Raw genomic sequence first — 56,418 nt, 5'->3', positions numbered from 1 at the left:
GCCGGACGTCAACCAGCTCGCGGGCTCCATCGTCCAGGTGCTCCAGGGCGAGGGCGGCACAGTCGACAGCATCCTCCAGCACGTCGGCTCGCTCACCAGCACCGTTGCCGCCAAGGACAAGGTGATCGGCGAGGTGATCAAGAACCTCAACACCGTCCTGAAGACGGTCAACGACCGCGAGGCCGGCTTCAACGACCTCGTCGTCACCCTGGAGAAGCTCGTCACGGGGTTCGCCGGTGACCGAAAGCCGCTGGGCGAAGCGGTGACGGCGATGGGCGCGCTCACCACCGTCACCGCCGACCTGCTCAACGACGGCCGCAAGCCGCTCAAGGAAGACATCAAGCAACTCGGGCGACTGACACGTCAGTTGGAGAAGGGGCAGCCGCAGATCGAGAACTTCCTCGCGAAGACCCCGGCGAAGATGGCGGCGATCACCCGCCTCACCTCGTACGGCTCGTGGCTCAACCTCTACCTCTGCGAGGCCAAGGTCGCCGGGGTCACGACCGACAACGGCAGCGCGCCGCCCACCGGCATCGCGATCACCCAACCGAGGTGCCTGGCATGAGAATCAAGCCCGTACGGGAACGCAACCCCGTCGCCGTCGGCATCGTCGGACTGCTCGTCCTGGCCCTCGTCGGACTCGGCGCCTACCGCGCCGACTCGCTGCCCTTCATCGGCGGCGGCACCACCTACAGCGCCGACTTCACCGAATCGGCCGGACTAGCCGACGGCGACGAGGTACGGGTCGCCGGCGTGAAGGTCGGAGAGGTCACCGGTGTCTCGCTCGACGGCGACAAGGTGAAGGTCGAATTCCGGGTGGAGGACGCCTGGATCGGCAACGCCTCCACCGTAGGCATCGCCATCAAGACCCTGCTCGGCGAGAAGTACCTCGCCGTCGACCCGCTGGGCGACGCCCCGCAGGACCCGGGCACCCGCATCACGGCGAGCCGCACCACCTCCCCGTACGACGTCACCCAGGCGTTCAACGGACTCGGCGAGACCATCGGCGAGATCGACACCGCCCAGCTCGCCAAGAGCTTCGAGACGATCTCGGCGACCTTCAAGGACTCACCGCCCGACGTACGCAGCGCCGCCGACGGGCTCTCCGCACTGTCCAGGACGGTCTCCGAACGCGACGCGCAGCTCGTCACCCTCCTCAAGGGCAGCAAGCAGCTCACCAAGACCCTCGCCGGCAAGAAGAGCAGCTTCGAAACACTCCTGGAGGACGGCAACCTGCTCCTCGGCGAGATCCAGGCCCGCCGCGACTCCATCCATCTGCTGCTCACCGGCACCCGTGACCTGGGCACCCAGCTCACCGGGATCGTCGAGGACAACAACAAGCAGCTGAAGCCCACCCTGGACTCGCTCGGCCGGGTCACCGCCGTCCTGGTGAAGAACCGCAAGAGCCTGGACAAGGTGCTCGCGCTGACCGGCTCGTACAACCGGCTCGTCGGCAACACCCTCGGCAGCGGGCGGTGGTTCGACAACTACGTCTGCGGTGTCGTCCCGAAGAACTACCTGCCTCCCCAGGACCCCGAGGTGCCCGGATGCATGCCTCCGAAGCAAGGCGGTCGCTGACATGAGACTCACGCGCATCGTCTCCATCGGCGCAGGACTCGCCGTCGTGGCCGTCGCCGCCACCTCCGGAGTGATGGCCGTGGACGAGGAGGGGAAGACGACCATCACCGCCTACTTCGACCGGGCCACCGGTGTGTACGCGGGATCGGACCTGCGCATCCTCGGCGTGAAGGCCGGCACCGTCGAATCGGTCACGCCGCGGGGTGAGGAGGTCGAGGTCACCCTGAAGCTCGACAAGGGCATCAAAGTGCCGAAGGAAGCGCACGCAGTCGTCGTCGCCCCCAGCCTCGTCGCCGACCGGTACGTCCAGCTCGCGCCCGCGTACGACGGGGGAGCGCAGCTCGCCGACAACGCGGTGCTGCCCGCCGCGAACAACGCCACACCCGTCGAGGTCGACCAGCTGTACGCATCCATCACCGAGCTCTCCACGGCGCTCGGCCCCGACGGAGCCAACGCGGACGGAGCGCTGGCCGGACTCCTCGACACGGGGGCGAAGAACCTCGACGGCAACGGAAAGGCCATCGGGGACTCCATCGAGCAGTTCGGCAAGGCGACGAAGACTCTGGACAGGAGCAGCGGCGACCTCTTCGACACGCTCTCCTACCTCCAGACGTTCACCACCATGCTCAAGGACAACGACGGCAATGTGCGCGCCGCCGAACAGCAACTCAACTCCGTCACCGGATTCCTCGCCGACGACAAGAAGAACCTCAGCGCGGCGCTCAGGGAGCTCGGTACCGCGCTCGGCCAGGTCAAGAGCTTCATCCAGAAGAACCGCGGTTCCCTGAAGAAGAACGTCGACGCCCTGGTGCCGCTCACCCAGACCCTCGTCGACCAGCGGGCCTCGCTCGCCGAAGCCATGGACACGCTGCCGCTCGCGGCCGGCAACGTCCTGAACGCGTACGACCCGGCCAACCGCACACTCAACGGCCGGACCAACCTCAACGAACTCTCCATGGGCGGCCCCCTGGTCGACCCGGCGGCAGGTACGACAGGGATCGCCGGTCTCCAGCCGGTGGACGCCACCCGCCGCAAGGAACTGCCCGTACTGCCGCTCCCCGAGATAGGCACCGTCTACGGCACCCCGGAGAAGTCCACGACGCGGAAGGGGGCGAACCGATGAGCCGTGCCCTGCGCAGACCCGGGGCCCGTACGACCGGCGTCGCCGCCCTGATCGCCGCCGGGGTCGCGGTCGCCGTGGTCGTGACCACCGTCGACGTACCGACGTTCACGGGCATCGACCAGGTGGCGCTGCCCGGTGGCGCCGACCTCGGCGACAGCCCGTACGAGATCACCGCCGAGTTCGGCGACGTGCTCAGCCTCGCCCCGCAGTCCTCGGTGAAGGTCAACGACGTCGCGGTCGGGCGGGTCACCAGGATCTCCCTCACCCCCGGCAGCTGGACCGCCAAGGTCACCATGCGCGTCAACGGGAGGATCGAGCTCCCCGAGAACGCGTACGCGCACCTGGAACAGTCCAGCCTCCTCGGCGAGAAATTCATCCAGCTCTCGCCGCCGGCCGCCGGAACCGCCCGCGGCACCCTCGCCGACGGAGCCCGCATCCCGCTCGCCCGCACCAACCGCAACCCGGAGGTCGAAGAGGTCTTCGGGGCCCTGTCGATGCTTCTCAACGGCGGTGGCATCAACCAGCTCAAGACCATCACCACCGAACTGAACAAGGCGCTCGCCGGGCAGGAACCCCAGATCCGCTCGATGCTCGGCCGCGTCGACACCCTGGTCACCAACCTCGACGACCACAAAGGGGACATCACCCAGGCTCTCGACGGTGTCAACCGCCTCGCGGCCACCCTGGCCACCCGCAAGCAGGACGTCGGAACGGTCCTCACCGGGCTCAGCCCCGGCATGAAGGTCCTGGAGAAGCAGCGGGGGTCCCTCCTCACCATGCTGCGATCGCTCGACACGCTCTCCACCGTCGCCGTCGACACGATCAACAAGAGCAAGGCCGACATGATCGCCGACCTCAAGGCCATCGCCCCCACCCTCAAGGCACTCGCCGACTCCGGCCAGGACCTGCCCGACTCCCTCCAGGTGCTCTTCACCTATCCGTTCACCGACGAGGTGCTGCGCGGGGTGAAGGGCGACTACCTCAACGTCTACCTCGATGTGACGGCGATGCCCGGCACACAGGTCATCCCGGCGCTCACACCCGATCCCCCCGTTCCTCCGCAGCCCAAGCCCGGCACCAGCCCACCCGGCCCCCTGTCCGCTGCGGCGCTCCCGCTTCCCCTCCCGTCCGTCCCAGAGATCTCGCAGGGGAGCGCACGATGATCACTCCCGCGATCCGGCTGAAGAACATCGCCTTCCTGCTCACCGCCGTACTCGTACTCGGCTACCTCGGAGTGCGGTACGCGGACCTCGGCCACTACGTCGGACTGCGCGGCTACTACACCGTCACGGTCCAACTCCCGCAGACCGGCGGCCTGTACACCCACTCCGACGTGACCTACCGCGGGGTGTCCGTGGGCCGGGTCGGGCCGATCGAGCTCACCGACGACGGTGTCGAGGCGGAACTGCGCATCGAGAACGACGCACCGCCCATCCCGGACAGCCTGGCGGCCGTCGTCGCCAACCTCTCGGCCGTCGGTGAGCAGTACATCGACCTCCGGCCCACCCGCCAGGACGGCCCGTTCCTCGGGAACGGCTCGGTCATCGACCAGGCCGACACCACGATCCCCGCGCCGCCCACCGATGTCCTCACCGGCGTCAACGACCTGGCGAGCTCCGTCGACCTGGAGAATCTCCGCACCGTCGTCGACGAGTTCGGCGCCGCGTTCAACGGACGCGGCGACGACCTCCAGGTACTCCTGGACACCGGCAGCGAGTTCGTCCGGGCGGCGGACGAGGCCCTGCCGGTCACGACAAAGCTGATGGCCGACGGCGAGACCGTTCTGCGCACGCAGGCGGAGGAGGGCGAAGCGCTGAAGGGCTTCGCGTCGGGGGCCAAGGAGCTCGCCGCCGAACTCAAGGGCTCCGACACCGATCTGCGCAGGCTCATCGCCACCGCCCCCGATGCCGCCGGACAGATCAGCGGCCTGCTGCGCGATCTCGACCCGAGCTTCGGAGTGGTCGTCGCCAACCTCCTCACCACATCCGAGGTGGCCGTCACCCGGCAGCGCGGCCTGGAGGAACTCCTCGTGAAACTCCCCGCGGTCGTCGCGGCGGGGTCGAGCGCGGTCGACGAGGACGGGGCCAGGTTCGGCATGTCGGTCACCTTCTTCGAACCGCTTCCCTGCACCGCCGGATACGGCGGCACGACCTACCGCAACGGATTCGTCACCAAGCCCGCCGCCTCGGTCAACACCAAGGCGCGCTGCACCTCGTCGCCCGGCACCGGCATCAACGTCCGCGGCAGCGCGAACGCCCCGAAGGGCGGACCCGTGCCCGAGCCGGTCGAGCCGGGTCCGCAGCTCCTGGGAGCCGGAACGGGCACCCCGCTTCCTGGCGCTCTCGGCGCGACCGGTGCCGCCCGGCCCGAGGCCGACGGCATGGCCGGCCTGCTGGGGCTCGGAGGCGGCCGATGATCCGGCGCGTGAGAAACCCCGCCGGCTGGGCCGTGCTGCTCGCCGCCGTACTGGTCTGCGTACTCGGCGGCTGGTCCTACGCCCAGGCCCGGAGCGACGACACCCTCTCGTACGCGAAGGCCCGCGACGCCGCACTCGCCGACGGGAAACGCAACGTCGCCCGGCTCAACAGCCTGGACGGCAGCGACGCCGGGAGCGTACGGACGGGCCTGACGTCCTGGCTCGACTCCTCCACAGGACCGCTCCACGACCAGCTGAAGCGCACCAGGAGCAAGGACGAGGGCGAGCTGACGAAATCCGGAACCACGGCCCGCGGAAAGGTCACCGACGCGGCGCTCACCGCGCTCGACGAACGGTCCGGGACGGCGTCGCTGATCGCGACCGTGGACGTCGAGGTCACCCCGCGCACCGGAAAGGGCGGGACGGAGCGCAAGCGCTTCGAGGCCATGCTCGCCCGTACCGGGGACGGCTGGAAGGTCAGGGCGCTGACGGCGATCCCGGTCGGGGGCGGCGCATGAGCGCGAACGCGGGAACAGTGAGCACCGGGGTGGACACCGAGCAAGCCGAAAAGACCGAAGCGACCCGGACGGTGACGGCGGCCCGCCGCCACTGGCCCCGCGTAGTCGGGACGCTCCTGACGGCCGCACTGCTCGTCGCCGGCGGCGCGCTCTTCGTCGAGGGGCAGCAGCTGAGGGACACTCCCGCCACGTCCAACCGGGCCCTGACGGACACGGAGGCGACCACCGAGGTCGTGGGGGACGTCAGCAGCGCCCTCGGAAAGGTGTTCTCGTACAGCCCCCAGGCCACCGCCGCCACCAAGGCGTCGGCGAAGGAGGTCCTCGCGGGGAAGGCGCTCACGCAGTACGCGGCACTGTTCGGCCAGGTCGAGAAGCAGGCTGCCGACCAGAGGCTGACGCTGACCACACAGGTCGTACGCGCCGGAGTGACCCGGCTGACCGGCAGCAGCGCCCGGCTCCTGGTCTTCCTCGACCAGGTCTACGAACGCCAGGGCAAGGCGCCGACCACGGCCGCCGCACAGCTCTCCGTCTCGGCCGAACTCCGCGACGGGCGCTGGTACATCGTCGAGATCACCTCTCGGTAGGGAGAGACATCAATGGCACGGGTACGGACGACGCGCAATCCGCTGCTGGTGGCGGCGATCGTGCTGACGGTCGCGGCGGCGGGCGCGGCAGGCTGGGGCGGCCTGTCCCGGTACGAGGCGGCCCACGACGACTCGGCGGCGTACGCACAGGCCCGCGACGACGTGCTGGCCGCGGGCGAGCAGGCCGTCCAGAACATGAACACCCTCGACCACCAGAAGGTGGAGCAGGGCCTGGACAGCTGGGAGGACTCCACCACGGGCGATCTGCACCAGCAACTCGTTGAGGGACGGGACGAGTTCGTGAAGCAGATCGAGTCGGCGAAGACGGTCAGCACGGCCAAGGTCCTGTCGGGTGCGGTGACCGAACTCGACGACCGGTCGGGCCGGGCAGCGGTCATGGTGGCGCTGCGGGTCACCGTGACCGCGCCGAAGGGCGAGCCCGCGGTGAAGGAGAGCCGGATGCTCGGTCAGCTCACCCGGACGTCCGGGGGGTGGAAGCTCAGCGCCCTCGGCCAGGCGCCCGTCGGCAACACGGCCGGCTGACGCACCCCGACCCGACTCCCGCCCCGCCACCGAGAGGACCCCGGACATGTCGACGACACGTCACCTCGTCAACCGTCAGCGCCGCCTGGCCACGGCAGCCGCCGAACGCACCACTGCCACGACCGCCGCCGCAACAGTCACCGCCGAAGCGGAGCAGGAAGCTCCACCCGAGCCGCTGCCGCCGAAACGGCGGCCCTCCGTACGCGGCGTCCGGCTGCCCGCCGTCCTGTGCGCCCTCACCGTGCTCCTCGGCACCTTCGCCGCCTGGTCCCTCACCTCGGCCGAGGGCCTGCGCGACGACCCGTCCCGGCAGAACACCGCGCTCACCGACATCGGCAGGACCAGCGAGGTGAAGGGCCAGATCACCGAGGCGGTCGGCGCCGTGTTCTCGTACGACTACGCCTCGCCCGCCAAGTCGCAGCGTGCCGCGCGGACTTACCTCGTCGGCAAGGCCGTCGGCCAGCACGAGGAGATGCTTGCCGACGTACGGGCGCAGGCGCCGACGCAGAAGCTCGTCCTCACCACGACCGTGACGGAGAGCGGCGTGGAACTGCTCGACGGCGACCGCGCCCGGCTGCTGGTCTTCGCCGACCAGAGCAACACCCGTACCGGCAAGGCGGACGAGACCACGTACGCGGCGGCCATGTTCGCAGTGGACGCCGTTCGCCGCGGGGAGAGCTGGCGGATCTCCGCCATCGACACGTTCACGCAGTGATCCGGGACAGGAGAGCACGCATGAGGTTCAACGGCACAATGCTCCGCGGACTCACCGGTACGGCCACCGCCGTCGCCGCGATGGCCGCGCTCACCGCATCCCAGGCGCCGGGGTTCGCAGGCCAGTCGCTGAACGCGAAGAAGGCCGCGGCCCAGGACGACGTGATCTGGACCCAGGTGCCCAACGACGACTCGTACCATACGGAGTTACCACCGCTGAAGACACCCGCGCCGCCCCCGCGCGGCGGGAAGCCGGGTCCGGTCGCCGCGATACCCGCCCAGGCACACGCCGAGGCGGGCATCCCGGCGACGGTCCTCGCCGCCTACCGCAAGGCCGAGGGCGCACTCGGCCGCAGCGACCCCGGCTGCAACCTGCCGTGGCAACTGCTCGCGGCGATCGGCAAGGTGGAGTCGGGGCAGGCACGCGGCGGCCGGGTCGACTCCGACGGCACCACACTCGGCAGCATCCTCGGACCCGTCCTCAACGGCGTGGGGTTCGCGAACATCAGCGACACCGACGACGGTGCCTACGACGGCGACGCACAGTACGACCGGGCCGTCGGGCCGATGCAGTTCATCCCCTCCACCTGGGCGCACTGGGGGAAGGACGGCAACCGCGACGGGCGCCGTGACCCCAACAACATCTACGACGCCGCGCTCGCGGCGGGCCACTACCTCTGCGCCGGTACCCGGAACCTGAACACACAGGGCGATCTGGACCGGGCGATCCTGAGCTACAACCACTCGGACACCTATCTGCGCACGGTGCTGTCCTGGCTGGACTTCTACCGCCAGGGCACCCATCCGGTCGCCGACGGCAGGGGAGTCATACCCCGCAGCCCCGGCGCGGGCGGTCCCTCCGAACCCAAGGCCCCGGTGGGCGCACCCGGCAGCCCCGGAAAGCCCGCGAGTCCCGGGGAGGGCGGCGGCGGCATCGTCATCGGACCGCAGCCCAGCAGCCCACCGCCGTCGCCCACGCTCCCCGACCCCAGCCGACCGCCGGGCCCGAGCCCCGACCCGACGGAGACCGGACCCACGGACCCGGGCCCCAGCCCCGACCCGACGGACACGGGATCTCCCGGCCCCGACCCCACACCCACGGACCCGACGACGCCGCCGACCACGTCACCCACCACACCACCGACATCACCGGACCCGTCCCCGGACCCGAGCACCAGCGCCCCGGGCTGCCCGACCGGCTCCCCGTCCCCCGATCCGTCCCCCGATCCGTCCGACACCACGCCCACCGGGACCGGCGCCGAGACGCCCGACCCGTGCGCCGGCACGGCCGCCTCAGCCGCCTGACAGCACCTCGGACAGGTCGTACCGCACCACTTCCTCCAGCTGCGCGTAGGTGCAGCCGGAGGGGGTGCGGTCCGGCCGCCACCGGCGGAACTGGGTGGTGTGCCGGAACCGGTCGCCCTCCATGTGGTCGTAGGCCACCTCGCAGACCCGCTCCGGGCGCAGCGCCACCCACGACTGGTCCTTCTTCCCCGACCAGCGGTTAGGCGTGCCCGGCAGCCGCGCCTTCTCGTGCGCCGCGGCGTCCTCCCAAGCCGCCCACGGATGGCTGTCGACGCCTTCGCGCAGCGGCTCCAGCTCCTCCGCGAGCTCCGCGCGCCGCTGCATCGAGAAGGCGGAACACGCTCCGACGTGCTGGAGGACGCCCTCGGTGTCGTACAGACCCAGCAGCAGCGACCCGACGACCGGCCCGCTCTTGTGGGCCCGGTAGCCCGCCACCACACAGTCGGCGGTCCGCTCGTGCTTGATCTTGTACATCGCGCGGATGTCGGGCCGGTAGGGCAGATCGAGCGGCTTCGCGACGACCCCGTCGAGTCCGGCGCCCTCGAAGTGCTCGAACCACTCCTGGGCGGTGGCGAGGTCCGTGGTGGCGGGAGCGAGATGGACCGGCGCCGAGGCACCGGAGAGCGCAGCCTCCAGCACCGCCCGCCGGTCCGTGAGCGGGGTGGAGAGCAGCGATTCGTCGTTCACCGCGAGGACGTCGAAGGCGACGAAGGCGGCCGGGGTCTGTTCGGACAGCATCCGCACCCGCGAGTCGGCCGGGTGGATGCGCTCGCTCAGCCGGTCGAAGTCGAGCCGTCCGTCGTGGATCACGACGATCTCGCCGTCGAGCACGCAGCGAGGCGGCAGATTGTCCCGCAGCGCGACGACCAGCTCGGGAAAGTAGCGGTTGAGCGGCTTGCCGGTCCGGCTGCCGATCACCACCTCGTCGCCGTCCCGGTGCACGATCGCCCGGAAGCCGTCCCACTTGGCCTCGTAGTGCATTCCGGGCGGAATCGTGGACACGGACTTGGCGAGCATCGGTTTCACGGGCGGCATCACCGGAAGGTCCATGCGCCCGATTGTTTCGCATCCCTCCCGGGACGTCTCCCGATGTGCGGCATATGTGCGCCCGGCCTACGGTGGCCGACATGGGAGCAGCGGTGGAGCTGGACGCAGGCGGACGGACGGTACGGCTGTCCAACCCCGACAAGGTCTACTTTCCGGAGAAGGGCTATACGAAGCGGGACGTGGCCGAGTACTTCCTCGCGGTGGGGGGCGGAATCACCCGTGCCCTGCGCGACCGGCCGACCACCCTCCAGCGCTTCGTGGACGGAGTCGCGGGCGACTTCTTCTACCAGAAGCGGGCGCCGAAGAACCTCCCCGACTGGATTCCGACCGCCCGGATCGCCTTCCCGAGCGGGCGCCCCGCCGACGAGATCTGCCCCACCGAGATCGCCGCCGTCCTCTGGGCGGCCAACCTCGGCACCCTCACCTTCCACCCCTGGCCCGTACGCGGCACCGATACCGACCGGCCCGACGAGCTGCGCATCGACCTCGACCCGCAGCCCGGCACGGACTACGCCGACGCGGTCTCCGCCGCACACGAGCTGCGCTCCGTCCTGGACGACCACGGGCTGCGCGGCTGGCCCAAGACCTCCGGCGGGCGAGGCATCCACGTCTTCGTACCGATCGAACCCCGCTGGACCTTCACCGAGGTCCGCCGCGCCACGATCGCCGCCGGCCGGGAACTGGAACGGCGCATGCCGGACCGGGTCACCACCGCCTGGTGGAAGGAGGAGCGCGGCGAACGCATCTTCGTCGACTTCAACCAGACGGCCCGCGACCGCACGATCGCCTCCGCCTACTCCGTACGCCCCTTCCCGCACGCACCGGTCTCCGCGCCGCTGCGCTGGGAGGAGATCGACGACGTCACGCCGCGCGATTTCGACATCAGGACCATGCCCCCGCGGTACGCGGAACTCGGCGACGTCCACGCCGACATGGACGACCACGCCTTCGGTCTGGAACAGTTGCTGGAACTCGCCGACCGGGACGAGCGGGACCGGGGCCTCGGCGACATGCCCTACCCGCCGGAGTACCCCAAGATGCCCGGCGAGCCCAAGCGCGTCCAGCCCAGCCGAGCCAGGCATGCCGACGACAACGGCGACGGCGAAGACGGCGACAAGGAATGAGCGGAGGCCGTGACCACATGCGCGAGCATGCGGGCACGGCCTCCTGACACGGTGTCGCGGGTTACAGCTCCTTGATACGGATGTCGCGGTACGAGACCACGTCCGTGGTGCCGTGCACCTGGAGCCCGACATAACCGGAGGCGAACCGCCGGCCGTCGGTGCCCGGGTCGTCGCCCCGCGGCGGCTCGAAGAGCTGACCACCGGTGTTCTCGAACTCGTTGATCAGCACACCGTTGCGGTAGACCGAGTAGTGCTGGTCCACCACCCGGATCTCGTAGTCGTTCCAGGTGCCCTTGGGCGTGACCCCGGCACCGCCGAGACCCACCCGGTCGAACCCGTAGAGCGAGCCCGTCTTGTACATGTCGCCGTCCGGCCGGTCGTTGATCTGCACCTCATGGCCGTACTTGATGGCGACCCACTCCGGACGCGACTCCTCCGGGTTGTCGTGGACGTACGGGAAGCGGACGAAGACACCGCTGTTGGCGTTGCCCGTGCCCGGTGCGTCGTCCCGCCACTGGAGCTTCAGCGAGAAGTCCCCGTACTGCCTGCCCGGGAACCACAGCATGCCCATGCCGGGGACGGTCGTCGAGCTGGTGATGGTGCCGTCCGCGTTGAGCCCGAACCGGCCACCGCCCACCTGCTCCCACTTGGCCAGCGACGCGGCCGTGCCGTCGAACAGCTTCCGGTAGCCCTCGACCTGGCCCGGCCTGCCGATACCGGACTGCTTCGCCGCCCGGTAGATCGTCCGGTGCTCACGGGCGTCGATCACACCGGCGGTCAGGAGCTTGTCGAGGACCGTGTCCACATGCTTGAGGAACAGCGCGTGCGAGGACCAGTCCTTCTCGTCCTCGATCAGCTCGTTGATCGTGCACCGGTTGCCGGTGACACGGTTCGGTACGCCGCTGTCGACCGTGCCGACGATGACCGTCAGCCGCTCGTCGAACTCAGGGCAGTTCGGCCCTGGTACGCCGCCGCCCTCGGCGACCGTGAACGACACCTGCTTGGCCTCGGAGGTGTTGCCCGCCTTGTCCGTCGCCCGGTGGGCGAAGGTGTGGGAGCCGATCCGGTCGACGAGCACGGGGGCGGTGTAGGCCAGGTACGGGCCGCCGTCGAGCGAGTACTCGACCTTGTCCACGCCCGAGCCGGCGTCGGTCGCGGTGACCGTCGCCTTCGCGCTGGTGATGAAGGCACCGTCCGAGTTCTTCTCGCCCGTCAGCGCCACCGTCGTCACCGGCGGAGTCTTGTCCTCAGTCGGCGGCGCGACGACCGTGAAGTCGACGGCCTTCTCCGCGGCGGCGTTGCCCGCCTTGTCGGTGGCCCGGTAGCGGACCTTGTGCGTGCCGACCTCATGCACCATCACGGGCGTGGTGTACGGCTGCCAGGCGCCGTCGGCCCCGATCGCGTACTCGATGGTGTTGACGCCCGACCCGGTGTCGGACGCGGTCACCGTGACCGTCGCCATCCCCAGGTACGCGCCCTGGGCGTCCTTCTCGCCCGATACGGTCGCCGAGGTCTCCGGTGGGGTCTCGTCGTCCGTGGGCGGCGCGGCGACCGTGAAGTCGACGGCCTTCTCCGCCGCCACGTTGCCCGCCTTGTCGGTGGCGCGGTAACGGATCTTGTGGGTACCGACCTGGTTCACCACGACGGGCACGGTGTACGGCTGCCAGGTGCCGTCCGTGCCGACCGCGTACTCGACGGTGCCGACGCCCGAACCGGCGTCGGTCGCCGACACGGTGACGGCGGCCTGGCCGATGTACGCGCCGTCGGCGTTCTTGTCGCCGTCCACCCTCGCCGAGGTCTCCGGCGCCGTGGTGTCCTCGCCGCCGCCCTCGGTCACGGTGAGGATGCCCTGCATCGACCCGTGACCGGGAATGGTGCAGTGGTAGAAGTACCGGCCGGGGGTGAGGTTGACCTCGACGCTGTGCTTTCCGCCCTCGCTGTCATTCGGGTTGGCGAGGATGTTCAGCTGGACGTCGTTGTTGAACTCCGGGTCCGAGACGCTGAACGTCAGCGTGTGCGGCATGCCCGTCGTGTTGCCGGTCGCCGCGCTGTTCTCGAACACGATGGTCGCCGCGCCGGCCACCGCGGTCTTGGGGAACGAGAGATAGCGGTCGATGGGATCGCCCGCGGTCCAGTTGAGGACCTGGTCGGCCGCCGCCGTCGCCTCACGGTCGTCCTCGCGGCCGTACGCGGCCGTCGAGGTGAGCCCGAGGATCAGGAGGAACGAGGCCAGCAGCGCCGGCCACAGCCGGGCCGGCCGGTGCCGGAGCCGTGCGAAAAGGGGACGGTGTCTCACTGAACTTCCGCCTTCCTGGCCAGATCGGCGGCGGCCGGAGTCGCGCCCCCGCCGGTGTACGTCACGCGCCACAGCGCGGACTTGGAGTCCGAGGTGAAGAAGCCCCGCCCGTAGTCCAGGACGTAGAGCGAACCGTCCGGGGCGAACTTCCAGTCCATGAGATTGCGGATGCCGTTGGTACCCACCGGGATGATCTTCTTCAGGGACTCGGCGTGCGTGGGCAGACCGCCCTTGCCGACCGTCTTCGGATCGGTGAGCACCGCGTGCCGGGGCTGGTCGCCGTCGTAGAAGTCACCGACGAACCACTTGCCGTCCCAGTACGAGGGCCACTTGTCGGCGCTGGTGCTCGCCGCGTCGTACCGGTACACCGGGCCGTTCATCGTGGCCTGGCCACCGCCCTTGAGCCACGGGAGGAGCTGCTTGCCCTCCTCCGCCTTGTAGCTCGGGATGCCGTTGGCGTCACGCGGATAGTCGATTCCGCCGCCCTGCGGCGAGTACCAGATTGTGTTGGGAGTGACGGGCGGCAGCTTCACCAGGCCGTCGTTGTTCGGCGACTCGTTCCTGGGCGCGTTGCAGTCGTACCAGCCGAGCGGTACGGACGGGTCGGCCAGGCCGCGGTCACGGTAGGGCTGGTTGTTGCCCATGCAGTACGGCCAGCCGTGGTTGCCCGCCTTGGTGATCGCCGCGAAGGTGTCGTACTTGGCGGGTCCCCAAGTGGTGCTCGGTGCTCCCGCGTCGGGGCCGACCCAGCCCGCGTACAGCGTGTCGGTCGCCGGGTCGACGGAGATCCTGGCCGGGTTGCGCACACCCATCACATAGATCTCGCCACGGGTCTTGCCGCCGCCCTCGTCCGGCTCCTTGCCGGTGAAGAGGTTGCCCTCGGGCAGGGTGTACGTGCCGTCGGCCTCGGGGTGGATCCGCAGGATCTTCCCGTTGAGGTTGTTGGTGTTGCCCGAGGTGCGCCGGGCGTCGGCGTAGGACACGCCCTTGTAGTTCGGTGCCGGGTTGTTCCCCGAGTAACCGCTGCTGGATCCGGACGAGTTGTTGTCGCCCGTCGCGATGTACAGGTTGCCCTTGGAGTCCCAGGCCATCCCGCCGCCCGCGTGGCAGCAGCTGTGGATCTGGACCGGCCACTGGAGCAGCACCTTCTCGGATGCCGTGTCCAGCTTGCTCGTGGCCGGGTCGAAGGTGAAGCGGGAGACCTGGCGCACCGCCATCCGCTTGTCGCGGTCGATCTTCGCGTGCGGGGTGTAGTGCAGATACACCCAGCCGTTCTTCGCGAAGTCCGGGTCGAGTTCGATCCCGAGGAGACCCTCCTCGACCTTGACGGTCTCGTCGCCGCCGCCCTTGTTGCCGAAGACGGTCAGCGCTCCCGCGAGAGTGACCTTCCTGGTCGCGGGGTCGTAGACGTGGATCTCGCCCTGGCCCTTGCCGATGTCGGGGTTGTTCCAGTCGATGACGACCGGCGCACTGCTGTCGGCGCCGCCGCGGCCGATGTAGAACACCCGGCCGTCCGGTGCGGTCACCAGTCCGTGCGGCTCGCCGATCTGGTCGTTCTGGCCCGGCTGATTGGGCTGGGTGACCCGCTCGGCCTTGTAGTTGGCGTTGATCGTGGCCTTGCAGTCGGCCTGCGAGATACGGGAGGTCCAGGCGAGCGCGCCGCGCAGATGCTCGCGGAAGTCCGTCTCGGCGAAGCTGTCGACGGTGCCGCCCATGCCCGTGTAGAAGGAACGGCCGCCGTCGTAGTCGCGGCACCAGGAGACCGGGTGGTCCCAGCCGTTGGCGCTCGCACCGGGCTTGTACGTGAGCTCGCGGACCCGGGCCACGGTGTGCACGTCACCGGACGGATTCTTCGTCCAGTTCAGCCACTTGTCCGGCCGCTTCCACTCCAGCGGCAGGTTCTTGGTGGCCGGGTGCTGCCGGTCACCGATCTCGACCGTCGCACGCTGCGCGGCAGTTGGGCTGCTGGCGGCGGGCCGTGCCCCGACCAGTCCGGTGAACCAGTCCGAGTACGGCTCGGTGCGCGCCGCGTCATGGATGCCGAGGAACCCTCCGCCCGCCTCCATGTACGACTCGAGACCGGCCTCCTGCTCCGGGTCGAGGACGTCGCCGCCGCCGGTCAGGAAGACGACCGCGTTGTACCGGCCGAGCTGCCGTGCGTCGGTGAAGACACCGGCGTCGTCGGTGGCCACGGTCCGGAAGCGGCCGGAGGTCGGGCCGCTCAGCCCGATCTTCTCGATCGCCGCGAGACCGGCGTTCACCGTCGGCGACTCCTCGCCCGCCGAGGCGTGGAAGACCAGCACCCTGACGTTGGCGCCGCCGGGCGGCGACGGAAGAGACAACGTTGTCGCCCGGTCCATCGGCTCCGGATAGGGTCCGGCGCTCGCGGCACCGCCTCCGAGCAGGGAAGCGGTCAGTGCGCCGGCCCCTACGACCGCCGCGATACCTCGTCGAGATCTGGACCGGTGATGTGGTGTGCGCTGCATGTGGTCACCCACCCCTCTTTGGTCACTGCAACAGCGCATGAAGCTAGACCTCTTTTCGTGACTCGCCAATAGCTATGGCAGCAATGGCACGAACTTTGTCCTGGGTGTGGATAAACGAAGACGTGACCGCTACCGTATGGGCCGTCCAGGGGGCACCTCTGCCCCCATGTGTCTCCGACAGCCCGTCAGTTGCCCTTTCTCAGTGGGGAGTTCGACATGGACCGAAGGACCTTCAACCGGCGCATGCTGGCGGGCGGCGCGGCTGCCGCGGCAACGGGGGTGACATCGTTGTCGCTCGGTGCGGTCGAGGCCAGCTCGGCGGAGACCCCGCCCAGGACCGCCCCGGCGGGCGGTGAGGTGCGGCGGCTGAAGATGTACGCCGAGAAGATGCCGGACGGCTCGCTCGGGTACGGCTTCGAGAAGGGCAAGGCGTCGGTCCCCGGGCCGCTCATCGAGCTCAACGAGGGCGACACCCTGCACATCGAGCTGGAGAACACCACGGACGTCGACGCGAGTCTGCACGTCCATGGTGTCGACTACGAGATCGGGAGCGACGGCACCCGGCTGAGCAAGAGTCATGTTGAACCGGGCGGCACCCGCACCTACACCTGGCGCACCCACGCCCCGGGCCGCCGCAAGGACGGCACCTGGCGGGCGGGCAGTGCCGGGTACTGGCACTACCACGACCATGTCGTGGGTACGGACCACGGCACCGGCGGCATCCGCAAGGGGCTGTACGGCCCCCTGGTCGTCCGGCGCAGGGGCGACATACTCCCGGACAAGACCTTCACGATCGTCTTCAACGACATGACGATCAACAACAAGGCGGCGCACCAGAGTCCGAACTTCGAGGCCACGGTCGGCGACCGGGTCGAAGTCGTGATGATCACGCACGGCGAGTACTACCACACGTTCCACATCCACGGTCACCGCTGGGCCGACAACAGAACCGGGCTGCTCACCGGGCCCGACGACCCCAGCCGTGTGATCGACACGAAGATCTGCGGACCGGCCGACTCCTTCGGCTTCCAGATCATCGCGGGCGAACAGGTGGGGGCAGGGGCCTGGATGTACCACTGCCACGTCCAGAGTCACTCCGACATGGGCATGGCCGGACTGCTGCTGGTCGCCAAGACGGACGGCACGATCCCGGGCTACGAACCGCACCACGTGGCCGGCGCGGAGAAGGCCGCCGAGGCGGAAGGAGCCGCCGACAGCGGGGCTCACCAGCACTGAGCCCTCGTCAGCCCTCCGCGGCCAGCCGGCGCTGCTCCTCCTCGACGATGCGCCGGGCGAGCGACCCGTCCGACACATCGACGGCATCGGGCGTCGCCTCGGCGACATCGCTGCGCCGGGCGTACGCGTCGAACAGCCGGTCCTTGCGCGCGAGGATGTCCAGCATCCGCTGATCGACGCTGTCCGCCGCCAGGAGCCGGTGCACCTGGACCGTGCGTATCTGCCCCATGCGATGGGCGCGGGCCACGGCCTGGTGCTCCATCGTCGGCTTGATCTGCGGTTCGCACAGGATGACCACCGAGGCCGCCTGCATGTTCAGGCCGACGCCCCCGGCCTGGATCTGGCTGAGCAGGACCGCGTGCCCGTCCGCCGCGCCGAACCCGTCGACAAGCTCCTGTCGGCGGGCGGCCGGCACGCTCCCGGAGACCGGCCCGAACACGCCGTCGCCCAGGGCCTCCTGGACCGTGGCAAGCACCTCGCGGAAGTACGAGAACACCACCACCTTGAGCCCGTTGCTCTCCGCCTCCGTGACCAGCTCGCACAGCCGGCTCAGTTTCGCGGAGGTGGCGGGCCGCGCGTACGCGGCGCGGCGCATCCGCATGAACTGCCCGGAGTTCACGGCTTCCCGATAGACATCGAGGTCGGCCTCGCTGAACTCCTCCCACTCGTCGACGTGGACCAGCGCGGGGAGTTCGCTCAGCACGTCCACCTGGTTGCGCCGCAGGTAGGCAGGGGCGACGGCTCTGCGGAAAGCGTGCGAACCGGCCGCGCCGTGGGTGGTGGAGACCGCCGGGGCCAGTTCGGGACGCAACTGACGTACGAGGCTGCGGAACTCCTCGACCCGGTTCTCCATCGGAGTACCCGTCAGATACAGGACCCGCTCGGTGCGCTGCGCCCAGCCGGCCACGCTCCGGGCCCGGCGGGTCGCCGGATTTTTCACGAAGTGGGCCTCGTCCACCACCAGCATGCCGGGCCGGACCGCACCGGCCCACGCGTCCGGCAGGGTGTGCAGGGCGTCGAACGTGGTGAGGGCGACCCCGCCGCTCCCGCACCATTCGGTGAACGCCTCCTGGCGCTCCGGACCGTGCACGGGGAGCGCCCGCAGCGTGGAGCGCGCGCGGATCTCCCGCGTCCAGTTGATCAGCACGCTCGCCGGGCACACCACCAGGAAGTGCGTCTCGCCCTGCGCGGAGAGATGGGCGAGCGCCGCGATGGCCTGGACGGTCTTGCCGAGTCCCATCTCGTCACCGAGGATCACCCGCTTCTGGGCCAGGGCGAAGCGCGCCCCGAACGACTGGTATCCGCGCAGCGAGACCCGCAGATGCACGTCGTCGAGCCGCAGCCCGCGCACCCGGTCCGCGATCCCGGCCGGGAGGAAGCCCTCGGCGGCGTCCCGGTCGGGTCCGGTGCCCGACATCTCGGCCAGCAGGCTGTAGTACTCGGCCGACCGCAGCTCGAAGTCGACCCAGGCCCCTGGCGCGGACTCCGGCGCCCGCAGCAGGTCGACCGACACCTGCCCGAACAGCAGCGGCAGCTCCCGCTCGTCCGCCTCGGCCACGGCGGCTCGTACGGAGAGGGCGGCGGCCAGTACCTGTTCGCGGGCCGCCCGGCCGGTGAACAGCATCCGCAGCCGGCCCCCGGCCGGTCCGGCCGTGACCAGCAGGGGTTCCAGCCGTGCCTGGAGCCCGCGCGCGGCGTCGCACGCCCGCCGTACGTCGGGCCCCGCCTCGACCAGCCGGTGCAGGGCCACCACCAGGGCGGTCGTCGGCTCGTCGGGAGCGTCCACATCGATGCGTACGGAGACGGTGTCCCGGACCGCGTGCGCGATCTGACGGGCCGCGGCCAGCGCCTGGTCGGCGGTCTGCGCCCCCACGCCGGGGATCTGCCGGAGCTCGTAACGGCTCGCCGCGTGCACCTGGCCGACCGTCTCGTAACCCGCCTGCTCGACCGCACCGATCCGCAGCCGCCCCTCGGTCACGTCCTTGAGCCGCGACACGGGGATGGCCGCCAGCTCCTGGCCGACCAGGGAGTCCAGCAGCGGATCGAGTGAGCCGCGGACGGCGTCGACGGCCCGGCCGTGATCGGCCAGCACCGCGCGGGCCGTCTCCAGCAACCGTTCGGCGCGGCCGAAGAGCTCCCGGGCGGCTCGTCCCGTGGGCGCCTCGGTACGCGTCGCCCCGGCCTCTGTCATCTACGTCCCTCTGTCCCCACAGCCTCGCCGTCACCGCGGCACCCACCGGCCCCGGCCGGTGCACATCGTCCCACGGAGCCGGCCCGGCTGCGGTTGTCAGTGCCCGGTGCAAGACTCGGTCGAGCGGGGGATTTCCCGCGCCACGAGACGGGCGAGACGACCAGCGGACGACCAGGCTCAATGAAGGGGCACACCATGCTCAACCCCAGCTTTGTCACCGGAATCCCCAACTGGATCGATCTGGGCACACCGGACGTGGACAGAGCCACCGCGTTCTACCGGGGCCTCTTCGGCTGGGAGCTGGTGCCCGGTGCCCCCGACACCGGTGGGTACGGGATGTACATGCTGAACGGCAACGCTGCCGCCGGGGTGATGACCGTGCCGGAGGACGAGGCGAAGCCCTCCTGGTCGGTCTATTTTCAGACACCCGACGCCGAGGCCACGGCCACATCGGTCGCACAGGCCGGGGGCACCGTGCTCTTCGCGCCCATGGACGTCCGGGAGTTCGGCCGGATGGCCGGCTTCACGGACAACCAGGGCGCGTACTTCGGTGTCTGGCAGCCCGGGACCAACAGGGGCCTGGGAGTGATCCAGGAACCGGGCTCGCTGCTCTGGTCCGAGCTGCACACCCCCGACGTGTCCACCGCCGCCGCGTTCTTCCAGACGCTCTTCGGCTGGGAGGCCGACGAGATGACGTTCCCCGGCGGTGCCTACACCACGGTCGGACCGGCGGGCGCAGGCCCGGAGTCGTCGTTCGGCGGAATCGCGCACCTGGGTGACATTCCGGCCGACGCCGGCAAGGAGCCGCACTGGCTGCCGTACTTCGCGGTGGAGGACTGCGACGCCGCGTCGGCGCAGGCGGAGCGGCTGGGAGGCAGTGTGACGGTGGCGCCCCAGGACGTGGAGGGCGTGGGCAGGATCGCCCATGTCGCCGACCCGTTCGGCGCGGCGTTCGCCCTGATCAAGCCCGCACCGATGCCGCAGGACTGAATCAGGACGGAATGCGGCATCCATCGGTGCGCCCCATTGACGGGCCGTTGATCAGTTGTTTATCGGCGCCCGGCACTGTGGTCACCATGCTGATCAACACCGTGACCGAGGACGCACCCGCCTGGCGGGAGACCGCGCTCTGCGCGCAGGCGGGACCCGAGTTCTTCTTCCCGGCTCCCGGCAGTTCGACGCGCGAGGCCAAGCAGTTGTGCAACGCCTGCGAGGGCCGCGTCGCCTGCCTGGAGTACGCACTCGCCAACGACGAGCGCTTCGGCGTCTGGGGCGGGCTCTCCGAGAAGGAGCGGGAGCGGATGCGCAGAGGCACCCGCCCCTAGGACCTGCCCGTCCCTGGAGCTGACCGCTACGCGGACGGAATCCGGAAGGTCTCGCCGTACGTCTGCCAGGCCAGAGGCGTCCGCAGCCCCAGATTGCCCTCGCGCAGGAACACCCGCTGCGCGGTGTCGATCCGGGAGGTGTCGCGCTGGGTCTTCCTCGCCTGGATCACCGACTTGCCCGCGTCCAGGAAGGCATGGAGGTACGCGGTCTCGTCGCCGCCCTCGGCCGCCGTGTCGGCCTCGGCCATCGCCGCGTCGCGGATTCCGTAGAAGCCCGTCGCCTCGATTCCGGGGCCGTGCAGGACCATGGCGTCGTAGTAGACGAACTGCCCCAGCGTGCCGAGCCCGTCCAGCTTCGCGAGCCGGACGGCGGGCTCGAAGTAGAGCCGGTCCCGGAAATCCTCCTGGGCGTCGCGGAACGCCTTGTCCCCGGCCGCCGCCTTCCACGCGGCCGTGAAGCCGGGGTCGAGTCCCTCGTGCGAATCGGTACCGTCCACCGCACGCAGGGCGGGGAGGAACGGGGCGAGCGGATTGTCCGGATGGTCCTCGGTGAAGGACTCGACGAGCTGGAGCATGTCGTTCGTCCCGGAACAGAAGCCGACGATCCCCGCCGTGTAGCCGGTGCCGTCCCCCACGTCCTCGATGGTCCCGTACTGGCCGCGCCAGTCCAGCGTGGAGCTCTCCGCGCTCGCCACCAGTTGCGAGGCGATCTCCTTCATACGCGGCTCTTCGAGGCCGGCCGGCAGCCCGGCCACCTCCGCGTCCTCCGCCTTCTGCTTGGCCGCGGCTGCTGCGTCGGTACCAGCAGGAGGGGTCGCCCCGGGCTGCGTCGCCTGCGGCGAACCCGTGGGCAGCGCGGGGTCGCCGCCGCTGCCGAACACGATGGATGCGGCGATGGCGATCGGTGCGCCGAAGAGGAAAAGACGCGTCACTGGCTTCACCCGGCACAGAGTACGGTCCGTAAACCTCTGGGGGCAGCCCACCCCCGCACGGCACAATCACCCCCATGACCGATGCCAGGCCCGTCGCCCTCGTCTGTGCCCTGCTCGATGCCGTCGACTCCCTCTCGCATCCGCGGCGCATGCGGGAACTCGCCACGCGCGCCCGGCGGTTCAAGGCCGACGGTGTGCTGCGTGCCGTCCTGGAGGAGCTGGAGAACGGCGGCGGACCGTACGAGCGGGGACTCGCCGTGATCGCGGCGTCCGTCGGTCAGGACCGCGACTGGATCGGTTCGTGCCTCGCCGACGAGGACTCCTACGTCCGGAGGCACGCACTCCGGGTGGCCCGCAGCCTCGGCGTACCCGACACGGCGTACGAGAGGGCGCTGGCCGACGCGCCCACGGCCGTACGCCGTCAGCTGATGCGGGCGATCGTCAGCGACGGCCGCACCGGGCTCGCCGACCGGCTGATCGACGGGGTCCGCGAGACCTGGGGGGACGCGGAGGCGGCCCGTCTGCTGCCCGGCTGCTCCGCCGGCACCGTGACCAGGCTGCTGCCCGCCCTCTTCCGCTCGGTCGGCGGGTGGACCGCGCTGGGCCGCCGTCACCCCGGACCGCTCCTGGACGTCGCGGAACAGGACCTCGCCGCGCAGCCCGATGCGCTGCGCGAGGACTGGTGGCGGCGGTACGGAAACGGCCGCGCGGTCGCCGCCGCCGCGCCCCGGCTTCCGCACCGGGTTCTCGACCTGCTGGAACGCTACGGACCGTCCACCCTGCCGCTGGCCCTGCACGTCCCCCTCGGGCCGCTCGCGACCGCCGACCCCACCCGCCTGCTCAGGCTCCTCACCGGACCCGGCGGAGCCGACGTGCTCGCGGTCTCACGCAGCGGCGCCCTCGGACACGCGGTGCTGCACCGACTCGCCAGGCAGACGCCCGAGGGCCTGCTCGTCGAACTCGGCCGGTCCCTGGCGGATCACGGCCACGCCCTGAACAGGCTGATCCTGGCGCTGCCCCCGGCCCGTCGTGGCCCCTTCCACGAGGCAGTCGTCGAAGGCATGGGCGAGGGCTCGTCCGGCACCGTGGACGCCACGCTCCTCGACGCGATGCCCCGCAGTCATGTGGCGCACCTGGCACGGCGGATGGCGGACCGCGCCCGGGACCGCGGTGAGCCGTGGAGCAGTGTGCTGCTCGCCGAATCCTTCCTGCCGGTCGGCGAGGTACGCGAACGGCTGCTCGCCGCCACTCGCCGCCCGGCCGCCGCGGACCGCGCCGAAGCCTGGCCGCTGCTGATCCGCAACGCCGGGCGCTCCGGCGACCCGTCCGCCGTCGCCACCGTCCTCGACGACATGCTGCGCCTGCGCAACGAGCAGGACCCGGTGAGGTTCGACGCGCTGCACGCGCTGCTCCACACGGCGCCCGCCCTCTTCACGGACGAGGTGGAACCGCTGCTCGACCGCATCACGTCCGACGCCGTCGAGGCCCCCGACTCCTCCCCGCACACCCGGTCCACGCTGAGCTCCCTGGCCCTGGGCATCCTGCGCGAGCACTCGGCCACCGGGCAGCGCGCGCTCGTCAACTGGGCGCTGCGCACGCTGGTCCGGCTCTCCGGGAGCACCGGCCACGCCGACCTCGGCCGACTCGACCGGACCCTGCGGCGCGGCCAGGAGCACACCGTCTTCGAGGCTCTGCGCCCTTGGCTGGAGGCGGGGAGCGAGAAGTCGGACTACGGTCTCGTGTTCGCGCTCACCCGGGCCGTCGGCCGTCGCGCCTCCGGTATGCCGGAGCTCCAGGAACTGCTGTGGCAGGCCGTCCGCTACGGAAACAACTCCGCCGCGCGAACGGCGATCGGCCTGTGGCTGCGTCCGGCCGCCGACCGGGACGAGCGGGTGGAACGCGTACTCGCCCGCGAGCCCTCCGCCGCCGTCCTGCCGGAGATCATCGCCCTGCTCACCCGCCGCCGCACCGATCTGCTCGACCCGTACCTCGCCGAGACCCCGCCGTACGGGCGCTTCCTCACGCACGGCGCCTCGTGGACACCACCGGTGCGGAACAGCGCGCGGTGGGTGCCCCGCCAGCAGCTGGCCGCCGCCCGGACCCTGACGCGGGCCGCCCGGGACGAGAAGCTGCCCCTGTACACGCGGGCCGGGGCGATCGCGGACCTGGCCCGTATCCCCGGGCACGGCGCCGAAGCGGTACGCGAATGGACCGGATCGGCCGATGTGGTGCTCGCCGAGGCGGCCCTCGCCGCACTCGCCCGGACCGACGTACCGGCCGACGCGCTGCCCGCTCTGCTCGCCCACACCGGCGACGACCGTGCCCGCGTCGCCGTGTACGCGGCGAGCCGCGCCGCGCTCCACACCCGGCCGTCCGCGCTGGGCGCACTGTTGCGGGACCGCACCGCGCCCGGCACCGGCAAGGTGACCAGCCGCAAGGAGATGGTCAGGCTCGCCGCGACACGGCTGCCGACGGACCTGGCCGCACAACTGCTCGCCGAGGCGTACGCGATGACGGACCAGCACCCGGATGTCCGGGCCGCGTGCGTCGCGTTCGGTACGGACCTGCTCGGCGACGAGCGGATGTGGGAGGTGATGACGGACGCGGCACGCGGTGGCCGCGCCCTGCGCACCGCCGTACTGCGGGCCCATCCCGCGCAGTTGCCCGAGGCCCACCGCCCCCGCTACGCGAGACTGGTGCAGGAGGTGTGCGCGACCGACGACGAGGAGCTCGCCGCTCTGGCCCACCACACCCTGGAGCACTGGGTGCCCTGGGCGCCCGGGTCCTGCGACGTACTGGGGGCAGCGGTCACCGGCCTGGACCGGCGCGGGGCCTGGCGGTCGGCCGCCGACGCGCTGGTCGGCGCCGCCCTCGTCACTCCGGAGGCGGCACTCGCCCTGAACCGGACCCTGCTGGCGCTGGCTGTCGACGACACCGCCGACGAGGCGGGCAGCCGACGGGACCGCCCTGCCAGGCAACGCGTCGTGCACACGGTGCGCTCACTCACCGCCCGTGCCACACCCCGGCACGACGCCGCAAGGCCCGTGCTCGCCGCTGCCGGCAACGTTCTTGCCCCGCACCGGGACTTCGTACCGCAGGCGGCCGAACTGCTCGTGCACGCCGTCGACCTGAACCCGGAGAGCGGGCCCGGCGCACTGCACACCGCGCTGGCCCGGCTCGCCGGGCTGCACGAAGGGCGGCCCGTGCTCGCCTCCCGAACGGCCGCGACACTCGGCGGACGGATCGGCTCCGGCGACCGGCCTGCGAGCGGCGACACCGAAGCACTGCTCACGGTCGCGGCACGGCTCACGGAGAGCGGCGGCTGCGCCGAGGGCCTTTTCGCCGCCGCGATCACCGCGGCGGCCGGGCGGCGCACCGCCTGGACGGGCCCCTGGCGCACCCAGCTGAGGCTGCTGCGCCAGCACCCGGTCGCCGATGTGCGGGACGCGGCGAACGCACAGGTCACGGCAGCCGAATGAGGGCGCCGGGCCACGGCCCGACGCCCTCGTTCACAGCGGTTACGCCTTGCCGCGCGCGACCAGCCGCGCCTTGCGGGCGGCCAGCTTCTCGTCGAACTTCGACGCCTCGCTGTCCAGGCCGCTCATGTACAGACCGAGCTCTTCCTGCGCCTTGAGACCCTCCGGGCCGAGCCCGTCGATATCGAGGACCTTCAGGTAGCGCAGGACGGGCTGGATCACGTCGTCGTGGTGGATCCGCATGTTGTAGATCTCGCCGATCGCCATCTGCGCGGCGGCACGCTCGAACCCCGGCATGCCGTGTCCGGGCATCCGGAAGTTGACCACGACATCGCGCACGGACTGCATCGTGAGGTCGGGGGCGAGCTCGAAGGCCGCGCCCAGCAGATTCCGGTAGAAGACCATGTGCAGGTTCTCGTCGGTCGCGATCCGCGCGAGCATCCGGTCGCAGACCGGGTCGCCCGACTGGTGGCCGGTGTTGCGGTGCGAGACACGCGTCGCCAGCTCCTGGAAGGCGACGTACGCGACGGAGTGCAGCATCGAGTGGCGGTTGTCGGACTCGAAGCCCTCCGCCATGTGCGCCATCCGGAATTCCTCGAGCTTGTCCGGGTCGACGGCGCGCGAGGTGAGCAGGTAGTCGCGCATCACGATGCCGTGACGGCCCTCCTCGGCGGTCCAGCGGTGCACCCAGGTGCCCCAGGCGCCGTCGCGGCCGAACAGGGAGGCGATCTCGTGGTGGTAGCTGGGGAGGTTGTCCTCGGTCAGCAGGTTGACGACGAGGGCGATCTTGCCGATGTCGGTGACCTTGGACTGCTCGGCCTCCCAGGCCTGGCCGTCCTCGAAGATGCCGGGGAAGTTACGGCCGTCGGAGAACGGAACGTACTCGTGCGGCATCCAGTCCTTGGCGACCTTGAGATGGCGGTTGAGTTCCTTCTCCACCACCTCTTCCAGTGCGTACAGCAGCTGGGCGTCGGTCCACGCCTTCGAACTGCCGAGATGGGGAGAGGTGATCGTCACGGGGGCTCCTGGGGACGGGAGAATTACCTACGGCCTCGTAGGTTACGTGACCGTAGGTTAAAGCGAGGGTAAGGCCATAGCCAAGCCCGTCCCCAGCGGCGCCCGATTACGCCCCGTTATGTGTGCAGGTCGCGGACGCGTACGGAGAGGCAGGTCACGCAGCCTTCGAGCTTCTCGTACTCGCTGATGTCCACCACAACGGGTTCGAAACCGAGCCCGGAGAACAGCTCGGCGGACTTGGGCGCGCTCGCGGCCATCAGCAGTCTCCCACCGCCGAGCAGCACCACGTGCGCACCGGCTTCCTCCGGAACCGGGAGGAAACGGCCGAAGAGGGAGACCTCGTCGACCAGGGGCGGGTATCCGATGACCGTGCCGTCCGGAAGAGCCGTCACCGCGGACTTGAGGTGCAGCACCTTGCTGACCGGTACGGCCACGACGCGGGCGCCCAGCGGCTCGAAGGCGGCCCGGAGCTGGCGCACCCCCTCGGCGTTCGTACGCCCGCCCCGCCCGACGTAGACCGTGTCGCCAATCTTGAGGACGTCGCCGCCGTCCAGCGTGCCGGGCGCGCGGACCCGGTTCACCGAACAGCCGAGCCGGACCAGGGCCTCTTCGACGGCGGAGGTCTCACCCCTGCGGGACTCCGCCCCGGACCGGGCGACCAGGGCGACGTTCCTGAACATCACCACGGTGTCCTCGATGAACACGCTGTCCGGGAACTCGTCGGCGGCGGCCACTTCGACCGTCTCCCAGCCGTGCTCGCGCAGGGCCGCGACATAGCGGTCCCACTGCTCGTGGGCGAGGGCGACGTCGACCGATGTGCGTTCCAGGTGGGTGACGAGTCCCTCGGCGAGACGTGGACCCGCTCGGCGGACGAGGGCTTTGGTGCTGGGCATGGGCAGTGCTCCTCAGGATCCGGCGTGGCTGCGCGTCCACTGGCAGTTCGATGCGCTGCGCATCATCCTCTACGACCAGCATCCGGCCCACGAGGCGGGCGAGCGGTCGGAAGGGTGCCGTGAGCGCCGCAGCCCTAGCATGTGGCTGATGGCCGCGGCCGTCGACGCGCACGGCGGGGCCTGGGGGCTCGCTCCCGCACTGATACCGTCCGGCGGCTCGAAAAGCTGGGCGTGACTTCAGCGGATTCTTGCGAGGAACACTGAGAGGCTTCAGCCCAGGAGGAATCGCATCCTGCGATGTGAGGCGCGGGGCTTCGCAGACGTCTACTTTGGGGCACAGAGTGCCCCTGCCGTCACCAGCCGAGCCGGGCACGTGAATCGAATGGTAGTTCGATGAATCACTTGATCGGGCGAAAGGTGTGCGGATCCGGCTGGCTTGTGTGACTGGCGGACTAATGTCCGGGGCATGAAGGTGGTGGTGCGGGTCAAGCTGCTGCCGACGCCCGCGCAGGCGTCGGCACTTGAGGCAACCCTGACCGCCTGCAATGAGGCGGCGACCTGGGCGGCGTCGGTCGCGTTCGAGAAGAACACCTACCGCAACCTGCCCCTGCGCAGGCACACCTACCAGGAGATCAAGACCCGGTGGGGCCTGGGCGCGCAGGCCGCCCAGCACGCGATCAAGAAGACCTGCGACGCCTACACCACCTTGAGGGCGAATCTCCGCGCGGGCCGTTACGGCCGGCCTGGCTCGAAACGCCACACCCGCGCCTCCGGCAAACCCATCGTCTTCCGCCCGCAGGCGGCGCTGCCGTACGACGACCGCATGCTGTCCTGGCAGCACGAGCCACGCAAAATCTCGATCTGGACCACAACCGGGCGGCTGAAGCGCCTCGCCTTCACCGGGCAGGCCGGCCAGCTGGAGGTCTTGGCCCGGCACCGGCAGGGCGAGTCGGACGTGGTGCGGCAGGGCGGGACATGGTTTCTGATCGCGACCTGCGAGCTCCCCGAAGCCGCCCTGAACGCGCACCCGGTCGCATTTCTCGGGGTGGATCTGGGCATCGTGAACATCGCCGCCACCAGCGACGGCACCCGCCACTCGGGCCGCCGCATCAACCGCAAACGGGCCAACGACCGGGTACTGCGGGCCAAGCTGCAGAAGAAGAACACCAAGTCCGCGAAACGGCGGGCGAAGAGGTGCGCGGGCCGCGAGGCCCGTCGCAACAAGGACATCAATCACAAGATCAGCAAGAGGATCGTGGCGGAGGCTGCACGCACCGGTCGCGGAATCGCCGTTGAGGAACTGACGGGCATTCGCGAGCGGGTACGGCTGAGAAAGCCCCAACGCACCACGCTCCACTCCTGGTCCTTCGCCCAGCTCGGCTCGTTCATCGCCTACAAGGCGCAACGTGCCGGGGTGCCGGTGGTGTACGTCGATCCGGCGTACACCAGCCAGGAATGCTCGCACTGCCACCACATCGAACGCGGCAACCGGCCCTCCCAGGCCGTCTTCGCGTGCAGGTCCTGCGGATTCGTTGATCACGCAGACTGCAACTCGTCCCACAACATCGCCCGACGCGGCTGGTGGCAGTGGGTCTGCGGGGCCCAGTCAACGGCCCCAGCTCTCACCCTCACCGCATAGCGCGTGAAAACGAGAGTAGGACGCAGCCGGATCCATCACAGCCAGTGAGGGTCACGAGCAGCAAGCCCGAGACTTCAGTCCCGGGTCGTTGACCGGTAGCGCTCCGCGGCACACCGTCCCGCCGCCTGCCGTTCCCGGCGCGGTGGCACCGGACCCTGCCGCGTCCCGGCCGGCCGCGAGAATCAGCAGGACCCGCCCAGCAGGTCGGTCAGGCTCCGGTCGAGGTCCAGGAAGCGGTGTTCGTCACCGACCGGCACCAATTCCTGTGCACGCTCCAGGAACCGGCGCAGTTCCGCGGTCCGCACATGCACCATGGCCACACCCTCGACGGCATGGAATTCCAGGACCGTCCGCTCGTAACCGAAGGGCCTCACCCGTACGTCCCCGACGCCGGCCGGGGCGTCCACCCCCGTCGTGAGCAGCTCGCGCGAGAACTCCCAGGAGACCTCCGTCCCCTCCAGAGTCGCAGGGGCCGGGAACGCCATGCGTACGGCGAACGGGTCCTTGCGGTCGTACTGCAGGGTGGCGGGCAGAGTTTCCATCCGCGGAGCGGATGCGACCATGCGGGCCTGTACGGACTGCTCGATAACGCTGGACAAGACCTGCTCCCTCTCGCGCGCGGTGAACGGTTCCCGGCACTGGAGTAGACGACGGAACTCATCGATTCGTGCACTGGGGTGCGCAGTGAGCTGCGTCACCGCCGCCCGTGGGGTAGCTTCCAGCGCCATGAAGGCCATGGGAAAGACGAGACGACTGATAGCAATGGGGCTGTGTGGGGCGGCAGTTACCGCCGCTCTGGCCGCGCCGAGCGCACAGGCCGCACCTACCGCACCGGAGGTACGGGGCGCGGGCTGGTCCCTCACCGATACCGGCACGACGGCACGCTTCCGAGGACTCGCCGCCGTCAGCCGCAGTACCGCCTGGGTCGCAGGCTCGAAGGGCACCGTCCTGCGCACGTCCGACGGCGGCAGGCACTGGCGGAACGTCTCACCGCCGGGGGCGGCCGAGCTGGAGTTCCGCGACGTCGAGGCGTTCGACAGCCGGCGCGCGGTGGTGCTGGCCATCGGGGAGGGCGAGGCGTCCAGGGTCTTCCGTACGGACGACGGCGGAGCGACCTGGACGGAGTCCTTCCGTAACACCGACGCCCGCGCTTTCTACGACTGCATGACCTTCTTCGACCACCGGCACGGGCTCGCGATGAGCGACCCGGTGGACGGCAGGTTCCGCATCCTGTCCACCGACGACGGCGGCCGGAGCTGGACGGTGCTGCCCACGGCCGGGATGCCGGCCGCCCAGCCCGGCGAGGCGGGCTTCGCCGCGAGCGGCCAGTGCCTGGTCAGCTCGGGCCCGAAGGATGTCTGGCTGGCCACCGGTGGCGCGGCCACCGCACGCGTCCTGCACTCCGGCGACCGCGGCCTGACCTGGACAGCGGCCGAATCGACGATCCCGGCGGGCGACCCGGCGCGGGGCGTCTTCGGTGTCGCGTTCCGCGACCGTACCCACGGCATCGCGGTGGGCGGCGACTACCGCGCCGACCAGCAGTCGCCCAAGGCATCGGCCGTCACCTCCGACGGCGGACGCGACTGGCGGCAGTCGGCCACCACACCCCCGGCCTACCGCTCGGGCGTCGCCTGGCTCCCGCACAGCAGGTCCGGCGCACTCGCGGTCGGCCCGACGGGCACGGACCTGACCCTCGACGCGGGCCGGACCTGGCGCACGGTCGACACCGGCTCGTACGACACGGTGGACTGCACGGCGGACTTCGGGTGCTGGGCGTCGGGGGAGAAGGGCCGGGTGGCCGTACTCAGTCCCCACGCCACCCCGAGCACCTCCGCGGCTACTGCCGGTACGGAGCCAGCTCCGGTGACGTTTTCGTTGCGATGAACTCCGTGATCCGGTAGGCGCACACGCCCTCGGCCGAGAAGGGGTCGGCCGCCGCGATCTTCTCGATCTGCGCGCGGTCGTCCCCAACGGCCAGGATCACACCGCCGTCCCGGGGATTCTTGCGGCCCGAAGCGATGAAGACCCCGGCGGCGTACTGCGCGTCCAGCCAGGTGATGTGCTCCCGCATCAGCGCGTCGACACGCTCGACAGGGGCGGTGTAGGTCAACTCGAGTACGAACATGATCGCCAGGCTACCTAAGCTGGACCCCACTATGACTACCTTCCGCATGCCTGCCGACGAGGCCGAAGCCCGGGCCATTCAGGACTCCCTGCGCGCCCAGGTGGTGCTCGACGAGCCCGGGCCGCCACCCGGCACCGGCCTGGTGACCGGCGTCGACGTCGCCTACGACGAGAAGAAGGACGTCGTGGTGGCGGCGGCCGTCGTTCTGGACGCCGAGACGCTCGACGTCGTGGAAGAGGCGACCGCCGTCGGCACCGTCACCTTCCCCTATGTCCCCGGGCTCCTCGCCTTCCGCGAGATGCCCACCGTGCTGGAGGCACTGGAGTCCCTGACCGTCGACCCCGGGCTCGTCATCTGCGACGGCTACGGTCTTGCGCACCCCCGCCGCTTCGGGCTGGCCAGCCATCTGGGCGTACTCACCGGGCTGCCGGTCATCGGCGTCGGAAAGAACCCGTTCACCTTCCACTACGAGGCGCCGGGGCCCCTGCGCGGTGACACCTCGCCGCTCCTCGACGGAGAGGAGGAGGTCGGCCGGGCCGTGCGTACCCAGGAGGGCACCAAGCCGGTATTCGTCTCCGTCGGCCACCGGATCGGTCTCGACAACGCCTGCGCCCACACCCTCCGGCTGGCCCGCCGCTTCCGGCAGCCGGAGACCACCCGCAGGGCCGACGCGCTCTGCCGCCAGACGCTGCGCGAGGCGACCGCCTGAGCAGGACCGCCTGAGTATCCGTACGGATGGCGCCCGCCGCTCATGATCGGCAGGCTGGAACGCATGAACACGCATCGCACGAGTGTCCGATCCGTACCCATTCAGCATGCCCAGCGCCGTGTCGCGGTGGGCATGCTCCTCGGCGCAGTCGCCGGGCTCGTCTGGGCCGGCGCGATGCTCTACACCCTGGCCTCCTGGGTCCTCTGACCCGCCGGCCTCAGCGGACCGCGGCCACCCGGAAGCCCATCCCGGCCGCCTTCAGCCGCTCCAGCAGCGCATCACCCATCGCCACCGCGGTGGTGACCTGGCCCGAGGTCGCGGGAAGGTCGTCCAGGGCGAGGCAGAGCGCCGACTCGGCGAGCATCTTCGCCGTCTCGCCGTACCCCGGGTCCCCGCCCGACACCTCCGTGAAGACCCGGCGTCCGCCGCCCTCCCCGACGAACCGCACCGTGAACCAGCTGCGCTCCCTGCGCGCCTCGTCGGGCCCCTGCCCCGGTTCGTAACGCTGCATCAGCCAGTCCCGTGCGGCCGGGAGCTGGGCCGCCGCCAGCAGTGCGCCGATGGCGGCGGTGCCGCCGAGCGCCACCGGCAGGTGCTTCACCGAGGCGAAGTGCCGGTAGCGGAAGTCGGGGCCGTACCGCTCCAGCGTCCGCGCCGAACGCTCCACGACCTGCGGGTCCAGGGTCGGCAGAGGGAGCGCCCAGGTGCCGGTCTCCGCGCTGAAGTGCGGGGACCCCAGCGGGGACCGCGCCCGGCGGCCGACCAGGCGCGGCTCGTGCAGGCGCCGCGCCTTCGCGGCCCGCAGCATCTGCGGGCCGCGGCCCATCGCGGTCAGGGCCGAGGCGAACGTGCCTCCGGAGAATGCGGCGTTGCTGCGGACGAAGCCGTCGACGGACAGCGGCACATCGCTCGGCAGCTGCTGGACGGTGAAGTACACCCCGAGGTCGTGCGGTACGGAGTCGAAACCGCAGGCGTGCACGATCCGTGCCCCCGTCTCGCGGGCCCGCGCGTCGTGCTCCAGATACATCCGGTCCACGAACTCCGCCTCGCCCGTGAGGTCGGCGCAGTCCGTCCCGGCCTCCGCGCAGGCGGCAACCAGCTTCTCCCCGTACCAGACGTACGGTCCCACCGTCGTGGCCACGACATGCGTGGACTCGGCCAGCTCGCGCAAGGACTCCGCGTCGTCGGCGTCGGCGTGCAGCAGGGGCAGGTCCGCACAGCCCGGGTCGATGGCCGTGAGGTGTTCACGCAGCTGTTCCAGCTTGCTCCGGTTCCGCCCGGCCAGTGCCCAGCGGCACGTGTCGGGGGCGTGCGCGGCCAGATATTCGGCCGTGAGCACCCCCACGAACCCGGTGGCACCGAAAAGGACGACGTCATAGGGGCGTTCTGCCCCGTTCTGCCTGTTCATGAGTGCCTCCGCAGGGGCCGGCGCCGATGTAGCAGGCAGAGGTTAGCGGAGGCCGACGTGGTGGTGCGCCCCGGGAGGGTTCTGTGCGGGATGCTCCGGTGAAAGAGCGGCGAAAGAGCTAAGCGCTTGCTCGGCCCAAGGGGTTGTGCGGAGCGCGGCACGTTCTTAGCATCGTTGATGTTACATCGGTTGTGTCACACCTCTGGGGGCTTGATGGCAAGGGCAGAGAGCGTTCCGCAGGGCCCGCTGACAGGGGTGCGCGTGGTCGAGCTGGCCGGCATCGGACCCGGCCCGTTCGCCGCCATGCTCCTGGCCGATCTGGGCGCCGATGTGGTCCGCGTCGACCGGCCGGGCGGTGCGGGGCTCGGTATCGATCCCGCCCTCGACCTCACCAACCGCAACAAGCGCTCCGTCCTGGTCGACCTCAAGGCCGAGGACGGCCCGGCCCGGGTGCTGGACCTCGTCGAGCGCGCCGACATCCTGATCGAGGGCTACCGGCCCGGAGTCGCCGAACGGCTCGGTGTGGGCCCCGACGCCTGCCTGGCCCGCAATCCGCGGCTCGTCTACGGGCGGATGACCGGCTGGGGCCAGGACGGCCCGCTCGCCCCCCGCGCCGGGCACGACATCGCGTACATCGCCGTCACCGGCACCCTCTCCATGATCGGCAGGCCCGGAGAGCCCCCGGCCGTCCCCGCCAACCTGCTCGGCGACTACGCGGGCGGTTCCCTCTACCTCGTCGTCGGAGTCCTCGCCGCCCTCCAGCACGCCCGGACGCCGGGCGGCGCGGGCCAGGTCGTGGACGCGGCGATCGTCGACGGAGCCGCCCACCTCGCCACGATGATCCACGGGATGCTGGCGGCGGGCAGCTGGCAGGACCGGCGCGGCTCGAACCTGCTGGACGGCGGCTGCCCCTTCTACGGCACCTACGAGACGGCCGACGGTCAGTACATGGCGGTGGGGCCGCTGGAGCAGCGGTTCTACGAGGAGTTCATCGCGCTCCTCGGGATCGCGGACGAGGCGCCGGACCGTGCGGACATCACCCGCTGGGGCGACCTGCGCGCCGCCGTCGCCGGGCGCTTCCTGACCCGTACGCGTGAGGAGTGGACCAAGGTCTTCGAGGACACGGACGCCTGCGTCGCCCCCGTCCTCTCGCTCCGCGAGGCCCCGCACCACCCGCACAACGCCGCCCGCTCCACCTTCGTCGAGCACGGCGGCCTCACCCAGCCCGCGCCCGCGCCCCGCTTCTCCGCCACGCCGGTCTCCGTGCGCCGCGGGCCCGCCCTGCCGGGCGCCGACACCGAGGACGTGGCCCGAGACTGGGACGTACCGGGCATTCGCACCAGCTCCACCGACGACGACCGGCTCTAGGGGGCCTCAGTGCAGCGGCAGATCTTCACCGGAGAACACGACGCGTTCCGCGAAACCGTCCGCACCTTCCTCACCAAGGAAGTCCTCCCGCACTACGAGCAGTGGGAGAAGGACGGCATCGTCTCGCGCGAGGCCTGGCTCGCGGCCGGGCGGCAGGGACTGCTCGGTCTCGCCGTCCCCGAGGAGTACGGCGGTGGCGGCAACGCCGACTTCCGCTACAGCGCCGTCCTCGCCGAGGAGTTCACCCGGGCGGGTGCTCCCGGCCTCGCCCTCGGCCTGCACAACGACATCATCGGCCCCTACCTCACCGGCCTCGGCACCGAGGAGCAGAAGCGGCGCTGGCTGCCCGGCTTCTGCAGCGGCGAGACCATCACGGCCATCGCGATGACCGAACCGGGCGCGGGCTCCGACCTCCAGGGCATCCGCACCACCGCCGAGGACAAGGGCGACCACTGGCTGCTCAACGGCTCCAAGACGTTCATCTCCAACGGCATCCTCGCCGACCTGGTGGTCGTCGTCGCCAGGACCACTACCGAGGGCGGCGCGAAGGGACTCTCGCTGATCGTCGTCGAGCGCGGCGCGGAAGGCTTCGAGCGGGGCCGCAACCTCGACAAGATCGGCCAGAAGTCCCAGGACACCGCCGAGCTGTTCTTCAACGACGTCCGCGTCCCCAAGGAGAACCTCCTCGGTGAGCGCGACGGCGCCTTCATCCACCTCATGACCAATCTGGCGCAGGAGCGGATGGGTATCGCGGTCGCCGGAATCGCCGCCGCCGAACACCTCCTGGAGATCACCACCCGGTACGTCAAGGAGCGCGAGGCGTTCGGACGGCCGCTCTCCAAGCTCCAGCACATCCGCTTCGAGATAGCCGAGATGGCCACCGAATGCGCCGTCACCCGCAGCTTCCTCGACCGCTGCATCGTCGACCACTCGGACGGGGTGCTCGACGCCGTACACGCCTCGATGGCCAAGTGGTGGGCCACCGAACTGCAGAAGCGCGTCGCCGACCGCTGCCTCCAACTCCACGGCGGATACGGCTACATGGCCGAGTTCCCGGTGGCCAGGGCGTTCACCGACGGCCGTATCCAGACCATCTACGGCGGCACGACCGAGATCATGAAAGAGATCATCGGCCGCTCGCTCCTCGCCTGACCTCCGCTGCGCAACCACCCTCGAAAGGCTGCTGTCTTGAGTACCGAAGCGTTCGTCTACGATGCGATCCGCACCCCGCGGGGCCGCGGCAAGGCCAATGGCGCCCTGCACGGCACCAAGCCGATCGACCTGGTCGTCGGCCTCATCCACGAGATCCGTGAGAGGTTCCCGAACCTGGACCCGGCGGCCATCGACGACATCGTCCTCGGTGTGGTCAGCCCGCTGGGGGACCAGGGCTCCGACATCGCCCGCGTGGCCGCCATCGCGGCCGGGCTGCCCGACTCCGTCGCGGGCGTCCAGGAGAACCGCTTCTGTGCCTCCGGCCTCGAAGCCGTCAACCTGGCGGCGGCCAAGGTGCGCTCCGGCTGGGAGGACCTCGTCCTGGCCGGCGGCGTCGAGTCGATGTCCCGCGTCCCGATGGGCTCCGACGGCGGCGCCTGGGCCATGGACCCGATGACCAACTACGAGACGGGCTTCGCCCCGCAGGGCATCGGCGCCGACCTCATCGCCACCATCGAGGGCTTCTCCCGCCGCGATGTCGACGAGTACGCGGCCCTCTCCCAGGAGCGCGCGGCCGAGGCGTGGAAGGCCGGCCGCTTCGCCCGCTCCGTCGTCCCCGTCAAGGACCGCAACGGCCTCGTCGTCCTCGACCACGACGAGCACATGCGGCCCGGCACCACCGCCGACTCGCTCGCCGCGCTCAAGCCGTCCTTCGCCGCCATCGGCGAGATGGGCGGCTTCGACGCGGTCGCTCTCCAGAAGTACCACTGGGTCGAGAAGATCGACCACGTCCATCACGCGGGCAACTCCTCCGGCATCGTCGACGGCGCCGCCCTCGTCGCCATCGGCTCGAAGGAGGTCGGCGAGCGCTACGGCCTCACCCCGCGCGCCCGGATCGTCTCCGCCGCCGTCTCCGGCTCCGAGCCGACCATCATGCTGACCGGGCCCGCGCCCGCCACCCGCAAGGCCCTCGCCAAGGCCGGGCTGACCATCGACGACATCGACCTCGTCGAGATCAACGAAGCCTTCGCCGGAGTCGCCCTGCGCTTCGTCAAGGACATGGGTCTCTCCCTGGACAAGGTCAACGTCAACGGCGGCGCCATCGCGCTCGGCCACCCGCTCGGCGCCACCGGCGCGATGATCCTCGGCACCCTCGTCGACGAGCTGGAGCGGCGCGACAAGCGGTACGGCCTCATCACCCTCTGCGTCGGCGGCGGCATGGGCATCGCCACCGTCATCGAGCGTCTCTGACCGTCCCCGGCCAACCCTGCTTACGGAGAAGACAAACCAATGACCGAGAGCACGACCATCCGCTGGGAACAGGACGAGACCGGCGTCGTCACCCTCGTACTCGACGACCCCAACCAGTCCGCCAACACGATGAACCAGGCGTTCAAGGACTCCATCGCGGCCGTCGCCGACCGCGCCGAGGCCGAGAAGGACTCCATCCGGGGCATCATCTACACCTCCGCGAAGAAGACCTTCTTCGCGGGCGGCGACCTCAAGGACATGATCAGGATCGGCCCCGAGAACGCCCAGCTGGCGTTCGACACCGGGACGGCCATCAAGAACTCCCTGCGCCGCATCGAGACCCTCGGCAAGCCCGTCGTCGCCGCCATCAACGGAGCGGCGCTCGGCGGCGGTTACGAGATCGCGCTCGCCAGCCACCACCGCATCGCCCTCGACGCACCCGGCTCCCGCATCGGCCTGCCGGAGGTCACCCTCGGCCTGCTGCCCGCGGGTGGCGGAGTCACCCGCACCGTACGGCTGATGGGCATCGCCGACGCACTGCTGAAGGTCCTGCTCCAGGGCACCCAGTACACCCCGCAGCGGGCGCTGGAGAACGGACTGGTCCACGAGGTCGCGGCCACTGCCGAAGAGATGCTCGACAAGGCGCGCGCCTTCATCGACGCGAACCCCGAGTCGCAGCAGCCCTGGGACGTCAAGGGGTACAAGATCCCCGGCGGCACCCCGTCCAACCCGAGGTTCGCCGCCAATCTGCCGGCCTTCCCCTCGAACCTGAAGAAGCAGCTCGCGGGCGCCCCCATGCCCGCGCCGCGCAACATCCTCGCCGCCGCAGTCGAGGGCGCACAGGTCGACTTCGAGACCGCGCTGACCATCGAGGCCCGCTACTTCACCGAGCTGGTCACCGGCCAGGTGTCGAAGAACATGATCCAGGCGTTCTTCTTCGACCTCCAGGCCGTCAACTCCGGTGCCAGCCGCCCCAAGGGCATCGAGGAGCGCCCCGTCCGCAAGGTCGCCGTGCTCGGTGCCGGGATGATGGGCGCGGGCATCGCGTACTCCTGTGCGCGCGCCGGTATCGACGTCGTCCTGAAGGACGTCAGCACCGAGGCCGCCGCCCGGGGCAAGGCGTACAGCGAGAAGCTGCTCGACAAGGCGCTCTCCCGGGGCCGTACGACCGAGGCTAAGCGCGACGAACTCCTCGCCCGCATCACGCCGACCGGCGACCCGGCCGACCTCGCGGGCTGCGACGCCGTGATCGAGGCCGTCTTCGAGGACACCTCGCTCAAGCACAAGGTGTTCCAGGAGATCCAGGACATCATCGAGCCCGACGCGCTGCTCTGCTCCAACACCTCCACGTTGCCCATCACCGTCCTCGCCGAAGGCGTCTCGCGGCCGGTGGACTTCATCGGGCTGCACTTCTTCTCGCCCGTCGACAAGATGCCGCTCGTCGAGATCATCAAGGGCGAGCGGACCGGCGACGAGGCCCTGGCGCGCGCCTTCGACCTGGTCCGGCGGATCAAGAAGACGCCCATCGTGGTCAACGACTCGCGCGGCTTCTTCACCTCGCGCGTCATCGGCCAGTTCATCAACGAGGGCGTCGCCATGATCGGCGAGGGCGTCGAGCCGGCCTCGGTCGAACAGGCCGCGGCGCAGGCCGGCTACCCGGCCAAGGTGCTCTCCCTGATGGACGAGCTGACGCTCACCCTGCCCCGCAAGATCCGCAACGAGACGAAGCGGGCCGTCGAGGAGGCGGGCGGCACCTGGGCCGGGCACCCCTCGGACTCCGTCATCGACCGGATGGTCGACGAGTTCGAGCGCCCCGGGCGCAGCGGCGGTGCGGGCTTCTACGAGTACGACGAAGCCGGTAGGCGGACCCGCCTCTGGCCCGGCCTGCGCGAGCACTTCGCCAAGCCCGGCGTCGACGTCCCCTTCACCGACATGAAGGAGCGGATGCTGTTCTCCGAGGCACTGGACAGCGTCCGCTGCCTTGAGGAGGAAGTCCTCATCACGGTCGCCGACGCCAACATCGGCTCCATCATGGGCATCGGCTTCCCGGCCTGGACCGGGGGAGTGCTCCAGTACATCAACGGGTACGAGGGCGGCCTGCCCGGCTTCGTGGCGCGCGCCCGGGAACTCGCCGAGAAGTACGGCGACCGCTTCCTGCCGCCCGCGCTGCTCGTGGAGAAGGCCGAGAAGGGCGAGACCTTCCACGACTGACCGGTCCCGTCGACAGCCCCGTCGACCGCCCTGTGCGGGCCGCGCTCACCCGGTGCTACTCCGCGGTGAACGCGGCCCGCAGTTCTTCCTTCAACGAACGCTGGAACGCGGTCACCAGCGCCTGCACCACCATCGGCTGCATATGGGCCGACAGCGACTTCATCGCCGCGACATGCTCCGGATCGGACTCCCGCTCCCGGTACGGGTCCCACACCTCGTCCCGGAACAGCCGCGTCAGCTCATGCGCCGCCGAGCGGGTGTGCTCCAGCAGGACCGTGCGCGCGGCAAGGATCGTCTCGTGCGCGATCGGTACGTCGAGCAGTTCCACGCCCAGTCGCAGCAGCCCCGGATCGACCCGGAAGCTGTCCTCGCCGTCCCCGGGCCGCTCCAGCACGGCCATCGCCGACAGCAGATCGAGGTCGGGTTCCGTGAGTTCCCGCCCCGCGCGCCGCTCCAGCTCGGCCCGTGTCATGTCCTCGGCCTTGTCGGGAGCCCAGGACGCCACAAGCGCCCGGTGGATCGCCAGATCGTGTGCGCTCAGATCGGGCGGCAGCTGCTCCAGATATCGTTCGATCGCGGCCAGGGTCATGCCCTGGTGCTGGAGCTCCTCGATCAGGGCCAGCCGCGCGAGGTGGTCGCGCCCGTAGTGTCCGACCCGGCGCGGCCCGATCGCCGGCGGCGGCAGGAGTCCCCGGGTGCTGTAGAAGCGCACGGTGCGGACGGTGACTCCGGCGCGCGCCGCGAGCTCGTCGACCGTGAGCCTCGGCTCCTCGGTACCGGTCGCCATCTCTGCTCCTCGCTGCTGGTCAGGTGCAACAGTATTGCTGTCTCACCATTGTTGTGAAAGTCCCCGGCGGCATCCGGGGACCGACTGTCAGTGGTCACCCGTACGGTGAAGGCATGTCGGAGATCACCTATGTGAAGGGCGACGCCACCGCCCCCGTGGGCAAGGGCGTCAAGCTGATCGCGCACGTCTGCAACGATCTGGGCGGCTGGGGCAAGGGCTTCGTCCTCGCCGTGTCGCGACGCTGGCCGGAGCCCGAGGCCGCGTACCGCCGCTGGCACCGGGAGCGCGCCGGCAACGACTTCGGTCTCGGCGCGGTCCAGTTCGTCCAGGCCGGCCCGTACATCTGGGTGGCCAACATGGTGGGGCAGCGGGGGATGCGGACCGGCAGCCAGGGAGTGCCCGTGCGGTACGAGGCGGTGGACGCGGCCCTGGAGAAGGTGGCCGTCCGGGCCGCCGAGCTGGGAGCCTCGGTCCATATGCCGCGCATCGGCTGCGGTCTCGCAGGCGGCAAGTGGTCCAGGATCGAGCCGCTGATCGAGGAGCGCCTGGTGAAGCAGGGCATATCCGTCACGGTGTACGACTACGACTGACGGACCGGACGTACGCCACCCGGTCTTCGAATGTCTCCATATCCACGTGTCGACCTGGCTATCGTTGGAGGTGGCTGGGGCGGATCGGGGGAGGGTCCATGGCGCGACGCAGTACGAACGAGGCATTTCTCGCCCGCGCGCTCACGGAGACGCCGCCGTCCGACGCGCTGAGCGAGCAGATACTCGACGCGGCCCGCGAGCAGTTCATGACGCACGGCGTCCGTAGCTCGACCGTGGATCAGATAGCCAGGCGTGCCAGGGTCTCCCGGATCACCGTGCGCCGGCGGATCGGCGACAGGGACGACCTCCTGGCGGCCTGCCTCCTGCGCGAGTACCGCCGCTTCGTCGTCGACGTGGACGAGGTCGTCGCGGCCCTGCCCACGCGGGAGGAGCGGCTCGTGGAGGGCTTCGTCGCCGTCCTGGAGCATGTCCGGGAACACCCGCTCGTCGGCGGGCTGTTACGGATCGAGCCGGAGATCGTGCTGTCCTTCCTCGCCGCGGAGGGCAGTCCCGCCCTGCTCGCCCTGCGCGGCTATCTGGCCGACCGGCTGCGCCACGCCGAAGTCGCGCGAGAGCGGCCCGAGGGGGAATGGTTGGAGGATCCCCTGCCTGCCGCCGAACTGGCGGTGCGGATCATCGTGTCCCTCGTGCTCAACCCGGCGGGTTCCTTCGAGCGCGACGACGACGAGCAGCTCCGCCTCCTCGCCCGCCGCTCCCTGGTGCCCCTCCTGGCCACCGGACGGACCACGGCGACCGCGGCGCCCCCGCCCCCCGAAGCGAAGGAGGGCCCGTGATCGCATACTGGAATACATCCGGGCCGGTCGGGGGGGCCATAGGGCCTGTCCGGCACGCCGACGCCGGGAGCCCCGTATGGACAGCGCGGCAGCCACGGCTGCGGACGTGGTTCCGGCGCCGCCCCCGCCCGGCGGCGTGCTGTGGACCCTGTCCGGCGACATCCGGGCCCTGCTGATGCTGCCCGCCGCACTCACTCTCCAGGTGGCCCACCCCGCGGTCGGCGCGGGCGTCGACGAGCACTCCGCCTTCCGCACGGACCCGTGGGGGCGCGGCGAGCGGTCCCTGCGCTCGCTCCAGCTCTGGGTGTACGGAGGGGACGCGGCGGCCGAAGAGGGGCGCCGGCTCCGACGGCTCCACCGGACCATCAGGGGAACGGACACCCGGGGCCGCCGTTACCACGCGCTGACACCCGCGAACTACGCCTGGGTGCACGCCACGGGCTTCCCCGTGTACCGGCACGCGGCGCGCTATCTGGTCCGCCCGATGACCGAGGCGCAGGAGCATGCCCTCTACCGCGAATGGCTCCAGGTCGGCCGGATTCTCGGCATCCACGACCGGGACATGCCCCAAACGGTCGAGGAGTTCTGGCCGTACTACCGCAGCATGCTCGCCGAGGAGATCGAGGCGACCCCCGTCGTCCGCGAGCTGGTGGCCCCCGACACGACCCTGCCCCCGCCGGACCGCGGCCCCCTGCTCGTACGGCTTCTGCTGCGGACCCTCTGGCCGCTGCTGCTGCCCCCACTGGCCCGGTTCCGCAGCTTCGTCACCGTGGGGCTCATGCCGCCGGAGGCCCGTGTGGCGATCGGTCTGGAGTGGACGCCCGAGCAGGAGCTGAGACTCCGTCGTTTCTGCCGTGTCGTACGGGCCGTGGTCCCCGTGCTCCCCGAGCGCCTGCGCTATCTTCCGCTCGCCCGCAGGGCACGGGCCGCGCACCGCCGGGCGGGCAACGCACCTGCCCCGGCGGGACGGTAGCCGCCCTGCCCCACCGGCACACCGGCACATCATCCGGTGATCGCCCCCTGTTGCACAGGAGTTGACCGAGGTACCTTCCGCACACGCTGATACGTGGGCGGGCCCGTCGTCGTGCCCGCTGACCGCATCCCGGGAGGCAGCCGTTGATGACCCCTCGCATCGCCCGTGCACTCCGCATCACCCGAACACCGGATATTCCGCGCAGGCGCCGCGCCGGCCTGCGCGAACTCGCCCTGACCTTCGCCGTCGCGGCTCTCGCCGTACCGTTCGCCACCGTCCCCGCCGAGGCCGCGCACTCGGCGCCCCGTACCGGATTCGAGACGAGCAACGGAGCCCGCTGGACCGGGCAGCCCGAGGAGCAGGAGTTCCTCTCGGCCGTCGACCGTGCGAGCGACCGTGTCGCGATCGAGCGGATCGGCACCACGAAACAGGGCCGGCCCCTCCAGCTCGTCCGCATCGGCGCCGACCGGCCCGCCGCCCATACGATGCTGCTGATCTGCAGTCAGCACGGCAACGAGCCGTCCGGCCGCGAGGCATGTCTCTCCACCGTCCGGGACCTCGCCTTCGCCCGGGACCGGGCCACCAGCACCTTCCTGTCCCGTACGAATGTTCTGGTCCTGCCCACCGCCAACCCCGACGGACGGGCGGCGAACACCCGTGGCAACGCGGACGGCGTCGACATCAACCGTGACCACATCGCCCTCCAGACCGTCGAGGGCCGAGCCATGGCCGGTGTCATCCGTGACCAACGACCCGATGTGATTTACGACTTGCACGAGTACGGGGCCACCCCGCCGTACTACGACAAGGACCTCTTCGTCCTCTGGCCCCGCAACCTCAACGTCCACGACGGGGTGCACGACGCCTCGCAGACACTGTCGGACCGGTACGTCAGGCCCGCCGCGACGGAGTCCGGCTACAGCAGCGGCATCTACGGAATCTGGACCGACCCGGTCACCGGAGACCCCATCAAGCAGACCGCGGGCGACGGGCAGGAGCGGATCCTGCGCAACACCTCGGGCCTCAAGCACGCGGTGGGTCTGCTCATCGAGTCCCGTGTCGACGCGCTCTCCGCTGCCGAGAAGGCCGACCCGGCGCTCAACCAGCGGCGCAGGGTCGAGTCCCAGCATGCCGCACTCGGCGGCCTGTTCACCTTCGACGAAGAGCAGCGCGGCCGGATCGAGGCGGCCACCGCGGCGTCCCGCTTCGCCGGGTTCGCCGACCGCGGCCCCGTCTACCTCTCCGGCGCCGACAACGACCCGGCCGAGCCGGGCGAGATCATCGCGGACCCGCCCTGCGGCTACCGGCTCACCGCTGCCCAGTACGCCGACGTGGGCGACGAACTGGCTTTGCACGGGGTCACCTCCCGGCCCGATGGTGACGGAGCGTACGTATCGCTGAGGCAGTCGGCTCGCAATCTCGTTCCCCTGCTCCTCGACGAGAGGGCGACATATCACCTCACAAACGGTCAAGCCGTTACGGCTTGTTGATCCCGGATGATGAGCGTCCTGTGTGGTACTGCCTACGGAGAGCGATTTTTCGGACTCCGTGAAAGGTGTCACTTGTGTCGCAGGACGATCAGAGAGCGGATGATGGGCGGGGAGAGCTGGCCGTCACGGCGGACCTCCCCGCCGGCCCGCACCACGGCGGGGAACCCACGACCGACCGGGTGGTCTTCGGAGTCACGGCGGTACTCACACTCGCCTTCGTGGTCTGGGGTGCCACCGCCACCGACTCGCTGGAGAGCGTCTCCAGTGATCTGCTCACCGGGCTGATCCACAACGGTGGTTGGGCCTTCATGCTCGCCGCGTCCGGATTCGTCGTCTTCGCCCTGTGGCTCGCGATCAGCCGCTACGGGAAGATCGAGCTCGGGCAGGAGGGCGAGAAGCCCGAATTCCGGACCGTCTCCTGGGTCGCGATGATGTTCAGCGCCGGTATGGGTATCGGCCTGATGTTCTACGGAGTGAGTGAGCCGCTGGCCCACTTCATCGACCCGCCGCCCGGCACGCACCCCGCCGACGCCGCCGAGGCGATGCAGACGGCGATGGCCACCACCCTCTTCCACTGGACGCTGCACCCCTGGGCGATCTACGCGGTGGTCGGGCTCGCCATCGCGTACAGCACCTACCGGCGGCGCAGGCGGCAGACGATCAGTGCGGTTTTCGAGCCGCTCATCGGGGAGAAGCGCGCGCACGGAGGCCCCGGCCGCCTCATCGATATTCTCGCCATCTTCGCCACCCTGTTCGGCTCCGCGACCTCGCTGGGGCTCGGCGCACTCCAGATCGGCAGCGGATTCCACGAGCTCGACTGGAAGGAGAGGGCGGGTACGGGTCTCCTGATCACCATCATCGGTGTCCTGACGGTCGCCTTCGTCTTCTCCGCGATCTCCGGCGTCGAGCGGGGCATCCAGTGGCTGTCCAACATCAATATGGTGCTCGCCGTGACGCTCGCGGTCTTCGTGTTCATCGCCGGTCCCACGATCATCGTGCTGGACCTGCTGCCCACCTCGCTCGGCGCCTACTTCGGTGACCTCGCCCAGCTCGCGGGACGTACCGAGGCGACCGGCAAGGGCGAGGTGGCCGACTGGCTCGCCAGCTGGACGGTCTTCTACTGGGCCTGGTGGATCTCCTGGACGCCCTTCGTCGGCATGTTCATCGCCAGGATCAGCCGGGGCCGGACGATTCGTCAGTTCATCGGCGGCGTCATCCTCGTCCCCAGCACGGTCAGCCTGGTCTGGTTCGCGGTCTTCGGCGGTTCGGCGATCAAGCTCCAGGAAGCCGGCAAGCTGGACGACGCCACCACCCCGGAGGGCCAGCTCTTCGGCGTCCTCCAGCAGTTCCCGGCAGCCACCCTGATGAGCATCCTGGTGATGGTCCTGGTCGGCATCTTCTTCGTCTCCGGCGCCGATGCCGCCTCCATCGTGATGGGCACGCTCTCCCAGAAGGGCATCCTCGAACCCGCCAAGTGGGTCGTGATCTTCTGGGGCGTCGTCACCGGAGCCGTGGCCGCCATCATGCTGCTCGTCGGCGACGGCAAGGGCGACGTGCTCGCCGGGCTCCAGAACCTCACCATCCTGGTGGCCGCCCCGTTCACGCTGGTCATGATCGGCATGTGCGTGGCCCTCATGCGGGACCTGCGTCAGGACCCGATGATCGTCCGCCAGGAGTTCGGCGTCGAAGCCATCGAGTCCGCGGTCATCGCGGGCCACTCCAAATACGACGGCGACTTCGAGATCAGGATCGGCCCCGGCGAGAGCCAGGTCACCACGGAACGGCACAAGCCGCCCAGGACCGACAAGACCGACCCGGAAGCCTGACCGAGGACGCGGGGGCGGGCCCGGCCCGGCATCCCGGCGGTGGCTCGGCCACTCAGCCCGCCAGCCGGGCCGCCTCCCGCGCACAGCCCCAGGCGACCGTCACCCCGGCGCCCCCGTGCCCGTAGTTGTGCACGAGGCGCCCACCACCCGGCAGCGGCTCGGCCTCGATCCGCACCCCGGCATCCCGGGCCGGCCGCAGCCCCACCCGGTGCCCGATGACCCGGGCCCCGGCGATCTCTGGCCTGATCCGGGCGCACCGCGCCACGATCTCCTCGGTCGTACGGGCATCTGGCTCCGTGCGCGGGTCGTCCACCTCGGCCGTGCCACCGAGCAGAAGGCCACCTGGCTGCGGAAAGAAATACGTCGTCGCGCTCGACGCGGCGTCCGCCTCCGTGAACCACTCGTCGATCCCCGGGTTCTCCACCACGGTCAGCTGGCCGCGCACCGCCCGCACCCCGGCATCCGGAACCAGCTCACGAGCACCCAGCCCGGCGCAGTTCACGACGGCCGGGGCCTCGGCCGCCGCCTCGTCGAAGCTCTTCACCGTGCGCCGCTCCACCACGCCCCCGGCCGCCGCCAGACGCCGCTCCAGCCAGTCCAGATGCACCGGCATATCGAGGAGCGGCAACGTCACCCGCAGCCCGTCCGGCACCTCGGCCGCGCCGGCGAGCTGCCGCGCCCACGGCCCGAGCGCGGCGAACCGCTCGCCCCGGTGCACCCCGGCGACCAGCCGTACGCCGGTCTCCTCGGGTGAAGCGGCGAGCTCCTCGTACACCCGCAGGGTCGCCAGTGCCCAGTCCCCGACCAGGGCCTCGGGCTCGATCCGGTACGGCCACCACAGTGCGCCGGCCACCGCCGACGTCGTCGCCGAGGCCGGATCCCGCGACCAGACCCGGACCCGGCTGCCGGACTCCGCGAGCACCACCGCGGTGGTCAGCCCGATCACCCCGCTCCCCACCACGATCACGTCCGCCATCGCTGTCACCCCTTCCGGCTGTTGGCCGGACGTTAACGGATGACCCCACAGTCCGGACAGGCTGTCCCGGCCTCCCGGACGCCGATTAGGATCGACCCCCTGATGACTGCCACTCTCGTCGCCAAGGATCTCGCCGCCGGACACGGCGACCGCACTCTCTTCGCAGGGCTCGACCTCGTCGTCGCGCCCGGCGATGTGATCGGTCTCGTCGGAGTCAACGGCGCCGGTAAATCGTCCCTGCTCCGTCTCCTCGCCGGCCTCGACCGCCCGGAGGAGGGCGAGCTGCGCCTCTCTCCGCCCACCGCCACGGTCGGCCACCTCCCGCAGGAGCCCGAGCGGCGCCCGGAGGAGACCGTGCGGACGTTCCTCGCCCGCCGCACCGGGGTCGCCGACGCCCAGGAAGCGATGGACACCGCGACCCAGGCACTCGTCGACGGAGCACCGGGCGCGGACGACGCGTACTCCGAGACGCTGGAGCGCTGGCTCTCCCTCGGCGGCGCCGACCTGGACGAAAGGGCCGAGGAGGTCGCCGCCGACCTCGGTCTGACCGTCAGCCTCGACCTCCCGATGACGGCGCTCTCCGGCGGCCAGGCGGCCCGCGCCGGACTCGCCTCGCTCCTGCTGTCCCGGTACGACATCTTCCTGCTGGACGAGCCCACCAACGACCTGGACCTGGACGGCCTGGAACGCCTTGAGCGCTACGTCGCCGGTCTGCGTATGGGCACGGTCGTCATCAGCCACGACCGCGAGTTCCTGATGCGTACGGTTACCAAGGTCCTGGAGCTGGACCTCGCCCAGCAGGAGATCAACCTCTACGGCGGCGGCTACGCGGCCTACCTGGAGGAGCGCGACCGCGCCCGCAGGCACGCCCGCGAGGAGTTCGACGAGTACGCCGACAAGCGCTCCGCACTCGAAGGCCGCGCCCAGACGCAGCGCTCCTGGATGGACAAGGGCGTCAAGAACGCCCGCCGCAAGGCCGGCGACAACGACAAGCTCGGCCGCAAGTTCCGCAGCGAGTCGAGCGAGAAGCAGGCCGCGAAGGCCCGGCAGACGCAGCGCATGATCGAGCGGCTCGAGGTCGTCGAGGAGCCCCGCAAGGAGTGGGAGCTGCGGATGGAGATCGCCTCCGCCCCACGCTCCGGCTCGGTCGTCGCCTCGCTCCGCGACGCGGAGGTCGTACGCGGCGACTTCGCGTTCGGCCCGGCCACGCTCCAGATCGACTGGGCGGACCGGGTCGCCATCACCGGAGCCAACGGAGCGGGCAAGTCCACGCTGCTCGCCGCCCTGCTCGGGCGGCTTCCGCTCGACTCCGGGCACGCGACGCTCGGCTCGGGCGTGGTGGTCGGCGAGGTCGACCAGGCACGCAAGCTGTTCCACGGTTCGGAGAGCCTGCTGGACGCGTTCTGCGCGGCCGTACCCGACACCGAACCGGCCGAAGTCCGCACCCTGCTCGCCAAGTTCGGCCTCCGCGCGGACCACGTGACGCGCCCGGCGACGACCCTCTCCCCGGGCGAACGCACCCGCGCGGCGCTCGCCCTCCTCCAGGGCAGGGGCGTCAACCTCCTGGTCCTCGACGAGCCGACGAACCACCTGGACCTGCCCGCGATCGAGCAGCTGGAGTCGGCGCTCGACTCCTACACGGGGACGCTGCTGCTGGTCACGCACGACCGCCGGATGCTGGAGGCGGTGCACACGACGCGCCGCGTCGAGGTGATGAACGGCAAGGTGACGGAGATCTGACTCCGGGGGCTCCGGGGTCAGATCCCCCGGAGCCCACCGCCCACTTACCGCTTCTTGCCGCCCTGCTTCGGGTCCACCAACCCCGCCCGCCGCAACGCATCCGCCATAGCACTGTTCCCCGGCGCCTGAGCCGGAGCCTGGCGCGCGCCGCCACCGCCGCGACGGTCACCGCCCTGGCCCCCCTGACCGCTCCGCTCGCCGCCCTGGCGGGGCCTCGGCGGCCGACCACCCTGACCGCCGCGCTCGCCCCTCTCGCCGCCCTCGCCCCGCTTCCGGGCACCGTCCTGCCCCGGCTGCCCCGCAGCCACGGCCTCGTCGTCCAGCCGCAGCGTCAGCGAGATCCGCTTGCGCGGAATGTCGACGTCCATGACCTTGACCTTCACGACGTCACCCGGCTTCACGACATCCCGCGGGTCCTTCACAAAGGTCCTGGACATCGCCGACACATGCACCAGACCGTCCTGGTGCACACCGATGTCCACGAACGCCCCGAACGCCGCCACGTTCGTGACGACACCCTCCAGCACCATCCCGGAGGCCAGATCGCCGATCTTCTCGACACCTTCCTTGAAGGTGGCCGTCTTGAACGCCGGACGCGGGTCGCGGCCCGGCTTCTCCAGCTCCTTCAGGATGTCCGTGACCGTCGGCAGACCGAACTTCTCGTTCACGAAGTCATCGGCCCGCAGCGTCCGCAGCACGCCCGCGTTGCCGAGCAGCGACGCCACCTCGCTGCCCGTCGTCTTCACCATCGCCCGCACCACCGGATACGCCTCGGGGTGCACGCTCGACGAGTCCAGCGGGTCGTCGCCGCCCCGGATGCGGAGGAAGCCCGCGCACTGCTCGTACGCCTTCGGGCCCAGCCGCGCCACATCCTTCAGCGACCGCCGCGAACGGAACGGACCGTTGCTGTCCCGGTGCGCGACGATGTTCTCTGCGAGTCCCGAGCCGATGCCGGAGACCCGTGAAAGCAGCGGCGCGGAAGCGGTGTTGACGTCCACGCCGACCCCGTTCACACAGTCCTCGACGACCGCGTCCAGCGAGCGCGAGAGCTTCACCTCGGACAGGTCGTGCTGGTACTGACCGACTCCGATCGACTTCGGATCGATCTTCACCAGCTCGGCCAGCGGGTCCTGGAGGCGGCGCGCGATCGAGACCGCGCCACGCAACGACACGTCCATGTCGGGGAGTTCCTGCGAGGCGAAGGCGGAGGCCGAGTACACCGACGCGCCCGCCTCCGACACCATCACCTTCGTGAGCTTCAACTCCGGGTGCTTCTCGCACAGTTCACCGGCGAGCTTGTCCGTCTCGCGTGACGCGGTGCCGTTGCCGATCGCGATCAGATCGACGGAGTGGGCCTTCGCCAGCCGCTCCAGCTTCGCCAGCGACTCGTCCCACTTGTTGGCGGGGACATGCGGGTAGATGACGTCCGTCGCGACGACCTTGCCGGTCGCGTCGACGACGGCGACCTTCACACCCGTACGGAAGCCGGGGTCGAGCCCGAGCGTGGCCCGCGTCCCGGCCGGCGCTGCGAGCAGCAGATCGCGCAGGTTCGAGGCGAAGACGCGTACAGCCTCGTCCTCCGCCGCCGTACGCAGCCGCAGCCGCAGGTCGATCCCCAGGTGGACGAGGATGCGGGTGCGCCAGGCCCAGCGGACCGTGTCGCCGAGCCACTTGTCGCCGGGACGCCCGCGGTCGTTGACCCCGAAGCGCCGGGCGATCATGTTCTCGTACGTCGAAGGGCCGGGCCTCTCCGAGGCCTCGGGCTCCTCCGGCTCCAGGACCAGGTCGAGCACGTCCTCCTTCTCGCCCCGCAGCATGGCGAGCACCCGGTGCGAGGGCAGCGCGGTGAACGGTTCCGCGAAGTCGAAGTAGTCGGCGAACTTCGCGCCGGCCTCCTCCTTGCCGTCGCGGACCTTCGCCGTCAGCCGCCCGCGCGACCACATGCGCTCACGCAGCTCACCCGTGAGGTCGGCGTCCTCGGAGAAACGCTCGGCGAGGATGGCGCGGGCGCCGTCCAGAGCCGCAGCCCCGTCCGCCACCCCCTTGTCCGCGTCGACGAACGCGGCAGCCGCGACGAGCGGATCGGCCGACGGATCGCCGAGCAGCCCGTCCGCCAGCGGTTCGAGCCCCGCCTCGCGGGCGATCTGCGCCTTCGTCCGGCGCTTCGGCTTGAACGGAAGATAGATGTCCTCAAGACGCGCCTTGGTGTCGGCGGCCCGGATCCGCGCCTCCAGCGCCTCGTCGAGCTTGCCCTGCTCGCGTACGGATTCGAGGATCGCCGCGCGACGGTCCTCCAGCTCCCGCAGATACCGCAGCCGTTCCTCGAGCGTGCGCAGCTGCGCATCGTCGAGCATCTCGGTGGCTTCCTTGCGGTAGCGCGCGATGAACGGCACGGTCGACCCGCCGTCGAGCAGCTCGACGGCCGCCTTCACCTGCCGCTCACGTACGCCGAGCTCCTCGGCGATCCTGCCTTCGATGGACGTCGTCACGGTTTTCCCGACTCGCCTTCTCGTACTGGCTGTGCTGGCTGTGCTGACTGGGGGTGGTCCCCTTCGCGGGGGTCCCTCTTCGCCTGCATTGTGCCGGGTCGCCGGGCGCCGTGTCGCGTGACCTCCTCAAACGCGTTTTGGCGGGGTGCTCACGCGCGGCGGCTCCGGCCACCGCCGGAACCACCGCCGAACAGCTTGGCGAGCAGCCGGAAGGGAAGCGTCACGACGGTGGCGATGGCCGAGCCGACAGCGCGGAGAGCGTCTGCGATTGCATGCATAGGGTGTCTCCTCAGTAGGTGTGTGCGTTGCCGCCTGGCCGCTGTGACTCTTACTAAACGCATCTCGCGGCATCGCTACTCCTCACCCATGGGGAAACAGGCGCCTTCGCCCTGCTCAGCCCTTGCCGGTCAGACCGTCCGGGAACGCACCGGCGGAGGCCGCCGCGAACAGGAAGCCGCGTCCCAGCTCGGTGAGCCGCTCCACCGCCTCCGCGCCCAGCAGCTCGTACGGCGTGGCGTCCATCTCGTCCGTCGCCTCTTCGAGCCCGGCCCGCAGTGCCACGCCCGCCTCCGTCAGCTCGCCCTCGGCGTCCAGCAGTCCGCGTCCGCGCAGCCGCTCCGCCGCCGCCTCCCAGTCGGCGCGGCGCCAGCCGCGGGTGGCGAGGATCCACCGCGGATTCATGCCCTTGCCGGTCGCGGTGTGGCTGACCATGGCCTCGACCGGGTCCAGGCCCGCGGCGAGAAGCGCGGCGAGATGGGCGTCGCCGCGGTGTTCGCGCAGCAGGGTCGCGGCGTGCCAGTACGCCAGGTGCGGCTCGTCCGGGACGGGCAGATCGGCGTGGGCGGCGTACAGCGGCCGGGCGTGGCGGGTGCAGCCCTCGGTGGCCCGCAGTGCCAGCTGTGCGGCCTCGGCCAGCTCGGCCGACGCGATGGCCTCCTCGCCGAGCAGCCGGCGGAGCGTCGAGTCGGCGGCCCGCAGCCGGGCGTCCAGGACCGCCTGCGGTGAGGCGACGGACCACACGGCGGGCACATGGCGTGCCACCAGCTCGTGGTTGAAGTTGTAGAAAGTCGCAGTGACGGTGCCCGCTCCGACGGCGCCCATAGCGGCGCTTCGCGTGGCGAAATACGCGGCGTTGGAGTCGTCGATGCCCAGCTCGCTCATCTCCTTGCCCAGGTCGGGGGAGAAGAAGATGGCGGAGTGCAGCGGGTTGAGGGCGTTGTGGCAGCGGCGTCCGGCGCGCGGAGGGAGAGTGCTCATACCCGCACGTTACCGACTGGTCGGTACGTCGCGGAACCCGTACGGCCAGGAAATGCCGGTGACCGGGGAGAGTGGCAGGAAAGGTGGGCTGCTCGTCATTGCGGCCATCTGCCGTGCCGCGCACGATGGCGGACATGAAGCAGCGATCCGTACTAGTCGTCCTCTTCGACGGCGTACAGAGCCTCGATGTCAGCGGCCCGATGGAGGTCTTCGCCGGTGCCTCCGGGTTCCCCGAGGTCTCGTACGAGCTGCGCACCGCCTCCCTGGACGGCGCCCCGGTCCGCAGCTCCAGTGGACTCACGCTCGTTCCCGACAGCGCGCTGGCCGACGCCCGGCCGTCTGACACGCTCCTCGTGCCCGGCGGCGGGGGCACGCGGGACCCCGCCCCCGCCCTCATCGAATGGCTCCGCGACCACGCCCCGCACGCCGACCGGCTCGTCTCCGTCTGCACCGGCGCTCTGCTGCTCGCCGAGGCGGGCCTGCTGGACGGCCACCGCGTCACGACGCACTGGGCGGTCTGCGAGCATCTCGCCCGCACCTATCCCGCCGTCGATGTGGACCCGGACCCGATCTTCGTACGGGACGGAAAGCTCGCCACCTCCGCCGGTGTCACGGCGGGCATCGATCTCGCACTCGCCCTGGTCGAGGAGGACCACGGCCGGGAGGTGGCGCTCACCGTGGCCCGCCACCTCGTCGTGTTCCTGCGACGGCCGGGGAACCAGGCCCAGTTCAGCGCCCAGCTCACCGCCCAGACGGCCCGCCGCGAACCGCTGAAGGACGTCCAGCACTGGATCACCGAGCACCCCGACGACGACCTCTGCGTGGAGGCGCTCGCCGCGCGGGCCGGGCTCTCGCCCCGGCACTTCGCCCGCGCCTTCCAGGCGGAGACCGGGATGACGCCGGGTCGCTTTGTCGACCGTGTACGTCTCGAACAGGCCCGCCGGCTGCTGGAGGACACATCCGACGGGGTCGCCCGGATCTCGCGCTCCAGCGGCTACGGCACCCCCGAGGCGATGCGCCGCGCCTTCGTCAAGGCACTCGGCACGGCGCCCGCCGAATACCGGCGCCGCTTCCGCCCCTCCCACACCCCGTCCTGACCGGAATCAACCCACCGACCACGTAGGGAATCACCGTGCAGATCGCCATCGTGCTCTTCGACCGTTTCACCGCCCTGGACGCCGTGGGCCCGTACGAGGTGCTGAGCCGCACCCCCGGTGCCGAGACGGTCTTCGTGGCCGAGCGGACCGGCCCCGTCCGCAACGACAGCGGCAGCCTCTCGCTCGTCGCCGACCGGACGCTCGCCGACGTGCCATCGCCGGATGTGGTGATCGTGCCCGGCGGCCCCGGGCAGAGCGAACAGATGGAGAACGAGGCGCTGCTCGGCTGGCTGCGCTCGGCCGATGCCACCAGCACCTGGACGACATCCGTGTGCACCGGATCGCTGCTGCTGGCCGCCGCCGGCCTGCTGACCGGACGGCGCGCCACCTCGCACTGGCTCGCGCTCGACTTCCTGAAGGGTTACGGCGTCGAGCCGACCGGCGAACGCGTCGTCACCGACGGCAAGTACGTGACGGCCGCGGGCGTCTCGTCCGGCATCGACATGGGCCTGACCCTGGTCGGCCGGATCGCGGGCGACGAACACGCTCAGGCGGTGCAGCTCCTGACGGAGTACGACCCTCAGCCGCCGTACGACTGCGGATCGCCGGCCAAGGCCCCTGCGGCCCTGGTCGAGGAGTTCCGCACGAAGAACCGCTTCATCCTCCGGTAGCGGTGCCGTCCACGGGCCCTGTCGTCCAGGTGAAGACGGGCGCCCGCCGTTCCAGGAACGCGGCGACCCCCTCCGCGGTGTCGCCGCTGCGGCGCGCCTGGTCCGCCCAGTACGGGTCCCGGTCCTCGCGACCCGAGGCGAACTCCTTCGCCGCCGCCTGGGTGAGCTGCGAACGGGAGGCCAGGACGCGTACGAAGGCGTCCACCCGCTTGTCCAGCTCACCGGCCGGCAGCACCTCGTCGACCAGACCGGTGCGCAGCGCCCGTTCCGTACCGATCAGCTCTCCCGAGAACAGCAGGAACTTCGCGGTCGCGGGCCCCACGAGGCCCACCAGCCGCCTGGTGGACGACGAGGGGTAGACGATGCCGAGCTTGGCCGGGGTGATTCCGAAGGAGGTACCCTCCTCGGCGAACCGCAGATCGCAGGCGGCGGCCAGCTGGCCGCCGCCTCCCACACAGAACCCGCGCACCGCGGCGAGCGTGGGCCGGGGGAAGGCGGCCAGCGCCTCCTCGGCCCGCACCGCCAGGCTCTGCGGGCTGCCGCCCGGCTCCTGGAGCGAGGCGATGTCCGCGCCGGCGCAGAAGGTGTCACCCGCGCCCGTCAGCACGAGCGCGCGCACCGCACGGTCGGCGGCCAGCCGCTCCAGCAGGGTGGGCAGCGTCTGCCACATGGCCGCCGTCATCGCGTTGCGTTTGGCGGGGTTGCTGATGACGACGGTGGCGATCCCGTCCGCCACCGTGTGCTCGAGCCGGGGCTGATCCGTACGGTCCATGCGCCGGATGCTATCGGGACGGTTCGAACCTATGATCAAGAAGGGGTCGCGAAGCGGACACGCACGGTGAGGAGCTGTCGATGGCCGGTCCCGCAGCCGAGGGCAAGAAGCTCAGACGCAGTTTCGGCCGGCTGACCCTGCTCGGCATTCTGCTCGTCGTCGCGGGTGTGGTGGGTCTCGTCTACACCGGCGTGGCCACCCTCACCTCGATGCTGCTCTTCGGCTGGCTGCTGCTGATCGGCGGCGCGGTCGGACTGATCCACGCGATCCAGTCCAGGGGCACGAACTTCTTCTGGCTCGGCGTGGTGGTCGCCGCGCTGAACATCGCGGCCGGAGTCGTCGTGATCCGGCACCCGGAGGGCACCGCCGAGGCGCTGACCATGTTCGCCGCGCTGCTCTTCCTCACCGGCGGCCTGTTCCGTCTGGTCGGCAGCGTCGTCGTGCGCGGTCCACAGTTCGGCTGGACGCTCCTGCAGGGCGCGTTCGGCATGCTCCTCGGCCTGCTGGTGCTCTTCGACTGGCCGCACAGCAGCCTCTACGTGCTCGGCTGTTTCTTCTCGCTGGCGCTGCTGTTCGACGGGCTCGGCCTGATCGCGTTCGGGGTCGGCGGCCGGAGCATCGTGGGTATGGTCTCGGACCAGATGGCGGCCGAGGAAAAGCTCAACGAGCCCCTTACGGACAACACATCAGAAGACCATCAGAAGCGGTCCAACAACTGACGCCGTCATACTCACTCAATCAAATGTCGTCGATAAGTGACTATTTCTGATCAGTGGCACGGTACGGACCAAGCGATTCCCAACACTCTTTACTCGACGGTCAGTGATGTGCGAGTCGAGAGCGGGTACCGGATTATGGAGAGCCGCGGGAGTGTCCCGGCCCATACCGTGTCGTACGAGGGGGTGTGGCGTTTCACCGCCCCCGCGGTCGACATCTCAGTGCCCCAGGCGCGGCACGCGGTACGGGATCTGGTGAACCGCCAGGGTGTGCCCCTCGACGACGAGATCCTCCAGGGCCTGCTGCTGATCGTCTCGGAACTGGCCACCAACGCGGTGAAGCACGCGGCGCTCCTGTCGCCGGAGCTCGCCGTCGAGGTGGCCATCGGCGCCGACTGGATCAGAATCTCGGTCGAGGACAACCATCCGTACAGACCCACGGCCCTGGAAACCGACTACGCCCAGACGGGCGGCCGGGGCCTGCTGCTCGTCCGCGAGGTCACGGCCGAGGCGGGCGGCACCTGCGACGTCGAGCACACCGCGAGCGGCGGGAAGATCATCTGGGCGGCGCTGCCGTTGAGGACGCAGCTCTGACCGCCCTGTACGAACGGGCCGTCACCAGCCCGCTGAAGGCCCCGTCAGCTCTCTGATCGCCGGCCGCGCGGAGTCGAGGACGGTCATGAACCACGCCGAGAACGGCGCCTTCGCATGCCGCTCGGCCAGCTCGTCCGCGGTCACGAAGGCCGTCTCGCCGACCTCCTCGGCATCCGGCTTCAGCTGCTCCTGGGCCATGCCCACGAAGAGATGGTTGAACTCCTGCTCCACCAGGCCCGATGCCGGGTCCGGGTGGTTGTAACGGACCGTGCCCGCCTCCGCGAGCAACGAGGGCGAGATCCCCAGCTCCTCGTACGTACGCCGGGCGGCGGCGGCGAAGGGCGCCTCGCCCGGATAGGGGTGACCGCAGCAGGTGTTGGACCAGACGCCGGGGGAGTGGTACTTGCCGAGGGCGCGGCGCTGGAGCAGCAGCCGTCCCTGCTCGTCGAAGAGGAAGACGGAGAACGCGCGGTGCAGCTGACCGGGCGGCTGATGCGCAGCGAGCTTCTCCGCGGTGCCGATGGTGGTGCCGCTCTCGTCGACCAGTTCAAGCATGATCGCTTCTGCAGTGCCGTTCGACGAACTGTGCGCCGCGGTGGCTGGTGTGGTCGGCATACCCATCCTTCGCATTGGTCCCCGGCCCCGTGCGCCGGGCCCCTGGAGTCCGGTCAAGTCTGCCGCACAAAAGCCGCTTGTCAGTACTTCGGCTCCGGGCATGTCCCCCTGCCGCGCCGATTGCTGCGCGGCAGGGGGAACCCGGCCCCGGCCGGAATCCGAACGTCTGGCTCAGAACCTCTGGCTCAGAACGACTCGCTCAGACTCCGAAGGCCGCCGGGTACTGGATCATGCCCGTCGGCACCGCCGCGGAATCGTCGAACACCAGCGCCATCATCGCCTCGTCCGGCACCTCGAAGCCGGGCCGGATGCCGAAGCGCGACGCCGGCACGAAGCCGAACGCCGGGTAGTAGTCCGGATGGCC

General features: G+C 70.5%; 52 protein-coding genes (2 of these 52 running past the window's edge). 34 read left to right on the top strand and 18 right to left on the bottom strand.

Features of this window, described 5'->3' with window-relative positions:
* The 10 genes in view from ACWGO0_RS18860 to ACWGO0_RS18815 are tightly spaced (at most 46 nt apart) and all read left to right on the top strand, a layout consistent with a single transcriptional unit that may run on beyond the window.
* Positions 1-565: the 3' portion of an MCE family protein gene (locus ACWGO0_RS18860; protein WP_453535713.1), read on the top strand. The gene continues 467 nt to the left of window position 1, outside the view; the window shows 565 of its 1,032 coding nt (coding positions 468-1,032); its start codon lies off the left edge, out of view; its stop codon occupies positions 563-565.
* Positions 562-1,578 carry an MCE family protein gene (locus tag ACWGO0_RS18855; RefSeq protein ID WP_453535710.1) on the top strand — a complete coding sequence of 339 codons (1,017 nt, stop codon included), beginning with the start codon at positions 562-564 and terminating at the stop codon, positions 1,576-1,578. The genes ACWGO0_RS18860 and ACWGO0_RS18855 overlap by 4 nt, the downstream gene beginning before the upstream one ends.
* 1 nt (position 1,579) lies before the next feature.
* Positions 1,580-2,701, top strand: coding sequence for an MCE family protein (locus tag ACWGO0_RS18850; protein ID WP_453535707.1), 1,122 nt, complete (start codon positions 1,580-1,582; stop codon positions 2,699-2,701).
* Positions 2,698-3,864, top strand: coding sequence for an MCE family protein (locus tag ACWGO0_RS18845; RefSeq protein WP_453535704.1), 1,167 nt, complete (start codon positions 2,698-2,700; stop codon positions 3,862-3,864). The genes ACWGO0_RS18850 and ACWGO0_RS18845 overlap by 4 nt, the downstream gene beginning before the upstream one ends.
* Complete coding sequence (locus ACWGO0_RS18840) at positions 3,861-5,117, top strand: MCE family protein (protein WP_453535701.1); 1,257 nt, start codon at positions 3,861-3,863, stop codon at positions 5,115-5,117. The genes ACWGO0_RS18845 and ACWGO0_RS18840 overlap by 4 nt, the downstream gene beginning before the upstream one ends.
* Entirely contained in the window at positions 5,114-5,635 is a 522-nt protein-coding gene (locus tag ACWGO0_RS18835) for a hypothetical protein (RefSeq protein WP_453535698.1), read from the top strand. Before ACWGO0_RS18840 ends, ACWGO0_RS18835 begins: the two co-directional genes overlap by 4 nt.
* Positions 5,632-6,219 (top strand): hypothetical protein, encoded by a 588-nt coding sequence (locus ACWGO0_RS18830; protein WP_453535695.1) that lies wholly within the window; start codon positions 5,632-5,634, stop codon positions 6,217-6,219. Before ACWGO0_RS18835 ends, ACWGO0_RS18830 begins: the two co-directional genes overlap by 4 nt.
* 12 nt (positions 6,220-6,231) lie before the next feature.
* Positions 6,232-6,762, top strand: a complete 531-nt coding sequence (locus tag ACWGO0_RS18825) for a nuclear transport factor 2 family protein (RefSeq protein ID WP_453535692.1) — start codon at positions 6,232-6,234, stop codon at positions 6,760-6,762.
* Positions 6,763-6,808: 46 nt separating this feature from the next.
* A complete protein-coding gene (locus ACWGO0_RS18820) occupies positions 6,809-7,477 on the top strand; it encodes a hypothetical protein (RefSeq protein ID WP_453535689.1) in 669 nt (222 codons plus the stop codon).
* A gap of 20 nt (positions 7,478-7,497) precedes the next feature.
* Positions 7,498-8,781, top strand: a complete 1,284-nt coding sequence (locus ACWGO0_RS18815; RefSeq protein WP_453535687.1) for a lytic transglycosylase domain-containing protein — start codon at positions 7,498-7,500, stop codon at positions 8,779-8,781.
* Here the strand turns inward: ACWGO0_RS18815 and ACWGO0_RS18810 are convergent.
* On the bottom strand, positions 8,770-9,831 hold the full coding sequence (locus ACWGO0_RS18810) for an ATP-dependent DNA ligase (RefSeq protein WP_453535684.1): 1,062 nt from the start codon (positions 9,829-9,831) through the stop codon (positions 8,770-8,772). The genes ACWGO0_RS18815 and ACWGO0_RS18810 overlap by 12 nt on opposite strands.
* Before the next feature lie 77 nt (positions 9,832-9,908).
* Here ACWGO0_RS18810 and ligD point away from each other — a divergent pair, with 77 nt between their 5' ends.
* Entirely contained in the window at positions 9,909-10,952 is a 1,044-nt protein-coding gene (gene ligD / locus ACWGO0_RS18805; protein ID WP_453535681.1) for a non-homologous end-joining DNA ligase, read from the top strand.
* Positions 10,953-11,013: 61 nt separating this feature from the next.
* Here the strand turns inward: ligD and ACWGO0_RS18800 are convergent, their stop codons facing one another.
* Together ACWGO0_RS18800 and ACWGO0_RS18795 are read right to left on the bottom strand one after the other, a co-directional pair.
* Positions 11,014-13,248: an OmpL47-type beta-barrel domain-containing protein gene (locus ACWGO0_RS18800; RefSeq protein WP_453535678.1), complete on the bottom strand. Its 2,235-nt coding sequence runs from the start codon at positions 13,246-13,248 to the stop codon at positions 11,014-11,016.
* Complete coding sequence (locus tag ACWGO0_RS18795) at positions 13,245-15,734, bottom strand: ThuA domain-containing protein (protein WP_453535675.1); 2,490 nt, start codon at positions 15,732-15,734, stop codon at positions 13,245-13,247. Before ACWGO0_RS18795 ends, ACWGO0_RS18800 begins: the two co-directional genes overlap by 4 nt.
* A 216-nt stretch (positions 15,735-15,950) precedes the next feature.
* Between ACWGO0_RS18795 and ACWGO0_RS18790 the strand changes: the two genes are divergently transcribed.
* Positions 15,951-16,970 carry a multicopper oxidase domain-containing protein gene (locus ACWGO0_RS18790; protein ID WP_453535672.1) on the top strand — a complete coding sequence of 340 codons (1,020 nt, stop codon included), beginning with the start codon at positions 15,951-15,953 and terminating at the stop codon, positions 16,968-16,970.
* A 7-nt stretch (positions 16,971-16,977) separates the two neighbouring features.
* Here the strand turns inward: ACWGO0_RS18790 and ACWGO0_RS18785 are convergent, their stop codons facing one another.
* A complete protein-coding gene (locus ACWGO0_RS18785) occupies positions 16,978-19,161 on the bottom strand; it encodes a DEAD/DEAH box helicase (protein ID WP_453535669.1) in 2,184 nt (727 codons plus the stop codon).
* Between the two features lie 195 nt (positions 19,162-19,356).
* Between ACWGO0_RS18785 and ACWGO0_RS18780 the strand changes: the two genes are divergently transcribed.
* Both ACWGO0_RS18780 and ACWGO0_RS18775 read left to right on the top strand, forming a co-directional pair.
* Positions 19,357-20,151 (top strand): VOC family protein, encoded by a 795-nt coding sequence (locus ACWGO0_RS18780; RefSeq protein WP_453535666.1) that lies wholly within the window; start codon positions 19,357-19,359, stop codon positions 20,149-20,151.
* 86 nt (positions 20,152-20,237) lie between these two features.
* On the top strand, positions 20,238-20,486 hold the full coding sequence (locus ACWGO0_RS18775) for a WhiB family transcriptional regulator (RefSeq protein WP_453535664.1): 249 nt from the start codon (positions 20,238-20,240) through the stop codon (positions 20,484-20,486).
* A gap of 26 nt (positions 20,487-20,512) precedes the next feature.
* Here ACWGO0_RS18775 and ACWGO0_RS18770 read toward each other — a convergent pair whose 3' ends face one another.
* A complete protein-coding gene (locus ACWGO0_RS18770) occupies positions 20,513-21,418 on the bottom strand; it encodes a chitosanase (RefSeq protein WP_453535661.1) in 906 nt (301 codons plus the stop codon).
* A gap of 74 nt (positions 21,419-21,492) precedes the next feature.
* On the opposite strand from ACWGO0_RS18770, the gene ACWGO0_RS18765 reads away from it, so the two are divergent.
* Positions 21,493-24,897 carry a hypothetical protein gene (locus ACWGO0_RS18765; RefSeq protein ID WP_453535658.1) on the top strand — a complete coding sequence of 1,135 codons (3,405 nt, stop codon included), beginning with the start codon at positions 21,493-21,495 and terminating at the stop codon, positions 24,895-24,897.
* 39 nt (positions 24,898-24,936) lie between these two features.
* Here the strand turns inward: ACWGO0_RS18765 and ACWGO0_RS18760 are convergent, their stop codons facing one another.
* A complete protein-coding gene (locus ACWGO0_RS18760) occupies positions 24,937-25,911 on the bottom strand; it encodes an acyl-ACP desaturase (protein WP_453535656.1) in 975 nt (324 codons plus the stop codon).
* Positions 25,912-26,027: 116 nt separating this feature from the next.
* Complete coding sequence (ddaH, locus tag ACWGO0_RS18755; RefSeq protein ID WP_453535653.1) at positions 26,028-26,804, bottom strand: dimethylargininase; 777 nt, start codon at positions 26,802-26,804, stop codon at positions 26,028-26,030.
* Here ddaH and ACWGO0_RS18750 point away from each other — a divergent pair.
* Together ACWGO0_RS18750 and ACWGO0_RS18745 are read left to right on the top strand one after the other, a co-directional pair.
* Positions 26,803-27,039: a hypothetical protein gene (locus tag ACWGO0_RS18750; RefSeq protein WP_453535650.1), complete on the top strand. Its 237-nt coding sequence runs from the start codon at positions 26,803-26,805 to the stop codon at positions 27,037-27,039. The genes ddaH and ACWGO0_RS18750 overlap by 2 nt on opposite strands.
* 231 nt (positions 27,040-27,270) lie before the next feature.
* Positions 27,271-28,443: an RNA-guided endonuclease InsQ/TnpB family protein gene (locus ACWGO0_RS18745; protein ID WP_453535647.1), complete on the top strand. Its 1,173-nt coding sequence runs from the start codon at positions 27,271-27,273 to the stop codon at positions 28,441-28,443.
* A gap of 182 nt (positions 28,444-28,625) precedes the next feature.
* Here the strand turns inward: ACWGO0_RS18745 and ACWGO0_RS18740 are convergent, their stop codons facing one another.
* Positions 28,626-29,042: an SsgA family sporulation/cell division regulator gene (locus ACWGO0_RS18740; protein ID WP_453535644.1), complete on the bottom strand. Its 417-nt coding sequence runs from the start codon at positions 29,040-29,042 to the stop codon at positions 28,626-28,628.
* A 127-nt stretch (positions 29,043-29,169) separates the two neighbouring features.
* Between ACWGO0_RS18740 and ACWGO0_RS18735 the strand changes: the two genes are divergently transcribed.
* On the top strand, positions 29,170-30,327 hold the full coding sequence (locus ACWGO0_RS18735) for a WD40/YVTN/BNR-like repeat-containing protein (protein ID WP_453535641.1): 1,158 nt from the start codon (positions 29,170-29,172) through the stop codon (positions 30,325-30,327).
* On the opposite strand, the gene ACWGO0_RS18730 is transcribed toward ACWGO0_RS18735, so the two are convergent.
* Positions 30,281-30,568, bottom strand: a complete 288-nt coding sequence (locus ACWGO0_RS18730; RefSeq protein ID WP_453535638.1) for a YciI family protein — start codon at positions 30,566-30,568, stop codon at positions 30,281-30,283. The two genes, ACWGO0_RS18735 and ACWGO0_RS18730, sit on opposite strands and share 47 nt — an antisense overlap.
* A 46-nt stretch (positions 30,569-30,614) precedes the next feature.
* On the opposite strand from ACWGO0_RS18730, the gene ACWGO0_RS18725 reads away from it, so the two are divergent.
* Positions 30,615-31,277, top strand: coding sequence for an endonuclease V (locus ACWGO0_RS18725; protein WP_453535636.1), 663 nt, complete (start codon positions 30,615-30,617; stop codon positions 31,275-31,277).
* 63 nt (positions 31,278-31,340) lie between these two features.
* Complete coding sequence (mmpA, locus tag ACWGO0_RS18720; RefSeq protein WP_453535633.1) at positions 31,341-31,484, top strand: morphogenic membrane protein MmpA; 144 nt, start codon at positions 31,341-31,343, stop codon at positions 31,482-31,484.
* A gap of 10 nt (positions 31,485-31,494) precedes the next feature.
* Here mmpA and ACWGO0_RS18715 read toward each other — a convergent pair whose 3' ends face one another.
* Positions 31,495-32,685: a saccharopine dehydrogenase family protein gene (locus ACWGO0_RS18715; protein WP_453535630.1), complete on the bottom strand. Its 1,191-nt coding sequence runs from the start codon at positions 32,683-32,685 to the stop codon at positions 31,495-31,497.
* Positions 32,686-32,898: 213 nt separating this feature from the next.
* Here ACWGO0_RS18715 and ACWGO0_RS18710 point away from each other — a divergent pair, with 213 nt between their 5' ends.
* The 4 genes from ACWGO0_RS18710 to ACWGO0_RS18695 are packed head-to-tail and all read left to right on the top strand — an operon-like array spanning position 32,899 to position 38,667.
* Positions 32,899-34,053 (top strand): CaiB/BaiF CoA transferase family protein, encoded by a 1,155-nt coding sequence (locus ACWGO0_RS18710; protein WP_453535627.1) that lies wholly within the window; start codon positions 32,899-32,901, stop codon positions 34,051-34,053.
* Positions 34,054-34,062: 9 nt separating this feature from the next.
* The gene (locus ACWGO0_RS18705; protein ID WP_453535624.1) at positions 34,063-35,205 is read left to right on the top strand and encodes an acyl-CoA dehydrogenase family protein; all 1,143 of its coding nucleotides are present in this window, start codon (positions 34,063-34,065) and stop codon (positions 35,203-35,205) included.
* Positions 35,206-35,241: 36 nt separating this feature from the next.
* Positions 35,242-36,456 (top strand): acetyl-CoA C-acetyltransferase, encoded by a 1,215-nt coding sequence (locus tag ACWGO0_RS18700; RefSeq protein ID WP_453535621.1) that lies wholly within the window; start codon positions 35,242-35,244, stop codon positions 36,454-36,456.
* A 39-nt stretch (positions 36,457-36,495) separates the two neighbouring features.
* Positions 36,496-38,667, top strand: a complete 2,172-nt coding sequence (locus ACWGO0_RS18695; RefSeq protein ID WP_453535618.1) for a 3-hydroxyacyl-CoA dehydrogenase NAD-binding domain-containing protein — start codon at positions 36,496-36,498, stop codon at positions 38,665-38,667.
* Between the two features lie 55 nt (positions 38,668-38,722).
* On the opposite strand, the gene ACWGO0_RS18690 is transcribed toward ACWGO0_RS18695, so the two are convergent.
* A complete protein-coding gene (locus tag ACWGO0_RS18690; RefSeq protein ID WP_453535615.1) occupies positions 38,723-39,454 on the bottom strand; it encodes a MerR family transcriptional regulator in 732 nt (243 codons plus the stop codon).
* Positions 39,455-39,567: 113 nt separating this feature from the next.
* Between ACWGO0_RS18690 and ACWGO0_RS18685 the strand changes: the two genes are divergently transcribed.
* From ACWGO0_RS18685 to ACWGO0_RS18665, 5 genes are all read left to right on the top strand, one after another.
* Positions 39,568-40,044: a macro domain-containing protein gene (locus tag ACWGO0_RS18685; RefSeq protein WP_453535612.1), complete on the top strand. Its 477-nt coding sequence runs from the start codon at positions 39,568-39,570 to the stop codon at positions 40,042-40,044.
* 98 nt (positions 40,045-40,142) lie between these two features.
* Complete coding sequence (locus ACWGO0_RS18680) at positions 40,143-40,838, top strand: TetR/AcrR family transcriptional regulator (RefSeq protein WP_453535609.1); 696 nt, start codon at positions 40,143-40,145, stop codon at positions 40,836-40,838.
* 76 nt (positions 40,839-40,914) lie between these two features.
* Positions 40,915-41,811: an oxygenase MpaB family protein gene (locus ACWGO0_RS18675; RefSeq protein ID WP_453535606.1), complete on the top strand. Its 897-nt coding sequence runs from the start codon at positions 40,915-40,917 to the stop codon at positions 41,809-41,811.
* Positions 41,812-41,957: 146 nt separating this feature from the next.
* Positions 41,958-43,301: a M14 family metallopeptidase gene (locus tag ACWGO0_RS18670; RefSeq protein ID WP_453535603.1), complete on the top strand. Its 1,344-nt coding sequence runs from the start codon at positions 41,958-41,960 to the stop codon at positions 43,299-43,301.
* Between the two features lie 74 nt (positions 43,302-43,375).
* Complete coding sequence (locus tag ACWGO0_RS18665) at positions 43,376-45,127, top strand: BCCT family transporter (protein WP_453535600.1); 1,752 nt, start codon at positions 43,376-43,378, stop codon at positions 45,125-45,127.
* A 52-nt stretch (positions 45,128-45,179) separates the two neighbouring features.
* On the opposite strand, the gene ACWGO0_RS18660 is transcribed toward ACWGO0_RS18665, so the two are convergent.
* Positions 45,180-46,112 (bottom strand): FAD-dependent oxidoreductase, encoded by a 933-nt coding sequence (locus tag ACWGO0_RS18660; protein ID WP_453535597.1) that lies wholly within the window; start codon positions 46,110-46,112, stop codon positions 45,180-45,182.
* Between the two features lie 93 nt (positions 46,113-46,205).
* On the opposite strand from ACWGO0_RS18660, the gene ACWGO0_RS18655 reads away from it, so the two are divergent.
* Positions 46,206-47,843 (top strand): ABC-F family ATP-binding cassette domain-containing protein, encoded by a 1,638-nt coding sequence (locus ACWGO0_RS18655; protein ID WP_453535594.1) that lies wholly within the window; start codon positions 46,206-46,208, stop codon positions 47,841-47,843.
* 44 nt (positions 47,844-47,887) lie between these two features.
* Here the strand turns inward: ACWGO0_RS18655 and ACWGO0_RS18650 are convergent, their stop codons facing one another.
* The 3 genes from ACWGO0_RS18650 to ACWGO0_RS18640 all read right to left on the bottom strand — a co-directional run bounded on the left by ACWGO0_RS18650 (position 47,888) and on the right by ACWGO0_RS18640 (position 51,589).
* Positions 47,888-50,332: a Tex family protein gene (locus ACWGO0_RS18650; RefSeq protein WP_453535591.1), complete on the bottom strand. Its 2,445-nt coding sequence runs from the start codon at positions 50,330-50,332 to the stop codon at positions 47,888-47,890.
* Positions 50,333-50,481: 149 nt separating this feature from the next.
* A complete protein-coding gene (locus ACWGO0_RS18645; protein WP_453535588.1) occupies positions 50,482-50,610 on the bottom strand; it encodes an LPFR motif small protein in 129 nt (42 codons plus the stop codon).
* A 115-nt stretch (positions 50,611-50,725) separates the two neighbouring features.
* Positions 50,726-51,589: an SCO6745 family protein gene (locus ACWGO0_RS18640; RefSeq protein WP_453535586.1), complete on the bottom strand. Its 864-nt coding sequence runs from the start codon at positions 51,587-51,589 to the stop codon at positions 50,726-50,728.
* Between the two features lie 134 nt (positions 51,590-51,723).
* On the opposite strand from ACWGO0_RS18640, the gene ACWGO0_RS18635 reads away from it, so the two are divergent.
* Together ACWGO0_RS18635 and ACWGO0_RS18630 are read left to right on the top strand one after the other, a co-directional pair.
* A complete protein-coding gene (locus tag ACWGO0_RS18635) occupies positions 51,724-52,686 on the top strand; it encodes a GlxA family transcriptional regulator (protein WP_453535583.1) in 963 nt (320 codons plus the stop codon).
* Positions 52,687-52,721: 35 nt separating this feature from the next.
* Complete coding sequence (locus ACWGO0_RS18630) at positions 52,722-53,357, top strand: DJ-1/PfpI family protein (RefSeq protein WP_453535580.1); 636 nt, start codon at positions 52,722-52,724, stop codon at positions 53,355-53,357.
* Here ACWGO0_RS18630 and ACWGO0_RS18625 read toward each other — a convergent pair.
* Positions 53,344-54,129: an enoyl-CoA hydratase/isomerase family protein gene (locus tag ACWGO0_RS18625; RefSeq protein WP_453535577.1), complete on the bottom strand. Its 786-nt coding sequence runs from the start codon at positions 54,127-54,129 to the stop codon at positions 53,344-53,346. The genes ACWGO0_RS18630 and ACWGO0_RS18625 overlap by 14 nt on opposite strands.
* 80 nt (positions 54,130-54,209) lie before the next feature.
* Between ACWGO0_RS18625 and ACWGO0_RS18620 the strand changes: the two genes are divergently transcribed.
* Together ACWGO0_RS18620 and ACWGO0_RS18615 are read left to right on the top strand one after the other, a co-directional pair.
* On the top strand, positions 54,210-54,848 hold the full coding sequence (locus ACWGO0_RS18620; RefSeq protein ID WP_453535574.1) for an HdeD family acid-resistance protein: 639 nt from the start codon (positions 54,210-54,212) through the stop codon (positions 54,846-54,848).
* A gap of 135 nt (positions 54,849-54,983) precedes the next feature.
* The gene (locus tag ACWGO0_RS18615; protein WP_453535571.1) at positions 54,984-55,439 is read left to right on the top strand and encodes an ATP-binding protein; all 456 of its coding nucleotides are present in this window, start codon (positions 54,984-54,986) and stop codon (positions 55,437-55,439) included.
* 21 nt (positions 55,440-55,460) lie between these two features.
* On the opposite strand, the gene idi is transcribed toward ACWGO0_RS18615, so the two are convergent.
* Together idi and ACWGO0_RS18605 are read right to left on the bottom strand one after the other, a co-directional pair.
* Positions 55,461-56,054: an isopentenyl-diphosphate Delta-isomerase gene (gene idi / locus ACWGO0_RS18610; protein ID WP_453535568.1), complete on the bottom strand. Its 594-nt coding sequence runs from the start codon at positions 56,052-56,054 to the stop codon at positions 55,461-55,463.
* A 199-nt stretch (positions 56,055-56,253) separates the two neighbouring features.
* Positions 56,254-56,418: the final stretch of a GNAT family N-acetyltransferase gene (locus tag ACWGO0_RS18605; RefSeq protein ID WP_453535565.1), read on the bottom strand. It continues 1,104 nt past the right edge of the window; the window shows 165 of its 1,269 coding nt (coding positions 1,105-1,269); its start codon lies beyond the right edge, outside the window; it ends in the stop codon at positions 56,254-56,256.

The organism is Streptomyces sp. NPDC055749 (assembly GCF_053617235.1).
This window is presented reverse-complemented; position numbering and strand designations above follow the sequence as displayed.

Bases quoted from the DNA above. Each gene is read 5' to 3' on its own strand.
- ACWGO0_RS18735 (WP_453535641.1), top strand. From the start codon at position 29,170: ATGAAGGCCATGGGAAAGACGAGACGACTGATAGCAATGGGGCTGTGT.
- ACWGO0_RS18615 (WP_453535571.1), top strand. From the start codon at position 54,984: ATGGAGAGCCGCGGGAGTGTCCCGGCCCATACCGTGTCGTACGAGGGG.
- ACWGO0_RS18775 (WP_453535664.1), top strand. From the start codon at position 20,238: ATGCTGATCAACACCGTGACCGAGGACGCACCCGCCTGGCGGGAGACC.
- ACWGO0_RS18620 (WP_453535574.1), top strand. From the start codon at position 54,210: ATGGCCGGTCCCGCAGCCGAGGGCAAGAAGCTCAGACGCAGTTTCGGC.
- ACWGO0_RS18725 (WP_453535636.1), top strand. From the start codon at position 30,615: ATGCCTGCCGACGAGGCCGAAGCCCGGGCCATTCAGGACTCCCTGCGC.
- ddaH (WP_453535653.1), bottom strand. From the start codon at position 26,804: ATGCCCAGCACCAAAGCCCTCGTCCGCCGAGCGGGTCCACGTCTCGCC.
- ACWGO0_RS18795 (WP_453535675.1), bottom strand. From the start codon at position 15,734: ATGCAGCGCACACCACATCACCGGTCCAGATCTCGACGAGGTATCGCG.
- ACWGO0_RS18835 (WP_453535698.1), top strand. From the start codon at position 5,114: ATGATCCGGCGCGTGAGAAACCCCGCCGGCTGGGCCGTGCTGCTCGCC.
- ACWGO0_RS18670 (WP_453535603.1), top strand. From the start codon at position 41,958: ATGACCCCTCGCATCGCCCGTGCACTCCGCATCACCCGAACACCGGAT.
- ACWGO0_RS18750 (WP_453535650.1), top strand. From the start codon at position 26,803: ATGGGCAGTGCTCCTCAGGATCCGGCGTGGCTGCGCGTCCACTGGCAG.
- ACWGO0_RS18745 (WP_453535647.1), top strand. From the start codon at position 27,271: ATGAAGGTGGTGGTGCGGGTCAAGCTGCTGCCGACGCCCGCGCAGGCG.
- ACWGO0_RS18765 (WP_453535658.1), top strand. From the start codon at position 21,493: ATGACCGATGCCAGGCCCGTCGCCCTCGTCTGTGCCCTGCTCGATGCC.
- ACWGO0_RS18830 (WP_453535695.1), top strand. From the start codon at position 5,632: ATGAGCGCGAACGCGGGAACAGTGAGCACCGGGGTGGACACCGAGCAA.
- ACWGO0_RS18790 (WP_453535672.1), top strand. From the start codon at position 15,951: ATGGACCGAAGGACCTTCAACCGGCGCATGCTGGCGGGCGGCGCGGCT.
- ACWGO0_RS18715 (WP_453535630.1), bottom strand. From the start codon at position 32,685: ATGAACAGGCAGAACGGGGCAGAACGCCCCTATGACGTCGTCCTTTTC.
- mmpA (WP_453535633.1), top strand. From the start codon at position 31,341: ATGAACACGCATCGCACGAGTGTCCGATCCGTACCCATTCAGCATGCC.
- ACWGO0_RS18625 (WP_453535577.1), bottom strand. From the start codon at position 54,129: ATGGACCGTACGGATCAGCCCCGGCTCGAGCACACGGTGGCGGACGGG.
- ACWGO0_RS18785 (WP_453535669.1), bottom strand. From the start codon at position 19,161: ATGACAGAGGCCGGGGCGACGCGTACCGAGGCGCCCACGGGACGAGCC.
- ACWGO0_RS18840 (WP_453535701.1), top strand. From the start codon at position 3,861: ATGATCACTCCCGCGATCCGGCTGAAGAACATCGCCTTCCTGCTCACC.
- ACWGO0_RS18695 (WP_453535618.1), top strand. From the start codon at position 36,496: ATGACCGAGAGCACGACCATCCGCTGGGAACAGGACGAGACCGGCGTC.
- ACWGO0_RS18640 (WP_453535586.1), bottom strand. From the start codon at position 51,589: ATGAGCACTCTCCCTCCGCGCGCCGGACGCCGCTGCCACAACGCCCTC.
- ACWGO0_RS18730 (WP_453535638.1), bottom strand. From the start codon at position 30,568: ATGTTCGTACTCGAGTTGACCTACACCGCCCCTGTCGAGCGTGTCGAC.
- ACWGO0_RS18850 (WP_453535707.1), top strand. From the start codon at position 1,580: ATGAGACTCACGCGCATCGTCTCCATCGGCGCAGGACTCGCCGTCGTG.
- ACWGO0_RS18855 (WP_453535710.1), top strand. From the start codon at position 562: ATGAGAATCAAGCCCGTACGGGAACGCAACCCCGTCGCCGTCGGCATC.
- ACWGO0_RS18810 (WP_453535684.1), bottom strand. From the start codon at position 9,831: ATGGACCTTCCGGTGATGCCGCCCGTGAAACCGATGCTCGCCAAGTCC.
- ACWGO0_RS18680 (WP_453535609.1), top strand. From the start codon at position 40,143: ATGGCGCGACGCAGTACGAACGAGGCATTTCTCGCCCGCGCGCTCACG.
- ACWGO0_RS18645 (WP_453535588.1), bottom strand. From the start codon at position 50,610: ATGCATGCAATCGCAGACGCTCTCCGCGCTGTCGGCTCGGCCATCGCC.
- ligD (WP_453535681.1), top strand. From the start codon at position 9,909: ATGGGAGCAGCGGTGGAGCTGGACGCAGGCGGACGGACGGTACGGCTG.
- ACWGO0_RS18820 (WP_453535689.1), top strand. From the start codon at position 6,809: ATGTCGACGACACGTCACCTCGTCAACCGTCAGCGCCGCCTGGCCACG.
- ACWGO0_RS18675 (WP_453535606.1), top strand. From the start codon at position 40,915: ATGGACAGCGCGGCAGCCACGGCTGCGGACGTGGTTCCGGCGCCGCCC.
- ACWGO0_RS18825 (WP_453535692.1), top strand. From the start codon at position 6,232: ATGGCACGGGTACGGACGACGCGCAATCCGCTGCTGGTGGCGGCGATC.
- ACWGO0_RS18845 (WP_453535704.1), top strand. From the start codon at position 2,698: ATGAGCCGTGCCCTGCGCAGACCCGGGGCCCGTACGACCGGCGTCGCC.
- ACWGO0_RS18780 (WP_453535666.1), top strand. From the start codon at position 19,357: ATGCTCAACCCCAGCTTTGTCACCGGAATCCCCAACTGGATCGATCTG.
- ACWGO0_RS18710 (WP_453535627.1), top strand. From the start codon at position 32,899: ATGGCAAGGGCAGAGAGCGTTCCGCAGGGCCCGCTGACAGGGGTGCGC.
- ACWGO0_RS18685 (WP_453535612.1), top strand. From the start codon at position 39,568: ATGTCGGAGATCACCTATGTGAAGGGCGACGCCACCGCCCCCGTGGGC.
- idi (WP_453535568.1), bottom strand. From the start codon at position 56,054: ATGCCGACCACACCAGCCACCGCGGCGCACAGTTCGTCGAACGGCACT.
- ACWGO0_RS18690 (WP_453535615.1), bottom strand. From the start codon at position 39,454: ATGGCGACCGGTACCGAGGAGCCGAGGCTCACGGTCGACGAGCTCGCG.
- ACWGO0_RS18815 (WP_453535687.1), top strand. From the start codon at position 7,498: ATGAGGTTCAACGGCACAATGCTCCGCGGACTCACCGGTACGGCCACC.
- ACWGO0_RS18635 (WP_453535583.1), top strand. From the start codon at position 51,724: ATGAAGCAGCGATCCGTACTAGTCGTCCTCTTCGACGGCGTACAGAGC.
- ACWGO0_RS18655 (WP_453535594.1), top strand. From the start codon at position 46,206: ATGACTGCCACTCTCGTCGCCAAGGATCTCGCCGCCGGACACGGCGAC.